We start from the raw sequence: 57,671 nt of genomic DNA on the forward strand, positions 1-57,671 counted from the left end.
ATTCCCTCAGTGGCACAATGGCTATTAGTGAAAAAAGCGTTGTCGATGCTGAAAAATTAGCAATCAAAGAAATTAACGCAGCCGGCGGTGTTTTAGGTAAACAAATAGAAGCAATTGTTGAAGATGGCGCATCTAATTGGGATACTTTTAGAGAAAAAGCAACCAAACTAATCGATCAAGATAAAGTAGCTGTAGTGTTTGGTTGTTGGACTTCTGCAAGTCGCAAAAATGTTAAGCCTGTCTTTGAAAGTAAAGACCATATGCTGTGGTATCCCGTGCAGTATGAAGGTCAAGAATGTTCTAAAAACATTTTTTACACTGGTGCAGCACCAAACCAACAAATTGAACCTTCTGTGGATTGGCTGTTAAAAAATAAGGGTAAACAATTCTTTTTAGTAGGTTCGGATTATGTTTTTCCTCGCACTGCTAACACAATTATTAAAGCGCAATTAGAAGCTTTAGGCGGCACAACAGTTGGTGAAGATTATTTACCGTTAGGAAACACAGAAGTTACACCTATTATCACAAAAATTAAGCAAAAATTACCTAATGGCGGCGTAATTTACAACACCCTCAATGGTGATAGTAATGTTGCTTTCTTTAAACAATTAAAAGGTGCAGGTTTAACACCAGATAAATATCCTTCAATGTCAGTAAGTATTGCTGAAGAAGAAGTAAAAGCAATTGGTGTTGAATATCTCAAAGGACACTATGCCGCTTGGAATTATTTCCAAACAGTAGACACACCTGCTAATAAGAAATTTGTCGCAGCTTTTAAAAAAGAATATGGCGAAAATCGGGTAACAAATGACCCAATGGAAGCAGCATATATCGCAGTTTATTTGTGGAAACAAGCAGTAGAAAAAGCCGGGACTCCTGATATAGCTAAAGTACGTACTGCGGCTTATGATCAAACCATAGATGCACCCGAAGGAAAAGTAACAGTAAATGCCAATCATCACATCTCTAAAATTGTGCGAATTGGTCAAGTTAGAGACGATGGTTTGTTTGATATTGTCTATGCTACACCTGAACCAGTTGCACCAGTACCTTGGAATCAATTTGTGAAAGAAACCAAGGGATTTGCTTGTGATTGGTCAGACCCAGCTAAAGGTGGTAAATATAAGCAAGCTTAATTAGTCCAGAGTCAAAGATCAATAGTTAAGAATCGTAGGTTGGGTGTAGCGATAGCGAAACCCAACAAAGTCTTGATAATTTTGGGTTCTTTTCCTCTACCCAACCTACTAGCTTTAAACTGTTGACCTATCACTAATAATCCGGGTAAAAAAGTGTTAACAGGTTTTTTAGATGCTGTATTTAATGGGATTAGTATCGGTGCTGTATTATTAATTGCAGCCTTGGGACTCGCCATAATATTTGGTTTGATGGGTGTGATTAATATGGCGCATGGCGAATTAATGATGTTTGGTGCTTATGCCACATTTGTTGTGCAGAATGGATGCAAACAATTAGGTGGTTTCTGGTTTGAAATTTATATCTTTTTGGCTTTAATAATCGCTTTTGTTTTTACTGCTGGTGTAGGGTTAATTCTAGAGAGAGGTGTAATTCGTTATCTATATGGGCGACCTCTAGAAACTTTACTAGCTACTTGGGGAGTAAGTTTAATTTTTCAGCAGTTTGTTCGCAGCGTAAATTGGGTGCTGATAATTGGGATAGTTTTATTTTCTCTGCTATTTTTTGGAGGTAAGAGATTTTTAAATTCACGAACAAATGTAGAGAGAATTCGTAAATGGGGTACGGCTGTGATATTGTTACTTTCTGGAGGAGTAGCGATCGCAATCACTAATTTATTAAGCCAAACTTATCAACTAACAGTAACGCAACCGTGGTTTGGCGCACAAAATGTGGATGTCACAGCACCTAGTTGGTTACAAGCCGGAATATCTTTGGGTGGTGTGCAAATACCATTTGCCAGATTATTTATTATTACTTTAACAATAATCTGTGTGGTGGGAATTTATCTATTCTTACAACGTTCTAATTGGGGATTAAGAATTAGGGCGGTAACACAAAACCGCAGCATGAGTGCTTGTTTGGGTATCCCAACTCAAAAAGTTGACGCTATCACTTTTGCTTTAGGTTCTGGTTTAGCTGGTGTGGCTGGATGTGCAATTAGTTTACTCGGTTCTGTTGGGCCAAATACTGGACAAAATTATATTATCGACACCTTTATGGTGGTTGTAGTCGGTGGTGTCGGTAATTTAGTCGGAACTATTGTTGCTGCTTTAGGAATAGGTACAGCTAATTTTTTAATTGGTTCTGGGACTTTGAGTTTATTATTTACGCCTGTAAAACCTTTAGCAGATTTATTTAGTTTTTTCGCTACAACCAGTATGGCTAAAGTGTTGGTATTTGCGCTAATTATTGGGTTTTTACAATGGAAACCTGCGGGGATTTTTCCGCAAAAAGGCCGGACTGTTGATGTTTAAACCGCAGAGGCGCGGAGGGTGTGTATGAAGCAGGGGGGAAGGTTAATTTTAATTGAGGTTGGGATAGTAGTAGCGATCGCACTTATCCTCATCTTAATTATGCCAGTGCTGCTTTCAGAATTCCGTCTGAATTTGTTAGGGCGATTTTTATCCCTGGCTATTGTGGCTTTGGGTATTGATTTGATTTGGGGTTACACTGGGCTACTGAGTTTGGGACATGGAATTTTCTTTGGTTTGGGTGGCTACGCTATAGCTATGTACCTGAAGTTGCAAGTTCCAACAGGGGAGTTACCTGATTTTATGGGCTTGTATGGTGTGACAGAACTTCCTTGGTTTTGGCTACCTTTTTATTCTTTTCCTGTAGCTGTAGCGGCTGTGGTAATTATTCCTGGTTTGCTGGCGGGATTATTAGGATATTTAGTATTTCGCAACCGCATTAAGGGCGTTTATTTTTCAATTTTGACCCAAGCGGCAATTATTGTATTTTTCAACTTTTTTAACGGACAACAACAATTTTTCAACGGCACAAATGGGTTAATAGATTTTACAACTTTGTTTGGGGCAACTGTTAGTGATGCCAAAACCCAATTTGTTTTTTATATTCTAACGGTAGTGTTTCTCGCTATTACCTATGCACTTTGCCGTTGGTTAACAAGTGGACGTTTTGGCAGATTATTAATCGCCATTCGAGATGATGAAAGTCGGGTGAGATTTTCGGGCTACGATCCTACAGATTATAAAACATTAGTCTTTGCAATTTCTGGTGCGATCGCAGGCATAGCAGGAGCATTTTACACCTTACAAAGTGGGTCTGTATCACCCAGAGCAATGGATATTGCTTTTTCGATTGAAATGGTAATTTGGGTAGCCGTAGGAGGACGTTCTACATTAATTGGGGCAGTTGTTGGTACTTTATTAGTCAATTATGCCCGTGTGCTTTTAAGCGAAAAATTTGCCGATATTTGGCTATTTTTCCAAGGCGCATTACTATTAATTGTTGTCACAGTCCTTCCTGATGGCATTGTGGGATGGTTACTAAATCAAAACATTTCACTTTTCCGCCGTCGTCAAAAAATCGCTACATATCCCAGCTTAGAAGAAGACGCAGAAGTGCAAAATGAACGCCAAAATCTTGGAAACTGAAAACGTCACTGTTAGTTTTGATGGTTTTAAAGCTATCAATAACCTAAATTTTAGTATGGATGTGGGTGAATTACGCGTCGTAATTGGCCCGAATGGTGCAGGAAAAACGACATTTCTTGATGTAATTACAGGCAAAGTTCAACCAACTACAGGACGAGTTTTATTCAAAGGTAAAAATCTGCGTTCCTTGCGCGAACATCAAATTGCCCGGTTAGGAATTGGACGTAAGTTTCAAACGCCTAGAGTTTATCTCAACCTTACACCACGCGAAAATCTAGAAATTACCAGCAACCGGAATAAAAACGTTTTTTCTACATTATTTGGGCGTTCTCATACTACTGAAAAAAAGAATATTGCAGGGTTATTAGAAACAATAGGTTTAACATCTAAAGCTGACATCCCATCCGCTTTACTAGCCCACGGCGAAAAGCAACGTTTAGAAATTGGAATGTTAGTAGCACAATCTCCTGACTTATTACTTGTTGATGAACCAGTAGCAGGTTTAACAGATGAAGAAACTTATAACATCGGCGAATTACTGTTAACTTTAGCTCAAAGTCATTCAATTTTAGTAATTGAACATGACATGGAATTCGTCAGACAAATAGCGAGAAAAGTCACAGTATTACATGAAGGTTCAGTCTTGTGTGAAGGCAATTTTGAGGAAGTGCAAAATGACCGTCGTGTTATTGAAGTATATTTAGGACAACAGCAAGAATGAAAAAATCCGTCTATTATATTTACGTGGTAATTATGGTCTATTTGCGCTATTAAACACCTGCTCTACTGTTAGCGTCCAATCTGGAATTACTACTGATTCTATAGAATTTGCAGATGTAAACACCTTATCCTCATACTGTCCTTCCACCCACTGACAAACCGTAATTTGTTGTATTTCTGGGTCAACAATCCAATACTCTAATATTTCTCTAGCAGCATATTCCGTCCGCTTGTAGCGATAATCACGAACACGGTTTGCCGTTCCCGGAGAAACAATTTCAATTACTAATGCAGGCGGTGGCATATCACGGGTGAGGGTAGCACGAGTAGTACCAACAAGGGCAGCATAAGATTCTTCTGTATGAACCATTAAGTCGGGTAAACGACATCTAGCCCTTCGTCCTGCAACCTCAATTTCTGTATCCTTATGAGCAACTAAATAAAAGGCAAAATGTTTGAGTAGTTCAACGAATAAAAATCTTGCCAGGTTACTATTTTCCTGACTTTCTGGTGGCATTTCAACTAACTCTCCATCCACCAACTCATACCGCGTGTCTGTACCATCGTCATATGCAAGATACTCCTCAAATGTCAACAATTTTTTGGTTTTCATCGTTTGAGTCATTTACTTTGCATAGCATCTATATATTATGAAGTATGAGCTATATACTCCAGTTAGCCAAATAGTCAATTTAATTTCTGACTCGAAAACCAATTTTTGCGACTCGAAAACCAATTTTTGCAACTCAAAAACCAATTTTTGCAACTCAAAAACCAATTTTTGCAACTCACAAACCAACTTTTGCGACTCAAAAACCAATTTTTGCGACTCGTATCAAGACGTAATTACCGCAAATATACTGTTATTTATGCTAAAAATCTCAAACCTCAACGTTTACTACGGTGAAAGCCACATTCTTCGCAACGTAGATATGACAGTACCATCCGGGCAAATGGTTTGTTTAATTGGCCGCAATGGTGTTGGTAAAACAACCATGCTGAAAACAATTATGGGTTTACTCAAACCCCGTAGTGGCACAATTAACTTTGCTGAGGAATTAATTAACGCCAAATCCCCAGATCAAAGGGCAAAAATGGGTATTGGTTATGTACCCCAGGGACGAGAAATTATTCCGCGTTTAACAGTCAAAGAAAATCTGCTACTAGGGTTAGAAGCTAGACGGAAACAGCCAAAAAAAGCCGAAATTCCCGAAGAAATTTTCAGCTTGTTTCCTGTGTTGAAAACTATGCTGTCGCGGATGGGGGGAGATTTGAGTGGTGGACAACAGCAACAACTAGCGATCGCCCGTGCTTTAATGGGACAACCACAATTACTCGTATTAGATGAACCTACCGAAGGTATTCAACCCTCAATCATCTTAGAAATTGAAGCCGCAGTCCGTCGCATCGTTGAAACAACAGGTATTTCTGTATTACTAGTAGAGCAACATTTACACTTTGTGCGTCAAGCTGATTACTATTACGCCATGCAAAAAGGTGCTATTGTTGCCTCTGGTTCGACTAACGAACTTAGCCAAGATGTAATTCAAAGATTTTTGGCAGTTTAATGCCTAAATCTGCAATGCTTTAAACCATCTATTTACAAGAGTATTAGCAGTTTGCAAAACTGTATTGGCGGTTTGCTTTAGCTGATTCTTGCGATACCATTTTTGAAAAGCCATTTCATACTCTTCACCTTTGGCATGAAAGTTATTCCAAAAATCTAGCCCTATTTTCAATCCCCAGAAGAGGAAAATGTACAGCGACCAAGGGAAAATCAAAATATGACCACTGGTAGCAAGAAAATTAATTCCTATTAAAACAGTATTGACAATCGCAAAATTGCCCAAACGCTTTTTAGATTTTGAGAGACGGTAAGCGTCAAAAGCCTGGCGTTGTTGAATTTCACTTTGTTGCGATCGCCAGTCTTTTTCTGCTAGTTGTAAACATTCAGGCGAAATGTCTAACTCTCCAGCAATTTCTGACAGCAATTCGTAAGAAAATTCTTTTTCTTGGTCATCAGATTGACGCGCGATCGCCAACTGAAGAATGCGTTGTACATCTTCTTGGCTATAACGATTGTGATTCGATTCAAATGCCGCCATAGTTTCTATCTCTTATTTAATTCAATAAAATAAATCACCTGTTAGCTTTAATATATCTAAGCTACTAACATCTACCATCTTTACACTAGCAAATCTAGAAGCTGCTGAAAGTAAAAATATAGATTTTATGACTGAAGCAAGAAGTCATAGCTGCTAGCCAATAATTCAATGCAATTATCCAGCTTTCTGCCAAATTAATATTTTAAAGAGATAATAAGCTGTGAGTTATAGATTTTACAGAAATTCGTGTTGATTCTGTTTATAGCAGGTTTACTATTCTGGTCAAGTACCGCAGCTTTTTTACCAACTTTACCGCTATACATTGAAGATGTAGGCGGTAGCAAACAAGAAATTGGCATTGTCATGGGAGGCTTTGCCATCGGATTATTGCTGTTTCGTCCTATGCTAGGAAAACTAGCCGACCAACATGGACGTAAACTTGTTTTATTAATTGGGATGACAGTAGCAGCGATCGCACCTTTTGGTTATTTAGCGTTTACTTCTATCCCATTATTATTCTGCCTGCGGATTTTTCACGGAGTTAGCATCGCTGCTTTTACCACTGGTTACAGTGCTTTGGTGGCTGATTTAGCTCCTGTTGCCATTCGGGGTGAAATTATTAGTTACATGAGTCTAGCAGCTCCCATCGGTTTAGCCATTGGCCCAGCACTAGGAGGATATTTACAAGCAAGTTTTGGCTATTCGCCGTTATTTTGGTTTACCGCAGCGATCGCTGTTATTGGATTATTGTGTGCATCACAAGTCATCAATCCACCGTTAAATAAACAATCGCCATCAGAAAGCCACAACAGTAATTTTTGGCAAATATTCCTGAGTCCGAGGGTGAGAGTTCCAGCTATTGTGATGTTGCTGGTGGGGACATCTGTTGGTGCTGTGCATATCTTTGTGGCGTTATTTATTAAATCTACTGGGGTCAATTTTCATGGTGGCTGGTTTTTCACAGTTTCAGCAGTCTCCAGTTTTACTATTCGGGTATTTGCTGGCAAAGCGAGCGATCGCGTTGGTCGTGGTTTGTTTATTACCTTCGGAATTTTTGCCTATACCTTGACTTGTCTACTGCTATGGCAAGCAAATAGTACCAATGCATTCTTAATTTCTGCGATCGCAGAAGGCTGTGGTGGTGGGACAGTAATTTCAATGGTGACAACAATGATGGCAGACCGTTCATTGCCACAAGAACGCGGGCGAATTTTTTCCATTTGTATGGCGGGGTTTGACTTCGGAATTGCGATCGCTGCGCCTATCTTTGGATATGTCAGTGAGCAGGTAGGCTACCGCAATATGTTTGGTTACAGTACAGCCTTAACTGTATTAGCATTAGTAATTTTTGTTAGCCTCTGCAATAAGGACTTACCTAGTTCTTTACGTTTTGCTATAGGTCGCGGTGAAGATGCCTATTCCTTGAATAAGATGAATTTATAAATATAAAAGGCAATAGATATATATCTACTGCCTCTTTTCTTTTAAATTAATTAAACGGGCGAGGAGGGATTCGAACCCCCGACACCGTGGTCCGTAGCCACGTGCTCTAGTCCACTGAGCTACACGCCCCTGCCAGAAAAATATAGTAGCACTACATTCCTTAGAAATGCAAGACAATTCTCCAAAAAAATTTTCTACCGACTTAACCCATCTAGACGCTCAAGGACAAGCACGGATGGTGGATGTTTCTGACAAAGCACTCACAGTCCGCCAAGCAGTTGCCGCCGCTAGGGTGCGGATGTTGCCAGAAACATTAGCAGCCATAGAAGCTGGCAATACTCCTAAAGGTGACGTGCTGGCAACCGCCCGGATAGCTGGGATTATGGCTGCTAAACAAACATCGAATTTAATTCCCTTATGTCATCCACTGCCATTGCAAAAAGTTGCTGTGGAAATTATTCCCGATCCCCAACTACCTGGTTATCAAATTCAAGCCACCGTTAAAACCAAAGCTGAAACTGGAGTAGAAATGGAAGCATTAACTGCCGTTTCTGTAGCAGCATTGACTTTATACGATATGGCGAAAGCCTTAGAAAAATCGATTCAAATTGAATCGATTTACTTAATCAGTAAAACTGGTGGTAAATCAGGAGATTACTTAAATACAAAAATTTAGTTTTGGTTAACATCTTTTGGGCTTTCAAATTCTGCGTCATCTGGTAATTCTTCTAATATAGAGATAACCTAGCGATCGCCTCCTTGCTTTTGAGCATGACTAACTAATTCTTGCTTACTGGCAGGATAGTCAACACCCTTCAAATGTTTTTGAATTTCGATTGGGTTTGTCTTAGCTAGGTTTACCTCCAACTTTTCATTATTTCTCCTATCTTTACTAAGTAATATATTGTCTTATTCTCACAAGAGTTAGAACTATTTTTAATAGGTATACAGATAAATATATTTCATTATTTAATGCAATTTTTTATTATTTAATATTGTATATGTCTGTTGATATTGTTCGTTAAATATAGAACTCATATTTGATTTTTGAAAAAAATCAGTGTATTGTTACCTCCTTCTTTACTGTTACTTATTGCCTCTTGCCTGACTACACAAGTATGTTCATTAATTAAACCGGATTCCTATATAATTTCTAGATTTAGTTTATTAATTTTATATATAAACAAATTTTTATAATCGAATAGGTAAATAATTGTATTTTTATAATAGTTTTTGAGCGATGACATAAACAACGCAAATACTTTAAAATGGTAATTTATTGCTAAAATCAATTAATTAATATAGACGTAATATCTAAGCTTATATAGTAATTTTATTTGATTTTTTCAAAAATCAGTGTGTTGTTACCTGCCTTCTTTACTGTTGCCTATTGCCTCTTGTCTAACTACAGAACTATGTTCATTAATCAATCCAGATTCCTATATTTACTAATCAAAAAACTATAAATGAATAATCAGAGTAGAGAAAAGCGTAAAGTCCTGATTGCAGATGATGATGATGATAATCGAGCTATGCTTGCGTTTCTGCTAGAGGAAGAAGGGTGGGAAACACAAGAAGCTAAGAATGGCAAAGAAGCTATAGAAAAAATTATTAAAGAGCAACCAGATTTATTAATTTTAGATAATATGATGCCGGAACTAACAGGAGTTCAGGTGTATCAGCATATTCAATCACAAGGCATTAAGGTAGTAGTTATATTAGTTACAGCCCACGGCTATCTAGACGAACTAGCCTCATCCTTGGGAATCGCTGATTTTATTTCTAAACCGTATGATATTCCAGATTTATTAAAAACTATAGAATCGGCTTATCAGAAATCGCACCATTAGTTATGCTCGAATTTATTCATTTTCAGTTTCTTATGCTGCAAACTGAAATTGTTTGTATAAATCAGCGATCGCTATCTCTACATTTATATTTCGGCAGTCGCGTTATTTATCAGAGCAATCTATAAAAACTTAAACAAACTAACTAGTGAGAGATTTTAACAACTTAAACTGCTCCATTCCAAAATATAAATAGTCAGATTTAGCTTCAAATAAATGACAACTATCATAACTGAAGTTAAACTCAAAGCCGATATCTTTTGAAGAAGTCAATAATTTCAATATATTAGGTAGTGCTAGGCGGTGAAACATAGGAAGATGAATACGTAAAATCTCACTCTCAACGGTGTACCATTGCCACAGCCATAAAATAGATGGGCTTGCAAATTTTGTCTCAATTCCTGCTTTCCTAAGATTAGTTTTTAGTTTAATAATTGAAGATTCATCATTACTATAAAACTTAAATCTCATTGATTGGCCATAAACGCTACTAACTTCCTTGTATGCGTCTCTTACAACTCCAATAGGAATATCAGGGCTTACTGTTAAACCGTTTGGATAAATTACACTTGCTTGAAACCCTGGATATGTTTGACTAAATCGAGTTTCTAGCCATTTTGATATGGGCATCTGGCGATTTGCTGCACGGCTAAAAGGATACTCATCAGAACGAAGATTTGTAGATTTTGCAGAATTTAATTTTTTGCCAGAAACTAAAACTTCAAATCTTTCTACGTACCTTATTCTTTCAGTAATTTCTTGATGTATTCGCATTATATTTAAAATTTTTTTTACTCCAATGCATTATTAAACTGCATTGGATGAGTGAGTTAAAGTAATTATTTACCGCCGCCGAACAGTTTGTATATTCCGTATCCAATAGCACCCGCAGCAACAACAGGTGCAGCAGCAACTATGGCAGTACCAGCAATTGCACCCCCTCCAACAACACCACCTATACCAGCAAGGGTACTCATAATTGCAGCACCAGAAGCACCAGCTGCTACTGTTACAGCACCAGCACCAGCGATACCAGCAGCAGCACCAATGTTTGTAGCTGTTCTTGCAGCTGCGCGAGCATTGCGTTCTTCCTCAGGTAAATCTGGTTGGTCTTTAAATAAAGTTTCATTCATTATTTTTGCCCCAGCATAAGCAGGGCCGGCTGCCAGTACCGCAGGAGCCGCAGCCATTCCACCACCAACCACACCTCCTGCTGCTGCTAGACCAGAGGTAATTCCTGCTCCTGAAGTTGCTGCCACAGATAGCCCTGTAGCAGCACTAACAGCAGCACCTGCTGCTGCACTAGTCTCTGCAACTGCTCGTATAGTTTTTATATCTTTAATCCCTAAAGTTTTTTCAACGGCAGTTTCTACACCTTTTTCAACAGCTTTATTAGCAATATCTTTTAAATCCATAAATTTAGTTTTTCCTAATTTTCGGAGACGATACAATATTAATAGAACATAATTTATACCAAATACAAATCAGTATTAACCCTGAGAAAATATCTGCGTACTTCAAATAACTCAGCAAGAAATTCTGGTAAAAAACTAATCTAGTTGGGGAAGAAACCAGGATAATGAAGCATAATTAACCTTTATAGGTTTGAGCGATGCCTAACGGCAAGTCGCAAAACGGCTACGCCATCAACCAAAATGGTTCATCGTCCAGACTTGTGATTCAACTTAAGTAATTAACTATGAGTACAGCAAATATTGCACCAGCTATACGTGTCGGAGTATTAGGTTTCGGTGGACTTGGACAAGCAGCCGCCAAGGTACTTGCTGGTAAACGAGAAATGACTTTAGTCGCAGTAGCAGATCAAAAAGGCTATGCCTACGCTGCTGAAGGTTTAAACTTTAAAGATTGTATTGCCACTTATCAGTCTCAAGGTTCTGTAGGTTATTTAGAACCAATTGGTACATTAACGAACAACAGTATTCAAGACTTAATTGATAGCACCCAACCTGTAGACGGGTATTTTTTAGCTTTACCCAACCTACCCAACGACTTTATTCCTTCTGTAGCACGTCAGTTTATTCAATCTGGTTGGCGTGGGGTGTTAGTAGATGCTATTAAGCGCACCAGTGCGGTAGAACAGTTAATTGCGATGAAAGAAGAACTGCAAGCCGCAGGTATTACCTACATGACAGGATGTGGTGCAACACCCGGACTGTTAACTGCGGCGGCGGCCCTAGCCGCCCAAAGCTATGCTGAAATTCATCAAGTAGAAATTACCTTCGGTGTAGGAATTGCTAACTGGGAAGCTTACCGCGCCACCGTTCGAGAAGATATTGGTCATATGCCTGGTTATACAGTAGAAGCGGCAAGGGCAATGACTGACGCAGAGGTAGAAGCCTTATTAGATAAAACAAATGGCGTGTTGACCTTAGAAAATATGGAACACGCCGATGATGTGATGTTAGAGTTAGCAGGAATAGTAGAACGCGATCGCGTAACTGTTGGTGGTGTTGTAGATACGCGCAATCCCAAAAAACCCCTCAGCACCAACGTTAAAGTAACAGGGCGCACTTTTGAAGGTAAGATTTCCACCCACACCTTTACATTAGGAGATGAAACCAGCATGGCAGCAAACGTTTGTGGCCCTGCTTTTGGTTATCTCAAAGCAGGTATGCAATTACATCAACGCGGCATTTACGGCATATTCACTGCGGCTGAAATCATGCCTCAGTTTGTGAAGTAATGGGCTAGAGGTTAGGGGCTAGGGGCTAGCCCCTCTTCATCCCTTCGTTCTTCTTCGATAAACAAATATGATGTTTGCATAACAAATGGTAGTTCTGCACCTATCAGACCGCGTTGAATGCGTTCTGATGTTTCACTAAAAACCACAAATAAAGGATAGATAGCATTAGCCCCTTCACTTAAAACATGACTATGGCGAGGAGGCATTAACCACTCATAGTCTTGATTTAAGTAAACTTGGGTTTGTCGCCAACGCCCCAATAAATCAGAAAAGTCTTCATGGGGACGATGAATAAATATTAAAATTTCGGCTCCAGTTTTAACTTTCCATTCTGGATCGCACATTATAATTGCTACATCACAGGGTAGACGCATTGCCTGTGGAGTCTCGGACTTAGTATTACGCAGGCGCACAATTGGCAGAGGAATAGTAATGACACTTTCATCTGGACGACGCAAACTAGGAATCATTTCTAAGTATGGTCGGTGTTGTTTAAGAAGAGCGATCGCCGCTTGATGATTGCTATACTCTGCCAAGCTGGCTTCATAATGAGATTTCTGCACAGGCATAATGTTATTAAGTATGAAATGTGTAGACGCTTCTAGCGGCTTGCCGTAGGCTAGGATGAAGGATGAAATTTTCTCTTCATCCTTCCGATTTTTCATCCCAGCTTTTCAAATACTTTGAATAGTGGCAGATACATTGCTAAAATAATTGTCCCAACCATGCCCCCTAAAACTACAATCATCAGAGGTTCCAAAATACTGGTTAGTGCTTTTACTGTTTGCTCAACCTCATCTTCATAGAAATCGGCAACTTTCATCAACATTGCATCTAATTCCCCAGTTTCTTCGCCAATACTCATCATTTGAATTGCCATAGGAGGAAAAATTTTCTCTTTTTGCAACGCAATACTAATCATGCCTCCCTGTTGAACTTCTAAACGCGCTGCATCTATGGCATTAGCAACGATTTGGTTGCCTGATGTATCTCGAACAATTTCTAAAGAAGTCAGAATTGGTACCCCTGAGCGAGTTAAAGCACCAAAGGTGCGGCTAAAACGAGCAACCGCAGATTTTTGAATCAACTCACCAAATAACGGCACTTTTAGAGAAAGACGGTCAATGGTTTGACGACCAGCTTCTGTTTTGTAAAACTGCTTATAGGCAAATCCTAAACCTATCAAACCTGCAATAATTACCACAGACCAAAAACTTCTCAAAATTGCACTACAAATCATCAAAAATTCAGTTAAAGCCGGTAATTCAGTTCCTAAATCTTTAAAGATACCAGCAAAAATAGGGATAAGAAAAACTGTCATCCCAACAAAGATAGTGACAGCTATAAAACCCACAACAACTGGATAAGCAAGTGCTGACTTAATTTGGTTTTGTAATCGAGCTACATCTTCTAATAACTTTGCTAAACGACCTAGTACTTCATCTAGTACACCGCCCACTTCGCCAGCTTGAATCATACTCACATACAAACCATCAAAACAGTCAGGATGTTTCCGCATGGCATCGGAAAGATTAACACCACTTTGAACATCGTTACTAATATCAATTAGTGCTTGTTTCAATTTAGGATTAGTACACTGATCGGACAGTACTCCTAAACCTCTGACAATTGCGACTCCAGCATTCACCAAAGTAGCAAGTTGTCTAGAAAAAACTGCTTTCTCTTTAATTGGAACCTTAACAAATGAATTTTGAAATTTTTTGAAGTCAAAAGTTAAAAAGCCTTGAGATTGTTTCAGTTCTTGGACTACAAAACCTTTATCTCTGAGATTAGTACGAGCTTGTGCTAAAGATTCAGCAACAACTGTTTCTTTCCGAGATTTGCCTTGAGGATCTCGAATGCGGGCAACAAAGGTTGGCATAAATTAATAATTTCAAAATTTTAAACTTCTTTTATAGGCAATAGTTAATAGTTTTTTTGACTATTAACTATTCCGTTCTTATTCGAGATGAATTTTTAGTGTGCTTTTGCAGCTCCAGGTTTTGCTGCTGCTTGAGGAGGTGTTGTAGCACCGATGAGACGTTGAATTTCATCTGGCTTAGAAGTTTTAGACATTGCCGCTTCAAAAGAGATAACTCCCGCTTTGTAATAATCTGCTAAAACTTTCTCCAGAGTTTGCATTCCCAATTTGCCGCCAGTCTGAATAGCTGAGTAAATTTGTGATGTTTTACCTTCTCTAATTAAGTTAGAAATAGCCGGAGTAACAATAAGAATTTCTTGAGCCATAACCCGACCATATTCACCTGGTTTGGGGTTTTTCTTGGATACTAAGGTTTGGCTAAATACGGCTACTAGCGAGTTAGATAATTGCACCCGCACTTGAGTTTGTCTTTCATGGGGGAAAACGTCGATAATCCGGTCAACAGTTTGTGCAGCAGAACTGGTGTGTAGTGTACCAAATACCAAGTGTCCGGTTTCTGCTGCGGAAATTGCCAAAGAAATAGTTTCTAAATCCCGCATTTCCCCTACGAGAATAATATCTGGGTCTTCCCGTAGGGCGGCTTTTAAGGCGTTAGCAAAGCTCTTAGTATCCTCTCCCAATTGCCGTTGGTGGACTAAGCTTTTAATTGGTTCGTAGACAAACTCAATCGGGTCTTCCACTGTTAAAATATGCTCTGCTTTAGTGCGGTTAATCAAATCGATCATCGCCGCAAGAGTAGTTGTCTTACCAGAACCAGTAGGGCCAGTTACCAGAATTAATCCTCTAGGTTTATCTGACATTTCCCGCACTACATCGGGTAAACCTAATTTTTCAAAGTTGGGAATCTTGGAACTAAGTGCGCGTAAACAAGCAGCGTAAGATCCCCGTTCTTTGTAAACATTCACCCGAAACCGAGCCAAACCTTTGACACCGTAAGAACAATCTAACTCCCAGGTTTGTTCTAGAGTCTTACGCTGGGTGTTATTGAGCATACTAAAGATTAATCGTTGGCATTGATCACCTGTCAAGACTTGATCGCCAATAGGAGTTAGTTTTCCACTAATACGAAAGTAGGGAGGCAAACCTGCGGATAAGTGCATATCCGAACCACCCATTTCAATCAGCTGCTCCATCAAGTCTTCAATCATCATTTCCATAGTTCTGCTTCCCTTTTGTTGTTTGTTATTTGTCCTTTGTCAATAGTCAATTGTTTTGACTATTCGCTAATCTTGAAATCTGGGTGTCATACAGTAGGGACAATCCAGCCATTCCGGTTTGAGTTCAGCACTACAAGTCCTACAGGTAAGACCAGTCTTACGTTTGGCTTTTAACTCGGCTTCTAAGCCTGTATCTGTAAATGTCACCCGATCAACTTCTTCTAAGGTGGTGGCTCCTTGACGCACTAAATCTAAGCTGTATGCCAACAAGGTTTTCATACCTTCTTCGACAGCAACTTCTTTAATACGGTCTGTAGGTGCTTCTTTGTTAATTAGGGTTTGCAGGTTTTCAGTGATCCGCATCACTTCATAAACACCACAACGTCCTCTATAACCACCACCATTACAATTTGGACAAAGATGATTTTTGGCTTTGGCTTCTGCTAAGGCTTCTGCGGTTAAGGTATTAGCTTTGTAAAATGTGAGTTCTACATCACCAGCAGCAGATAGACCATAGCGAGCTAGTTCTTCTGGGGTGGGAGTATAGGGAATGCGGCACTCAGAACAGACACGCCGCACTAAGCGTTGTGCCAACACACCAATTAAGGAACTAGAAACCATGAATGGTTCAATCCCCATTTCTCCTAGACGAGCGATCGCACCAGGAGCGTCGTTAGTGTGTAAGGTAGTTAATACTAAGTGACCTGTTAAGGCTGCTTCAATCGCTGTTTTGGCGGTTTCTTTATCTCGCGTTTCACCCACCAATAACACATCTGGGTCTTGCCGCAAAAATGCTCTTAATGCGGTGGCAAAGTCTAGCCCTTTTTCCCGAATTACCTGTACTTGGGTAATTCCTGGCAAACTATACTCAATTGGGTCTTCTACAGTACTGATATTAATTCCGGGTGAGTTCTTTTCTGACAATGCCGAATACAGCGAGGTGGTTTTACCAGAACCCGTTGGCCCAGTTACCAAAATCAAACCAAAGGGACGACTAACCATCTCTTGGACAATTTGTAAGGTTTCTGGGTCGGTGATTAACTTATTTAATCCCAACTGGGTAGAAGAGTTATCCAAAATCCGCAGTACAACCTTCTCCCCATAGCGGCTGGGCAAAGTGTTAACCCGGAAGTCTACTTTTCTACCCTCAAAAATCCGGCGAATGCGTCCGTCTTGAGGTAAACGCCGTTCGGCAATGTCTAGGTTAGCAATAATTTTAAATCGGGCGGTCACAGCCGGAATAATCTTCTTTGGCAGTTCGGGAAAGGCTTCATTTAACACACCATCCTTACGAAAACGAATGCGTAAGTTTTCTTCCTGTGGTTCGATGTGAATATCAGAGACTTTCTCGTGCAGAGCTTTGGCAAGAATTCTATTTACAAGGCTGATGACTGGAGCATCTTCTGCACCCTTCATTGCTGCTCCCAAGTCAGCTTCCATATCTTCAGGAGCATCTTGAATATCTAGATTTCCTAAATTTTCTAAGTCCTGATTGATATCTGTAAACTTCTCTTGTTCTAGATGCTTTTGCTTGACAGCCAGATCATCTAGATATTGATTGATCAGGTGTTGATAGTCTTCCTGAGTAATCACCATGCGCTGCAATGCCAACCCTTGAGGGCGCAAGATGCGATTTAGATCATCGGAAGCTTCTAAGTTATCCGGATCGACCATCGCCACTAAAACACTCGGTGGGTTTTGGTCTTCGTTTTTTGATAACGGCACTAAGCGATGGCGACGACAAATATCTACGGGTATGAGGGTTTCAATCAGGCTCCCTACATTCGTATTGCCAATGTTACTGACTTCTGGATCTAGGGATTCAACGCCGTATAGGATTTTTAATTCAAATAATTGTTGTTTTTTATACTGCCTGAGAAATTCAGGTGATAGTTGTCGCCCAGTGATCGACTCCAGCACTTCTGTCAGGGGCCGGCCAGATTTGCGACTTTCAATCAGAGCCTGTCTCATCTGTTCGCTATTAACATAGCCAGATTGCACTAGCTTACTGCCGAATGGCGAAAATTCTGTTCTGGTCGTGAGAGCGGTACTGCGCCGTTGCGGTGACGAGTGAGTCATAGGTGAGCTATTAGTAGGGGAAAACCTCTGCTTAGAGTATTCCCAAGCTATGGCACAGAATTTTCATTTAAACTTAATAAAATTCCGATGGAAGTCTGAAGTGTGAAGTATGAAGTATAAATTTCAGGCTTCATACTTCATAATTCATACTTCACCTTTTATCGTTCGGGTTCCCGTCCTCAAGGCGTAGGCGCTAATATGTTCACCATTTGTCACAATAAAATGACGGTGACATCACTTCCAGAAAAATGTAGGCAAAATCTACCTTTATGGTGATTTATTGTCCGCAAAAGTATCTGGAATAGACAATGATGGACGAAAATAAACAGGTAAACAATACAAGCCAGTAATTGGGTGAACCAATAGAGGTAAAGCAAGAAATGATGAGCGACTCCCCAGCCCAAATAAACTCCAACGAATCTGGCAGCGAGGTTACTGAGCAAGTGGCAGCCACAAGCAATGTATCAGGAGATACGGCTACGCTCAATCAGGAAGATGGCTTCGCTGCAACCAACAAGGCAGAAACAGACACAGCAGCAGGATTGACTCAACAAATTGAGTCTCTCAAAGTGCAGCTAGAAGAACGTAGTACTCAGTACATGAGAATTGCGGCCGATTTTGAGAATTACCGCAAACGTACTAGCAAAGAAAAAGAAGAGCTAGACGCACAAGTGAAGCGGAATACCATTATGGAATTACTGCCAGTGGTTGATAATTTTGAGCGGGCGCGATCGCACTTGAAGCCACAAACTGATGGCGAGATGACAATTCACAAAAGTTATCAAGGCGTTTACAAACAATTGGTAGATTGCTTGAAACGTCTAGGTGTTTCACCGATGCGTCCGGAAGGAGAACAGTTTGATCCCAACCTTCATGAAGCAGTAATGCGCGAACCTACGGATGAACATCCGGAAGGAACAGTGTTAGAAGAGTTAGTGCGCGGATATTATATAGGCGATCGCGTGCTACGTCACGCAATGGTTAAGGTGGCTGCTCCTAAAGAGGATACACTGCCTACGCCAGAAGATCAGTCGAGTCCAGCCAACAGTTAAACTGTGGTTACTCGCCTTGTTTTCAGTAAAAAGTCAAAAGAAAAATCAATTTCGCTTTTAACTTTTGACTTTTGATTTTTAAATTCTGGAAAAAAGGAGTAAGGGTGTCAGGGTTTTTACTTACACCCTTATACTAGATTTATTGCTCAAAATATCCCGTATAAACAACATCAAAAGCATTCAGTACAAATACTGTAAGTATGGGAAAAGTTATTGGCATCGACTTAGGCACTACTAACAGTTGCGTCGCAGTCTTAGAGGGCGGTCAACCGATTGTCATTTCTAATTCTGAGGGCGGACGAACCACTCCTAGTATTGTGGGATTTGGCAAGGGTGGCGATCGCTTGGTCGGTCAGCTGGCAAAACGCCAAGCCGTAACTAATGCCGAAAATACAGTCTACAGTATTAAGAGATTCATCGGTCGTCGTTGGGAAGATACACCAGAAGAACGCGATCGCGTCCCCTACAGCTGTGTCAAAGGTCGAGATGACACTGTTGATGTTCATATTCGCGGCAAAAACTACACGCCTCAAGAAATCTCCGCCATGATCCTGCAAAAATTAAAGCAGGACGCAGAAAATTTCTTGGGTGAAACTGTCACCCAGGCAGTAATTACCGTACCAGCATATTTTACCGATGCTCAAAGGCAAGCAACCAAAGATGCTGGCACAATTGCCGGACTAGAAGTATTACGAATTATTAATGAACCGACTGCTGCTGCTTTAGCTTTTGGGTTAGATAAGCAAGACCAAGAGCAAATAATTTTGGTGTTTGACTTAGGCGGCGGAACTTTTGACGTATCTATTCTGCAACTAGGTGATGGAGTTTTTGAAGTCAAAGCCACTAGTGGAAATAATCAACTCGGTGGTGACGACTTTGATGACTGCATTGTACGCTGGATGATTAAACGCTTCCAAGAACAAGAAAAAATTAACCTCGTTCAAGATAAGATGGCTTTGCAGCGTCTGCGAGAAGCGGCGGAAAAAGCCAAAATTGAACTCTCTATTATGGCAAGTACTTCGATCAACTTGCCTTTTATTACAGCTGATGAATCTGGGCCGAAGCATCTAGAAATGGAACTGAGCCGCTCTAAATTTGAGGAACTGGTTGCACATTTAATTGAAGCTACCATTGAGCCGATGATTCAATCCCTGAAAGATGCTGACCTTAAACCACAAAATATAGACCGGATTATTTTAGTTGGTGGTTCTACACGCATTCCTGCTGTTCAAAATGCTCTAATTAAGTTTTTTAATGGCAAGACTCCAGATCGTTCTATTAACCCTGATGAAGCTGTAGCTTTAGGAGCGGCAATTCAAGCAGGAGTTCTAGGTGGCGAAGTAGATAATCTCTTGTTATTAGATGTTACTCCCTTATCTTTAGGTATTGAAACTTTAGGCGAAGTATTTACTAAAATTATTGAACGTAATACCACAATTCCTACTAGTAAATCTCAAGTTTTTTCTACTGCCATAGATGGGCAAACCTCGGTGGAAATTCACGTCCTCCAAGGAGAACGGGTAATGGCGCGGGATAACAAAAGTCTGGGTAAGTTTCTGTTAGCTGGAATTCCCCCAGCCCCTCGTGGTGTGCCGCAAATCGAAGTATCTTTTGAAATTGATGTCAACGGTATTCTTAAAGTTTCGGCTCAAGATAAAGGTACAGGTAGAGAACAAAGTATTAGGATTACTAATACTGGTGGCTTGAGCAACAACGAAGTCGAACGGATGCGGCAAGAAGCTGAGATATTTGCTGAGGAAGACAAAAAGCGCAAGGAATTTGTTGAACTTAAAAACCAAGCAGACAATTTGTTAACCAGTTATGAATCCACTCTGAAAGATAATGCCAACTTCATTGGCGAGCAAATGAAAGCTTTAGCCAACGAAAAACTTGTACAACTACAAGCAGTCATGACTAACCCCGGCATTTCCTTGCAAGAATTTCAAAATTGCTTAGATGACTTCCAGCAAACTTTGTTCGCTATTGGTGCTGATGTTTACAATCGCGCTAATGGACAAGTTCTCAATGAAGTTGAAGGAGTTTCTGATGAGCGGTTGACATCAGCATCAGAACATCCCGCCAGTGGAACACTAATCCCACAATTCAATTTTGATTTTGATGAGGAAATGACAGCACAAGCTGATTACGAGGCGATAGACTAAAAATAAAGTATGAAGTCTGAAATTGGAACCTTCAACACTTTGTCCTTTATCTTCAATGGTGCCTGACTACAGATGCAATGTAATACAACTGGGGGGTTTTCCACACCTAATGGTGCGGGTAGCCCCTCTAGTTCATAAGTAGGGTTTTGCCGTATTGCGTAGCACAATTGTAAGAGAGGCAGCCAGATCGACAGTCGTAAGTCTTAGCATTTGCTAACTGTGCTGTTAAAATTCATGAGTTATTGTCATCTCCTAAGCAAAAGCAAATTTTGCTTCGTACTTGCTGGTGATTTTTGTAAAAGGTAAAAGGTACAATCAGTTATTAATAAAAATTAATCTATGCCTTCTGCCTTAAGAGTGCTAAGTGCTAATTCAAAATAACTAGTATTTGGCACCTACTCCCTAGTCTGTTTCCTACCTTCTAACTTTTACCTTTACTATATGGCCCGCGACTATTACGAAATTCTGGGTGTCGCTCGTGACGCCGACAAAGAAGAAATCAAACAAGCTTACCGCCGTTTAGCCCGGAAGTATCACCCAGATGTGAACAAAGAATCCGGTGCAGAGGAACGCTTTAAAGAGATAAACCGCGCTTATGAGGTACTCTCAGAGCCAGAAACCCGTGCGCGTTACGATCGCTTTGGGCCAGAAGGTGTTTCCGGTGCTGGTGTTGGCTTCCAAGATATGAGCGACATGGGTGGTTTTGCCGATATCTTTGAAAGTATTTTCAGTGGCTTTGCTGGCGGCGGTGTAGGCGGACAGACAGCGCAAAGACGACGCAGTGGGCCGGTGCGGGGTGATGATTTACGGCTAGACCTGAAGTTAGACTTTCGAGAAGCGGTCTTTGGTGGCGAAAAAGAAATTCGCATTTCCCACCTAGAAACTTGTGAAGCTTGTAGTGGTTCTGGTGCAAAACCTGGAACTCGGCCGCGCACCTGTTCAACTTGTAGCGGTTCTGGTCAAGTACGCCGTGTGACTAGAACTCCTTTTGGGAGTTTTACGCAAGTTTCCACCTGCCCCACTTGTAACGGTACAGGTTCGGTAGTTGAAGATAAATGTGATTCTTGTGACGGTAAGGGAAGTAATCAAGTTACTAAAAAACTCAAAATTACTATTCCGGCTGGGGTAGATAACGGTACACGCTTGCGGATATCACAAGAAGGTGATGCAGGACAACGCGGTGGCCCCCCTGGAGATTTGTATGTTTACTTATTTGTGAATGAGGATGAAGAATTCCAGAGAGATGGAATTAACGTTCTTTCGGAAATCAAAGTGAGCTACTTACAAGCAATTTTAGGTTGCCGCTTAGAGGTAGACACTGTAGATGGGCCAGTGGAATTAATTATTCCCGCAGGAACCCAGCCTAATACAGTGATGAAGCTCGAAAATCGCGGTGTGCCTCGCTTGGGTAATCCTGTGAGTCGGGGAGATCATCTACTAACAGTGTTAATTGATATTCCGACTAAGGTGACTCCCGATGAGAGAGAATTGCTAGAGAAGCTAGCTAAAATTAAAGGGGATCGTACTGGTAAAGGCGGTCTGGAAGGATTTTTAGGAAATCTGTTTAAGTAATGGTATCTTCTGTATCTACTCCTGATGCTCAACTGGATTTGCGCGGCACTCCTTGCCCAATGAACTTTGTGCGGACAAAACTCCGCTTGGAGAAAATGCCGCCAGGAGGTTTGCTGGAAGTATGGCTTGACCCTGGTGAACCAATTGAGCAGGTTCCTGATAGCTTGACTATGGCAGGCTATCAGGTAGAACAAATTACAGACTGCACTGACTATTTTTCTTTGTTAGTTCGCCGTCCTTTGGCTGTCCAATGACAGGGGAAACAGTAACGACTACTGGAGAGTTAGTTGGTACAGTCTTAGCTGTACAAGCAAATTTTTATCGTGTCCAAATTGATGTGACAGAAAACGAGGAGGGAGAAGGAACAGATAAAAATCCGTTGTCTCTCTCGTTGTCATCCCATCTCCCTGTCTTGCTTTGCACCCGCAGAACACGGTTAAAAAAAATTGGGAAGCAAGTGATGGTGGGCGATCGCGTCGTGGTAGAAGAAGCAGATTGGGCTGGTGGACGAGGGGCAATTTCAGAAGTTTTACCCCGCACTGGACAATTAGATCGCCCGGCAATCGCCAATGTCAACCAGATTATGCTGGTATTTGCTGTTGCTGACCCCCCATTGGAACCTTACCAATTGAGCCGATTTTTAGTCAAAGCTGAATCTACTGGCTGGGATGTGGTACTTTGCTTGAATAAAAGTGATTTAATTACGGCACAGGAAAAACAGCAAATTAGCGATCGCCTCCTGGGTTGGGGGTATCAACCGTTATTTATCAGTGTTCAAAATAATATTAATATTGACCAAATATTAAGCTATCTCAGCCATAAAACGACGGTGATTGCTGGGCCTTCTGGTGTGGGTAAATCTAGCTTAATTAACGCCCTTATACCTGATATTAACCTGCGCGTTGGGGAAATATCTGGTAAACTTGCTCGCGGTCGCCATACGACACGCCATGTGGAATTATTTGAATTGCCTGGGGGCGGTTTTCTGGCTGATACCCCTGGTTTCAATCAGCCAGACTTAGATAATCAACCAGAAGAATTAGTTTATTATTTCCCAGAAGCGAGAAAGCAATTAGCAGTTGCTAACTGTCGGTTTAGTGATTGTTTGCACCGAGACGAACCTAATTGTGCCGTGCAAAGTGACTGGGAACGTTATGAACATTATTTAGAATTTTTGGATGAAGCGATCGCCCGACAAACCCAATTAAATCAACAAGCTGATCCAGAATCAACCTTGAAGTTAAAAACCAAAGGTAAAGGGCAGAGTAAATACGAACCCAAACTAGAAAGTAAGAAATATCGCCGGATTTCTCGTAAGACACAACTACAAGCTTTGCAGGATTTGTATCAAGAGGATGAGGAAGAGAATTGATTAGGGGTTAGGGGCTAGAGGCTAGGGTTAGAGGTTCAGCTAAGTACTTAATTACCCAGCCCCTCTTAACATTAGTCCCTATTCCTCTGCCTCTAGTCTCTCTTAAAACTAGCCCCTAACCTCTAGTCTCTCTTCAGAAAAGTAGGAAAAATTACAATTTTAGCCTTTCATCTTACCACATTGTCTCCTAGACTAGGGGCAGCAACCTTATTCAAACTGGCAGAGGAAAGTGGAAATTGACTGAGGCGAACAACTTAAACTCTACCCTCCAAGATTTGTCCCGCAGAGAATTACGAGATTTAGTGCGGACTCAACTGCAAATGCTGTTAGAAGCAGGAGACTTACAAGCAGCAAAGGCAATTCTCATACCTGTGCAGCCTGCGGACATTGCCGAAGCAATTGAAGGTTTGCCAGAGGCGATGCACGCTTTGGCGTTTCGTTTGCTTTCTAAAGATGAGGCGATAGAGGTTTATGAATATCTCGACTATAGTGTTCAAGAACGGCTGATTGAAGAACTTAAAAGTCAGGAAGTCCGGGATATTGTCGATCAGATGTCTTCGGACGATCGCGCTAGACTATTTGATGAATTGCCGGCAAAAGTTGTCAATCGTTTATTAGAACAACTCAGTCCTACAGAACGCCAAGCTACAGCCCTGTTGTTGGGTTATGAACCTAACACTGCTGGGCGAATCATGACACTAGAGTTTATTTCTTTAAAAGAGAATATTACAGTTTCGCAGGCTCTAGAAAGAATTCGCCGTTTAGCTAATGCTAGTGAAATAATTTACTACCTTTACGTGACTGATAACGAAAGGCGGTTGACAGGGATTGCATCTTTACGTGATTTGGTAACATCTCAGCCTGAGCAAATCATTGGTGATATCATGACCCGTGATGTTGTATTTGTACGTACAGATACAGACCAAGAAGAAGTTGCCAGGATAATTAAAAGATATGACTTTTTGGCTGTGCCTGTAGTTGACAAACAACAACTTTTAGTAGGTATTGTTACTGTTGATGATGTCATTGATATTTTAGAAGAAGAAACCACCAAAGATATTTACGCTTTAGGCGGTGGTGTGCAATCTAGTGGTGACAACTATTTCCAGATGAATTTACTGGAGGTAGCCCGTAAACGCGTGCTGTGGTTATTTGTTTTATTAATAACTAATACTGTTACAGGCACAATTATTAAGTCGCAAGAAGATATCTTGACAAAAGTAGTCACACTAACCGCGTTTATTCCTTTATTGACAGGAACCGGTGGTAACGTTGGCGCGCAGTCTTCTACAGTTGTGATTCGTGGGATGAATACTGAAGAAATCCGATCGCTTGGGGCATGGCAGGTAATAGGCCGAGAAGCGATCGCTGGTATGCTATTAGGAGGAATGTTAGGAATAGTTGCTACTGTTTGGGCTTACTTTTTGCAAGGACGAATAGAAGTAGCGATCGCTGTTGGTACTAGTCTGGTAGCTATTTCGATGTTAGCTTCTATTTCTGGTTCATCACTACCGTTTTTATTTCGTCTGTTGCGTTTAGATCCGGCTTTGATGTCAGCACCATTTATTACTACAGCAGTTGACGTTTTAGGCGTTTTAATTTATTTCAATTTGGCACGAATAATTTTAAAATTATAGGTCAATAGTCTTTTGACTACTGACCTTAGAAACTAATGAATATTAAGTTTTTACAATTCTGACGCTGTATCTGGAGCAACAATTTCGCCAGTCCCTATTTGTAACATCATGTCTTGGTCAGTTATTAATTCACTTAGTTCTTTAACTTGTAAGTTCATTTCTGTACAAGCTTGTCTGAGTTCTCTGGCAAAAGTGTTGAGATCATCACCATAGCCACATTGATAAGCAGCAGTTTCAATTCCTTGCTTGGCATTTGCTCTGGCACAATCTACTAATTCTGTGCCATGCAATGGTTTTGAAGATGGCATAATTCTAATTGTTATGGATTAAATGTTACTAATTACTATAAATAAGCGATTTTTGTTGATTGGCACATCCCTCTATTGGAGGACTAAATAAATGAGCAACTTCAGAATTCAGAATTAGTTAAAACTAATTCTGAATTCTATATTGGGGATAATTCTGAATTAACCGTTGACGACTTCTCCACCGTTGGGATGAATGACTTGACCAGATATATAAGAAGCATCGTCAGAAGCTAAAAATACATAACTAGGTGCAACTTCTTCCGTTTGTCCTGGTCTTTGCATCGGTACTTGTTTGCCAAAAGTTTCTACTTTTTCTTCAGGGAACGTTGAGGGAATCAAAGGTGTCCAAATTGGCCCAGGTGCTACAGCATTTACTCTAATCCCTTTCTCCACCAAACTTTGAGATAAAGAACGAGTAAAGGCAACGATCGCACCTTTTGTTGAAGAGTAATCTAATAATTGTGGATTGCCTTTATAAGCAGTGACTGATGTAGTGTTAATGATGGCACTGCCTTGTTGCAAATGTTTCAGTGCTGCTTTGGTCAGATAAAACATTGAGAAAATATTAGTTTGGAAAGTTCTCTCTAGCTGTTCCTTTGTAATGTCTTCAATGCTTTTTTGCGGGTGTTGTTCAGCAGCATTATTTACTAAAATATCGAGTTTACCAAACTCACCTACTGCTTGTTGTATAGCGTGCTGACAAAAATTTTCATCGGTAATGTCACCAGCTATAGCTAATACACGCCGTCCGTGTTTTTCTACCAAACTTTTGGTTTCTTTGGCATCTTCATGCTCATTCAGGTAGACAATGGCTACATCTGCACCTTCTTTAGCAAAAGCGATCGCTACAGCACGACCAATACCACTATCGCCACCCGTGATTAACGCAACTTTATCTTGTAATTTGCCGCTACCACGATAGTTTTCATCCTCAGCCTTGGGCTTTGGAGTCATTGCGGCTTCACTACCTGGTGGTTTTTGCTGCTGTGGTGGTTGTAATTTCTCTTCTTGTGATGTTGGCATCAGATTTTCCTTGATAATTGATTTTTACAGTTCAAAAATTCCTATAAATAAACCTTGGATCGAAAACTCAACCCAAGGTTTACTTATAGATTTTGCTCCCGCTTGCCATCAGCAAGTTGAAGCATTTTTACCCCGGATATAAACCAAATGTACTAATTGCTAGCAAATGTACTCGACTGACGTTATTTTGCTCCACACACCAGAAACGCCATTCATCTGACCACGTAAAACAAGTACACAACTTTACTATTGATGAAGTATATAAGCTTCTTCATCTGCTTTTAAGTTAACTATTAGGTTGAGAAAATTTATCATCCACCAGATGGAATCAAAGGTACTTTAACTCAAACTTAAGACAGAAAATTAATCAAGATAAATAACTGATATTATCTATCTAAAGTTAAAAGAAAAATTATATCCACAACTAGAGCAATCTTATTTGATTTACAAACTACTCGTAGGTGCAGGCAATATATTTGTTTGGCACTCATTTAGAGTTGCTATAAGACTCATATTTGATTTGGGAAAAAACTCAGTATACCTTTATTCCTTCTTTCCTGTTGCCTATTTGCCTATTGCCTATTGCCTCTCTATACAAGTATTTTCAGTAATCAAACCGGATTCCTATAGGTAAATCTAAAATTGTATGACTACTCAAACGCTAGGCTTAGAAGCAAATGTGTATGAATATTTACTATCTGTCTCTGTCAGAGAATCAGAAATATTGACGCAACTACGCCAAGAAACAGCCCAACATCCGATGGGGAGAATGCAAATTGCACCAGAACAAGGACAGTTATTGGCTTTGCTGGTAAAGTTGTTAGGAGCAAAAAAAACTTTAGAAATTGGTGTATTTACGGGCTACAGCAGCTTAGTAGTAGCGTTAGCTTTACCACCAACAGGCAAAGTAGTAGCTTGCGATATTAGTGAAGAGTTTACCGCGATCGCTCGGCGTTATTGGCAACAAGCAGGGGTAGCCGAAAAAATTAACTTGCATATTGGCCCAGCTATGGATACTTTAGATCAATTGTTGGCAGATGGTGAGGCGGCAACCTTTGACTTTGCGTTTATCGATGCTGACAAAAGCAACTATGATGGATATTATGAGCGATCGCTACAATTAGTACGGCCTGGTGGATTAATTGCAATTGATAATGTTTTGTGGTCAGGTAGAGTTGCAGATCCTCAAGTTCAGGATAATCGAACTAGAAAAATTCGGGCTTTTAATCAAAAGCTTCATCAAGATTCACGGGTGAATCTTAGCTTGATCCCAATCGCAGATGGGTTAACTTTGGCAAGAAAACATTAAAGTTATATACTGTTAAACTTCTTTTGCAATCATTCCTGGAATTTGATAATCAGCATCATAGCCAATATCGCCCACAAAAGAAAATCGTCTGACAAAATTAAATATTTGTTTGATATTCTCTAGTGTTGAGTCTTGTGGAATAACTTTATCTATATCATGTTTGAGTTTCTGTGCTTCTTGATAAATATAGGGATGACTCCGATATTTAGGACTATGTTTTTGTAAAGATTCATGGAAAAACTTGCATAAATTATCATTAATTATTTGGTTGCGAGATTCTTCATAACAGTGTTCAATGTCTTGTAAAATATCACGCATCAAGTCAGGGTAACGTCCTGAAAAAGCTAGTAAACCTAAAATCGCCTGTTGTTCTTTGGCTGTAGATTTATGTCCTTGAATACGGTTAAGAACTTTGAATAGTTTGTAAACATTAGTCAGTCGTTTGAGGCTGCGAGGTGATAAATCTACTTCTTGACAACACTGCACTAAGATATTAAATTCTTCTGGGGAAAATTCATTAAATTTATTCCCACTAGTCGCACTATCTTGAACTACTACTTGCGCTTTAAGATACTGTCTTAATGCTGAGTCAGTGATAGGTGTGACTCGGTAAGGAATTTGAATAATTTTTTCAAGATAATCAGCAGGTGAAGGACGACCTTGACGAGAAAGTACACCTTGATATTGTTTAGCTAAAGCGCGATTAATATAGCGTTCATCTATTGCCAGCACAGCAATAAATAGCCGATTTTTGACTAGAAGTTGAACGGCTTCTAAGACTTCAACAACAATATTAGGAGGACAACGGTCTAAATCATCAATATATACAATCACCCGTGCTGGGCCGCGTGGGAAAGCTTTTTTAAGATTGTCAATTTTAGAGGAATAGTCTTTACTATCAACTGGTGGCGGGAGAATTTTATAGCTCAAATCTGCCAAATCTTTTTTAACTTGATGAATAATTCCCAGTTGTTTTTCGTAACTGTCATCTTTGAGGCGATCGCTGATAAATTCTCCTAAAGATGCATAATTATTTTTTGGCAGTTCTTGTTGCTGTTTTTCTAATTGGATGTTAAGTGTATTAATTTCCTCTCTTAATTCATTAAGGCTATCATCATTAATTTTTGTTTGTATATTTTGAATCTCTTGTTTAAGCGCTGTAATTTCAGAGTTATTAATGATTGATTCTTTTAGTAATTTAATTTTTTCGCTAATAGAAGTAATTTTAGTATCTTTTTTGATTTCTGCTTCTATGTCTTTTTCTCGTTGTTCAACTAACTCTTTAGTTCTCTTCTCTAAAGCTTGTTCGTATGATATTTTATATTCGTTGAGTGCAAGCTGAGTATCAGCGTACCACTTTTTACCTGTAGTTAATAAGGCTTGTAAAGTTGCGATCGCAGGTAGTGTTGGTGTCAAAAATCCAATTAATTGAGCAATAATATTAGGCTTAATTAGATTAATTGTGACAGGAAGGATTATAGCCAGAAATAAACAAAACACAAATATAGTAATCAATAAGCGATTTTTATTAAACCATCCCTTGAAGCTCTGCACTGTTATAGACTGGTAATTATTACTAATAGCTACCGTTACTACACCCTTGAGGAAGGAGCTTAATTGATTAACATTTTCCGGCTTAATATTAAACTTTTCTAAATTTAATTTTTGATTAACTTCGGCTTGGATTTTTTGATCAAAGATTTTCGTAAAACCTTCCGAACCCAAAGTCGCTTTAAGAACAACTGCGGAATAGCCTAAAGCTAAATATGAATTTTTTTTAACTTCTGAAATTTCAAAGTTTATTTCTTCATTGTGCTTTTTTTGAATAAGTTTTTTTTGCTCATCCTGAAGTTGTTCTTCTGCATTCTGCAATTGGGTTTGCAGTTGCTCTTTTACATTTTGTAGTTTGTTTTCATTTTCCCTTAACTCACTCAGCAATTCAGCTTCTTGTATTTTCAGCTTCTCTTGCTTATTTATTAATTCTCGTTTTGTCTGTTCACAAGAACTCACAGCATCTTGCTGTGATTTAGTTAATATCTTCCAGAGACTATCTTGTAAATCATGATTCTTGCTATTAGCTTGAAATTGTTGCAGTTGTTCTTCTGTTAAGACTCGTTCTAAAAACCATTTTCTATCATCATCATTCGACTGATATAAAACCTGCCAAACTTTAGCACCACTTTCTGCACAGGCGTTAATTCCAGCCTTGATTAATTGTTGTTCTAAAGTAATTTGTCTATCTAATTCCCAAAAAATAGTCTGCATTAAACTTGACCAAAGATGAGATTTAGCATAAGTCCAAGCATCAAATTTTATTTGATAAATATGTCCAACATAAGGATAAAGTTCATCACTATTCGGGTTTTCATTCCAAGCTTCATTTTCATTAATACCTCCGCTCCGAACTTCTAGCATTCGGTTTTGCATGAGGTGCATAATATATGATTTACCACCACCCCAACCGCCAAGAATACCCACAGCAACAGGAGGTTCTAAATCTCGCATCAACAACATATCAGCGAGAGCATCAATTTCGTCTTTCAGGTTAAGTAAATCTTGGTTGAAATCAGTATCATTACGAAAACTACCGCCACTTAAAGCATCTCGATAAGTTTTTCTGAGAATTTTTAGAGAACGGTACCAAAGCTCATGAGGAATTTTACCCTTTTTTCTTTCTCTGTCAATTTCCCGAACAATACGCAGAGGTAAATGAGGTTTAAGTGCAATTAAAATTTGCTTTTGTTCCCAGTGTTCAATTTCATTTTCCTGAAAGTAAGTGTTATTTTGAACAATTTCTGGTTGTATTGTTTTGAGTTCTAAATATTTTAAAATATTGGGTAAAATTTCTGGTACTTCAACTGCTAAACTAGATAAAAGTTTTATACTAGCTACAAAATTTTCTCGCTGATTTTTAAAATCTTGTGCTTGTCTTTGCGCTACGGCTCTGAATTGAGGAAACTTACAAGCTAAGGCAATTAAAGCTTTAATATTATAATATTTATCTTGAATTTCTTGAGCGACGCTTTGAGATTCCAGCATATTTTCAGGCTGGAGGTAAGGAACTAAGCTTTCGAGGTATCTACATTGCAAATATGGAGCATTAGTTAAGTCACGAATATAACGTAAGATGTTAATTTGGTCTTGCGATGAACCGGAACAAGAGGCTACATCAAGTAAAACCTCAGGATGCAGAAAATTAAACTTGATATCTTTTTGAGCTAATTCTCTAACTTCTGGCAGTTTTTCAAAAATACCACTTAATACTTTAGCTTTAGAGTAAGTCTGCTGAAACCCTTGGGTTATTTGCAAAGCTGTATTAAGCTCTTGTTGATTGTTAGATAATTTTGTTACTAGAAGTTTCAAAGCTTGGGCTTTATATCTTTCTTGAGTGAAAGCTCTGATAATTTCGATTACATATGCAAACTGAATAGATTTTAATTTTGGGATGACAATGCATAAGATTTGATTTTTATATTCTTCACAAGCTTCTAGATTGTTATCCTTAAGCAGTTTTAACATATGCTGAGTTAAAGCAATAGGAAGATTATTTTTTAAACTTTGATATACAGTTTCCCTATACTTTTGGTTACTAAATTTTTGGGTTGCTGCCAAAATTTTTTGTAGTAATTCCGGTTCAGAAGGACTCAACTGAGCAGCTAAAGCCGAAAGCACTTCAACTCGATATTTTATATCTCTAACTCCATTTGCAAGTTCTATAGCTTGTTGAAAGAATTTGGATTCAGCCTGATATAGTTTAGGAGCTAAGTCTATTAAAAGTGCAACTATTTGAAGGCTGGTTTCAGCATGAACTACTGCTTTAATCTTCCTCTGCAATTCTGCTATATCAGAAAAATTAATTTGTTTAAGAGATACTCTCTTGATCAAGTCTAATTCTTTTTGTAATTCTTCGGGAGACAATGAAGTTGCTTGGGAAGATATATCACTTGGAGTTTCAGATTTATTGATAGTTTCTGAAAAAATTGTGTTTTGTTTATCAAGTAAGTTAGATAAACGTGAAGCAATAGCTATTAAAACTTGCCAGTGATACGAATCTCCTCGAAAGCAATGAGCAATTCTCAAAGCTTCGGGAATTTGATCTATTGAAATATAAGGAACTAAACTGCTGAGAGCATCCGCCTGAGACGAAGGAATGATAATTTTGCTTTCAATCAAGTCTAGAGCTTCTGAAAACAGGTACGCAGGAATATAAGGAGCTAGGTTGCTAAATGCTTCGGCTCGATAAGCAGGATGGATAATATTTTCTATGATGAGGCGTAGAGCGCTAGGGAAAAGTCCTGATGAGAGACGAGGAGCTAATGCACTGAGAAACTTAGTTTTATTTTCATCCCCTTCAATGTATATTACACATTTAAGAGCAGTAGAAATAGAAATTTGAGCAGCAACTTCTTCAGAAAAACGAGTTGCTATTTGGCTAATAATTTTAAAAATTCTTTCTTTATACCTATCTATCTGATTATTTTGAATTTTTCCTTGGACTATCTCTAATATTTTTTGTAGTAATGGAGATTGCGGTTGTTTGATGCAAGCAGCGATATCAGATAAGATATTTATTAAGTTATCTATATCGTAATCATGCCAGATAGACTCTTGTATAATATCTAAAGCTTGTTGCAGAATTTCTGTATGCTTAGGTTCACTGAAATAAGGTGCGATCGCTACTAATGATTTGATTGGTGTATTGTATTCTTGAAATTTTTGTGCAACTTCAAAAGCTTTATTCAATATTTGAGGTTCAGATTCACTAAGATATGGCGTAATAGCAGCGAAAATCTCAAAAGCATATGTCTCTAATATTTGCTGCTCTAACTGTTCATTGATGTGTTCTAAAGCTTTTTCTATTAAAGATGGTTGTGATTCACCTAAAGCAATAATAAGAGAGATTAAATAATAATGCTCTCTCTCGGAAAAATTAATACTAGACAATTGTTGTTGGAATTCAAGTTTAAATTCAGGTAAGGAAGAAATAGTAATGGTTGATGCTGGTAATTGCTCTGAAATTTGATTTTTAAGCAGTAGTTTAATAACTTTTGGTAAAAACTGGCTACGCTCAGATTCTCTTAAATGAGGAATAATACCGATTATGGCTGAAATTGGAATTTGTTCCTGATGTTCAATTTGCCATTCATCTACTATTTTAATTATTTGGTTTAAGCATTTTACCTGTTCTTCTGCACTTAAATGAGGAAGTATATGAGCTAGTGCTTTAAATTGATGATATTGACTATATTCAATTTCTTCTGTGAAGCTGTAAGCCTGTGCTAAAAGTTTGGTTTGCGATTTATTTAAATGATTAACTAAAGTAATGAAACATTCTACCTTTTCATCTGTGCTATAGAGGTAATTGTTCCAGTCAAAAGCTTGTTGTAATAAATCTGTTTTTATTTGAGAGTCTGTTAAATTAGAGGCAATAATAGTTAAAGCTTGAACTTCATATATAGTAGGATTACCTTGTTGCTCATCATATTTTTGTGCGAATTGAATAGCTGTTTGTAATAACTGAGGTTGAAATTCATTGAGATGAGGAGCAATAGTACCTAAAATTTTTACTTTGTCCTCATTTTTAATGTTATTTAAAAAAATCAGAGATTGTTCTAAAAGTTTAACTTCTGATTCATCCAAACAACTAATAATAGACACTAAAGCGTCAGTACGATATTGCTCATCTTCAATTGTTTCAGCAATTGTTAAGGCTTGCTCTAAAACTTCTGTAAGCTCGTATTTATTTAAATAAATAGCAGTATCAACTATAACATCAAATGATTTATTAGAAAGTATACGTTGCAAAAATTCGGGGTGAAGAGATCCTTTAAAATGCTTAAAAAAAGCACTCAGAGGTGTAATATTATCTTGATTGAGAAATTTTTCTAGTATATCAATGGCTTGTTGTGAAACTTCTAAATTATTAGAATGAGCAGAAATCATTGCGATCGCAGTTAACTTTTCATTCGGATAAGCATCGGAAATCGAGTTGAAGATATCCAAAAATTGTGGCAATAATTGAATATTTTTTGCTCTAAAAGCAGATGCGATCGCAACAAAAGACTTAACTAAATCAGAATTAGAAATTTTTTCAGTCTTTTGTATAAAATTCAGGGCTTCTTGCAAAATTTCTGTATGCTGAAACTCATCAAAATGAGCAGCAATAGCAGCTATGGCTTGAAATCTCTCAACTTCCCATTGAAAATTTTTTGCTATTTTTAAGGCTTTTTCTAGTAAATCTACCTGAGATTTTGCCAAATAAGGAGCAATTTCCATGAAAGCCTGAAATCTTTGATTTTCATTCAATACTTGAAATTCAGCTACATTCAGAGCTTGTTCTATAACTTTTGTATGCTCAGATTCATTTAAATTAGCATCAGCAGCAAGAGCAACTAAAATTTTAACTCTATTGATTTCACTACCCTTTTCTGCCAGGTCAAACACTTTTTGCTGGAATTGAGTTAGAGATTCATCCAGATGAGAAGTCAGAGCAATTAAGTTTTTAATTAAATCACTTTCATAGTCAATATCATATTCAATTCTGTGTAAGATATCTAAGGCTGTTTCTAAAACTTCTTGGCGATGACTAATGCTTAAATAAGGAGCAATCAAAATTAAAGCTTTAGCTTTGTCAGGCTCATAACTAATATTTTCTATGACCTTAAAAGCTTGTTGTAAAACTTCTGTATGTTGGGATTCACTCAAATTAGAAATGGAAGCAATAGTAGCTAGTGATTTAACTTTGTTAAGTGCATTATCAATCTTATTTATAGATTCAAAAGCTATCGGCAACACTTTTGTAAGCCAAGCTTCACTGAGGTTTGGATGAGCAAGAATAACAGTGAGAGCTTGATAGTCAGCAAGATGAATAAATTGTTCAAATAATTGAGGTTGCGACTCTCTTACATGAGGTGCAATATTTACTAGAGTACCTACTAGAAAAAGTTCACTATATTTTTCTACAATGTCAAGAACTTGTTTAATTAATCTAGGTTGCGATGGACTTAAGTTAGAGGCAATATTAGCTAGTAACTTAGCATTGGATTGAAGCAGAAGCGTATTGACCGCCAAAGGATGAAGATGAGGAGACATTTCCTCCTTTGTTGAGCTTTCAATAAAATCCAGAGCTTGTGTTAGTAAAGTTGACTTTGATGGTGGCAATTCTGCAAGTAAACAGGCAAGGGCTTGGACTTTTTTCTCATCATTGGGAATGCTTTTAATTTCTTCAAGCCATGCCAATAAATCCTGAGTCCACAAGTTCTGATCTTGCACTGATAACATATCGCAGATAATGCTCTTAAATAGCTGTGTTTGTCCAAGGATAGCAGCTTGTTTTTAGAATGTAACTATATGTACACTGCGAATTTTTGTAAACTATAATTCAATGCTAGTTTAGTGATTTTTACACCCTTATTCAGTTTCTAAATCCAAAATTGCTATGCGACCTTATCACCATATCTCTATTATTGAATGCGATGAACCTCTGATAGAAATTCCTTTGCAACTGTTCGCAGTGGAATCACCCCATCCTTATGAAAAACTAGGTGCTATTTATGGGGAATACTCTCCGTATTATCTCCGCCAGAGTGTTGTCGAAAATTTAATCACAGCCCAAAATTACTTACACTCTCTGCTTCCTAATTGGCAGATTCAAATTTTTGATGGCTATCGCCCAGTGAATGTGCAGCAGTTCATGGTTGATTACAGCTTTGCTACAGCTGTACAAGAGAGGGGACTGACTGAAGCCCAGTTATCATCAAGTCAACGCCAAGAAATTTGGGAGGCGGTTTACCAAATTTGGGCTGTTCCTAGTCTGGATGAAAAAACGCCGCCGCCTCATAGTACAGGGGCTGCGGTGGATGTAACTTTAGTAAATGATGTGGGACAAGTTGTAAATATGGGTTCGCCCATTGATGAGTTGTCAGAGCGATCGCATCCCGATTATTATGCCAATCATCCCGAAAAAGACGCACAACAGTATCACGCCCACCGTCAGTTATTAAATGATGTCATGTTAAAAGCTGGCTTTCAACGCAATCCTAGAGAGTGGTGGCATTTTTGTTATGGAGATCAAATGTGGGCGTGGCTGAATAATCAAGCTAATCCAGCAAATAATTTTACAGCGCGTTATGGTCGGATTTTGTAGATGCCTAATTACGCATCTTCTGGATTAAGTTCTTTTAATTCGTCTGTAGTAAGTGTGCCAATTGGACTCCAAACTAGATACGGAATCAGTAATACAGTAGCTATTGGGGAAATTGGCAGCACACATAAAGCCAGAACGATGCCTGAAATCAACCCAACTAACCCCAGGGTTTCGCCAACTTTTAGACTGCGAAACCTCAACATTAGGGGTATGTAGGCAATAGTGACAATTTCTACGAAAAGGTATAAACCCATCAGCAACCAAGTAACAAAGCTTCCAGGGTTGTGTTTCCAGACGAGGTTAGCAGAAATCGCACCACAAATAAAAATTGCAGTCCAGATGAAAGGAATAAGCGGTTCAAAAACTAGCCATTGTGGACGGCTTAAATGCGCGAACCATTTCACGTCACGGGGGGTGATGAAAAAACTTCCAAAAGCAATTAAGAATGTTATTGCCCCAATGATTACACCAGATGAAATCATGCTAATACCCTTTTCCTGATATTTTGTCAAGTCATACACTGCCAGTTTGACAATATAAGGAGGGGGTGAAATCAATCGCAGGTTTGATACTTAGGCATCTTGAGGATTGAGTCTGACCATCTCCCAAGTGGTATAAGTGCCAATAGGACTCCAAAGTAAAAAGGGTACTAATAACAATGCTGCCCAACCAGAAATAGGTAAGACGACAAGGGTTAAGATGAGTCCAATAAAAAAACCTGTACCACCAATAATTGTGCCTGCTTTCAGACTCCGCAACCGAAACATAACAGGTGTATAGGCAATAATCGCAATTTCTAAAATTAAATATAAACTCATCAATAGCCACGTAGATGTGGTTCCTGGGTTTCTTTCCCAGACTATATAAGCCGACCAACCACCACAAATAAAAATCACAGTCCAGATGATCGGAATTGCTGCTTCAAAAGTTAGCCATCTCGGTCTTTGTAAGCGTTTGAACCACTGGCGATCGCTTGGCTGCATTAAATTAGCTCCTAAAGCCACTAATATGGCCACACCGCCAATTACCATCCATGATTTAATCATGCCTTTATTCCTTGTAATTGCTGCTTATCGCTGAAATATCACCATTTACTGGCCTTCAGACACATCATAATTCTCTAGATTGCTGTTTTTCTTCTGCTTAGAGTCATAAAACGCTGGATACTAGGAATTAAGTAAAATTTTCTATGAATCTCAAACCAGAACACATCCAAACTATCCGCAGCCACGCCGAAAGCACCTATCCTGAAGAATGCTGCGGTCTGATCTTGGGCTATATAGATAATCAAACCAAAACGGTAGTCGAAATCATTCCTACAGAAAACGCTTGGAGTGCAGAATCAGCAAACTTCGCCCTTGATGACAGCAAATACAGCGAAGCCAGAAGATATGCGATCGCACCCCAAGTTATGTTACAAGTACAAAAAGCAGCGAGGGATAAATCGTTAAATATCATTGGGATTTATCACTCGCATCCAGATAACTCGGCAATTCCTTCAGAATGCGATCGCCAGTATGCTTGGCCAGAATACTCGTATATAATAGTTTCCGTTCAAAATGGTAAAGCAAGTGAACTCCTAAGTTGGAGCCTTGACGACAATCATCAGTTTCAATCAGAGTCAATTGATACCATAAATTTAACTACTTAAGTTAAATAAAGACATCGTTTTTCGATAGGATTAATGATCCGCTCGTCCACAGCAAAACTGCTATGTTAAATCCCAATCTGGATGAAATCCAGCTGACTAAAGACGACTACGAACGTTACTCCCGCCACCTGATTTTGCCAGAAGTCGGGGTAGAGGGACAAAAACGCCTGAAAGCGGCTAGTGTACTGTGTATCGGTACAGGCGGTCTTGGTGCGCCACTGCTGTTATATTTAGCAGCAGCAGGTGTCGGACGCATTGGTATTGTGGATTTTGATGTTGTTGATACTTCTAACCTGCAACGTCAAGTCATTCACGGTACTTCTTGGGTAGGTAAACCCAAGATTGAATCAGCAAAAAACCGCATTCACGAGATTAACCCCCATTGTCAGGTTGATTTATACGAAACTCGCCTGAGTTCTGAAAATGCCCTGGATATCATTAGACCTTACGATATTGTGGTGGATGGTACTGATAACTTCCCCACTCGATATCTAGTTAACGATGCTTGTGTGTTGCTGAACAAGCCAAATGTTTACGGTTCAATTTTCCGTTTTGAAGGTCAAGCAACGGTATTTAACTACGAAGGCGGGCCAAACTACCGCGACTTGTATCCAGAACCACCACCACCAGGGATGGTTCCCTCCTGTGCAGAAGGCGGCGTGTTGGGAATTTTGCCAGGAATTATTGGTGTTATCCAAGCAACGGAAACTGTCAAAATTATTCTCGGAAATGGCAATACTTTAAGTGGACGACTATTGCTGTACAACGCCTTAGATATGAAATTCCGGGAGTTGAAACTGCGTCCGAACCCCATCCGTCCAGTCATTGAAAAGCTAATAGACTACGAACAATTCTGCGGTATTACCCAAGCTAAGGCTGAGGAAGCAAAACAACAGCAAGAAATTGCCGAAATGACTGTGACAGAATTAAAGGCATTGTTAGATAGCGGTGCAAAAGATTTTGTACTGTTGGATGTTCGTAACCCTCACGAATACGACATTGCAAAGATTCCTGGTTCGGTTTTAATACCATTACCAGATATCGAGAGTGGCGATGGTGTAGGCAAAGTCAAAGAACTACTCAACGGTCATCGTTTAATTGCTCATTGTAAGATGGGCGGTCGTTCTGCCAAAGCCCTCAGTATCCTCAAAGAAGCAGGAATTACTGGTACAAATGTCAAAGGCGGTATTACCGCGTGGAGTCGAGAAGTCGATCCTTCAGTTCCCGAATACTAAAAATTAACCGTAGATGACGCAGAGAAAATAAGGGGAGTAACATAAGTTACTTCCCGTTTCTCTTTTTATGAGTAGATTGCGATCGCCTTTAAAGATTTTATGGCTGCAAGTATTGGCATTAGCAGCCGTCCAAGGGTCAATCAGTATTGCTTGGTTAATTTACAATTTATACTTGCCTCAATTATTGATCCAGTTTGGTTTTCCAGCATCTTTAGCAGCTAGTTTAATAGTTATCGAAAATGCCTTAAGTGCGCTGCTAGAACCATTGATGGGTGGACTTTCTGACAAATCTCAACGCTGGGTAGGTAGTCGTTTCCCCTTCATCTCCCTCGGTGTTATCCTCTCATCACTCATCTTTATCTCGATACCATGTATCGTCACGTTTACCCAGCCCTCTGTAATTATGCGATCGCTGCTACCAATTACACTGGTAGCCTGGGCTTTAGCTATGACAATATTTCGTAGTCCAGCGATGGCCTTATTAGGAAAATGCGCCACACCTCCCGAATTACCAGCAGCAGTTAGCGTTGTCACTTTAGTCGGTGGAGTAATTGGGGCTTTTCGACCAATTGCTAACCAGTATATTCTGAGCTTCGGGGCAATTTTTACCTTTGCAACCGCTTCTTTTGTGATGCTGGCTGCGGCTTGGATATTACGTTGGGTAACTCCTCCCGATATACCTCAAGATGACAGCACAGGATTTAAATTGCCCTATAAAAAATTGAGCTTAATTTTAGCAACTGGCTTTGGTGTGGCGTGGGGTACGCGATTGCTGATGAGTACCTTAACCAAAGTCCTAAAGTTACAATTTCATACTGATAATGTTGATCTGCTGCTAGTATACGTTGGGCTGGCGATCGCTTTTGCTACCTTACCCGCAGGATTTGTGGCTACCAAAATTGGTAATTGTCGGGCGATGCTAGTTGGCGTTGCTGCCACAATTATCTCAATACTAGCGATCGCCCATACAGGTGCAAACTTACCCATGATAGTTTTGTTAGTAGCTGGTTTTAGTACCATCATCAATGGCGTAATTCCTTTAGCCTTGGGGTTGATGTCGCAAAAATGGTCAGGCTTGGGTATAGGAATGTATTTTGGTGGGTTTGCTTTGGGGATGAGTTTGTTCGGTTGGTTGTTTCCCCAAGCACCAGGAATGGCGATTTTTGCTAGCGCGCTTTTCAGTGCATTAGCCTTCTTGCTAGTTGCTATCTGCGTAATGACTGCTATGCAAATACAAAAAATCAACAGTCAAGTTTAAACGACCACTTCTCGCTTCCTATCAATGTCTTTTCCCTGCGCCCAAATACAGTTCACCTACTTTCGGGTCATTCAGCAACTCATGACCAGGGCCAGAAATTGCATCGCGTCCAGACTCTAGAACATAACCACGATGAGCCATTTCTAAAGCTTTACGGGCATTTTGCTCGACAAGTACAATGGCTGTACCTTCCTGATTAATTTTTTTAATCTGTTCAAATACCTGCGTAACTAGGATAGGAGACAAAGCCGCAGAAGGTTCATCTAACAGTAATAAATTAGGTTCCAACATCAAAGCTTTACCCATCGCCAGCATTTGGCGTTCTCCTCCAGAGAGTGTACCAGCCCGTTGCCGACGGCGATCGCTCAGTCTGGGAAACATAGCGAATATTTTATCTTTGATCGGTTTTAAGGGAGCGTTACTCACAAAAGCCCCCATTTCTAGATTTTCTTCGATACTCAAAGAAGGAAAGACATTGGCAATTTGGGGAACGTAGCACATTCCCTTCTTAACGATTTGATTTGACTTTAGTCCAGCAATATTCTCACCTTTAAAGGTAATCGAGCCTGTATGCGGTGTCAAAAGTCCAAAAATCGTCTTTGCTAAGGTCGATTTACCTGCACCGTTGGGGCCAATAACTGTTACTAATTCTCCGGCTGCTACCCGAAAATTTACCCCTTGCAAAATATCTACATCTTTAATGTAACCAGCATGGACATTTTTAACTTCTAGCAATGGGGCAGAATGATCAACTGAACCTGACATATAATCCTTAAATTAATAAAAGTAAAAATAGCAACATCCTATATCTCTTTAAGCATTGAGTGCGGATGCAATGGCATAAATTTTCTTTAACATAACCTCTAGAAAGAAAAAAACATAGGTATTGTACCTATGTTCACTCATTAATACTAGATATAACTCTCTTCAAAATCATTCTGCTTTGTTTTTTTTACTGCGAGTAACACCTAAGAATATTCCCACTAAAGATAAAGCAGCTACACTACTTGGTTCAGGAATGTGTTTTCCCATCACTTCAACAGTTGCTACCTCACCGTTGTCGCCTACTTCTCCAAAGTAAAGGTAGAGTGGAGTTGTTATGGAAAGCGGACTTTTGAGTTTAAACGCAATTTTACCATCATCTCCCAAGGTGACAAACCCAAAAATTTTCTTGGGATCAGTAGTAGAATTCGCATCAAAGTTCTCTAAGGTAGCAACCAAATTGTTAATAACGCCACCTATGTTACCGAATAGCTGTGAAGCTTCTGGAGGTCGCTGAGTTCCTAAAGTCAAAACAGTCCCATTTGAACTAAAGTCAAAAACGTCTAACCCGGCAATGCTATTAACATCTGCTGCATTGTTAGTAAAAATGGAACTTAGTTTGATTGCATCTAAATCAAATCCACTCACCTGACCTTCAGAACCACCCTGACCCTGACTATTATCATTAATTACCATAGAAGTAATATCGTTTAAGGCTGGAATTTCGGCACGGAAAACCGCAGTTTGACCTGGAGAACCACCAGTCAAACCTGAAAGCTTGGTAAAGTCAAGAGTCAGTGTTGCAGCTGTGGCACTTTGAACAGATATCAAGCTGATGGTTAACGTAGCTAGATTAGAAAAACTACTTAGATACTTCATCAATTTTTGCAGATTGTATAGTAAATACCACTAAGTCTTGGATATTTATTAAATTGCTATTTGCTATATTTAACTAGACCTTTTCTTAATTTTTGCAAAAAATACACCATGACTTTATAAATTTTTTATACGACGCTGCTAATAAGCAGTTATATAATAATTCATACATTTATAACGCAGGGTATAGAAATTGAAATCTTTCTCTTATAGCCGGGGACAGGTTATAGGTGACAGGTGACAGGGTTAAAAGTCTTTTGCGGTCTCAGTTTTATAATTTCCTGATGTCCTAACTACCTTGGCTATTGCTATAAATCAAAAATATGCTCGTGCTATGTGGAATAGCTGATTATAATCAATCAGTACAAAAAGGCATTAGGTAATTTCCCCAATGCCTTTTATTAATGAATTGTGATCAATCCTTTTTGAGAGGTAACAGGAAATAGGAAACAAGATAATTATTTGCCTATTCTTTATTGCCTGCTGCCTATGAATGGATAATTACGGTGTTTTTTGCAAATCCGGGCGTTCTTCTGGAACGATCGCATCTGCTACCGGGCATACTTGAATACATATGCCACAATCGATACAAGTCGAAAAATCAATCCAATACCAATCAGTGCCTTTAGCATTTTTTCCAGGCCCTTCATGGATGCAAGCTACTGGACAAGCATCTACGCAGTCGGCGACACCTTCACAAACATCAGTAACAATTGTGTGTGGCATTTGATAGATTCCCTCTCTTTAAGTGGTCAAGAGTCAATAGTCCATAGTCATGAAGAAGGGTGTGGGGTGTTGGGTATAGGGTGTTGGGAAAAATCAATGGGGGCTTGAACCCACCACTGATTTAAGACCGCCAAATCATAGATTTGGGGGGGCTTGTACCCAGTTGGCTACGGGGCAGGGTGTACAAAACATAGCTCTCTCTCCCCCCACACCCGACACCAAGCATCACTAACCCTGTTTTAGTCAAGGGTCAATAGCAAAAACTATTGACCATTAACCATTGACTATTGACTCTAAATTTATTGACTAATACTTTCTATTGTGGGTGAGCCATCAGCTTTAATCCAAGCGATTTGGGCTATCCCGCGATCGCGTGCATATTCACGGACGGCTTGTGCGTCTCTTCCCCCCAATTCCAGTTCTACGATGACTAAATGAGTAGAATCACGGAGTTTTTGGGCATAAGCAAAAGCCGCAGCCTCAGCATTTTCTATTTCTGGTACTACTAACCAGTTACTTGCCGGAATCTCCTGCGGTAATTGTCCAGTTGATAAAAGAACTTGATATAAATCCTCAATGTTGAGGACAAAACCAATACCGGGGATATTTTCACCTTGGGGATGGTAAAGTCCGAAAAGCTGGTCGTAGCGACCACCTTGCCCTAAAACTCTGGCTGGAGAATTGCTATTGCTGACAATTTCAAAAACAATTCCACTGTAATAGTCAATGGTTTGGATCAAGCTGAGATCCAAGATTACGGGAAGATTACCTTCTAGCTCTAGTAACTCTACTAAAGATTTTAGGTTATTTATCGCCTCTTGCTGCTGGGCATCTAAACCTAAACTACTGACTTTCTGCAACACATCATGACTGTTGCCGCGTAGGTCTAGCATGATTCGGGCGCGATCGCGCAGGTCTTCACTCAAAGGCAAAGTATCGATAGCTACGCGGTCAAGATGAGCGATCGCACTTCGCACTTTTGCTTGCATATTTGCCGGAAAAGCGTGTAATAGCGATCGCGTAATTCCCGCTTCACCCAAAACTATACGCCAATCTCGCAAACCCAGTGCTGTCAAACAATTACCTGCTAACAGCAGCACTTCCGCATTAGCGCGCAATCCGCCAACACCTAAAAGTTCTACGCCAGCTTGATAAAATTCTTGCTGGGAATTATGTCGATTTTGCCAGATGCGGCGGAAAACATTGGCATAGTAGTAAAGCCGTTGCGGATAAGTCAGACTTGCCATGCGTGGAACAATAGCACGAGCAATTGAGGCCGTCAATTCTGGTCGCAGTCCTAATTCTTCATCTTCAGAGTTTTGCAGTTGAATCACCATCTGGCGTTGAATTGCTTCCCCCGCCATTAAGGTGTCCATACGTTCCAACGTTGAGGTAATAATCCTGTGATATCCCCAACGATGGAACACTTGCTGTAACCTGTCTTCAATCCAGCGTTTTTGAGCCACATCTAAAGGTAATAAATCCCTGGCTCCCGCTGCTGGTTGATACACCATTATTTTTTCTTCCCACCAAACAAACCACCAAATAAACCTCCACCTCCAGACTTATCTGGTTCTGGATGCCCAGTTTTGGGAGATGAAGTTACTTTAGAGCCACTCGATTGTTGTCCCAAAGCTTTATCTATTTTAGGTTTCCATGACAACGCTATTTGGTCGTTCGGGTCTAATTTTAGTGCATTGTCAAAATGAATCTTGGCCATTTTCAGCTGATTTTGCCTCAAATACACCAAGCCAATCAAGCTATGACAGCGACTACTCTTAGGTGCAAGTTTTAAAGCATCCTGTAACTCAACTTTGGCTTGAGCAAATTGGTTTTTCTCAATCAAGGTTTGCGCCCGTCGAATATATTGTTCGGCTGCTGAGTCTTCTTTTGGTGGTGGCGGTGGCGGTGGCGGCGCACTTGCCTGATTTGGTGATGTATGAGAACTAGATGTAGGTTGAGGTGTTGGCGGTGGAACTGCGAAAGCTTTACCCACACTCCGCATTAAAAAGACTAAATTCAACTCACTAATTTGGGCAATTATAGGTATTACTTGCTGTAACGAGTTAAATTGAGTTTCTGCAATTTTAGCGATCGCAGTTTTATAAGAATGATCAATATTCGGAGCAGCAGCTAACTGTCTAGCTATATCGGTGGTAAGTTCTATGGAGGCAGAATCTTGCACCAAACGCTTACCCATTTGCGACAAAACTATCATGTATTCTGTGCGGACGCGTTCTGCCGACAGATGTTCATAAGCTGGGTTAACCAACTTAGATAGCAATTCACTAGCCAGCTTTTTTTCTCCTGGAGTAGCAGCATTATTGCTATCAGGATGTAAACGCCGGGCTATTTGCAGATAACGCTTGCGGATCTCTTTGACATCCGCATCCACTGGAACGCACAGAACTGCGTGATGGTCTATAAAGTCATATTTAAACAATCCACGATCTATTTTTAGCGACATAAATCGGTTTTGCACCAGAGTCATAAGATTGTTTCTAGTGTACTTCGCTAAATCAGTGGATCGTCAGTAGCAAATTACCCATAGTCAATGGTTATTTGTGATGGGTTATTAGTTATTCTCACTAAGTTCCTGTTTCCTCTTTCACTTCCAAGAAGACAAAGGCGGAACTTGGGTTAATTCACGGCTGAGTATGTCATGAATGTCACCGTTCGTAGCGAGAATTCGACCTGAGTCGATTTGTAATTTAGAACCATCGTAGGCAGTAACTTTACCGCCAGCCTCTTGTAATAAAATGATACCTGCCGCCATATCCCAAGGTGAAAGTCCTCGTTCCCAATAACCGTCGACTCGGCCACAGGCGACATGAGCCAAATCAATAGATGCCGCACCACTACGTCTGACACCTTGGGTGAGGTGGGTGAAGTGACAAAATTCGGCGTAGTTATTATCTGAGGTTTCGCGGCGATCGTAAGCGAAACCTGTTACTAAAAGACTTTTAGACAATTCACTAGTTTGGGAAACTTTGATCGGGCGGCGGTTACGCGTCGCACCTAAACCAGCCGCCGCCCGAAATAACTCATCATGCATCGGGTCATAAATTACGCCCAATTGCGGTACACCATTAATTAACAACCCAATAGAAACCGCAAAGAAAGGGTATTGGTGGGCATAATTGGTAGTCCCATCTAAAGGATCGATTGCCCAAAGGAATTCATTATCTTGATTGCCGATTTTGCCTGATTCTTCAGCCAAAATGGAATGCTGGGGGAAATGACGATGCAAAATTTCCAACACAACTGCTTCCGAGGTTTTATCCGCAGCAGTCACCAAATCACCAGGACGACCTTTTTCTATTACTGCGTCTTCTAACTTACCCAAGTAACCTTGTAAAACTGCACCCGCAGCTAACGCCGCTTCTGTGGCAATGTCGAGAAAGATTTGTAGTTGAGTCATGGGTTAGTCAAGAGTCAAGGGTCAATAGTCAATGGTTATTGGTCAAGGGTCAATAGTCAATGGTCATTGGTCAATAGTCCCTAATCAACATTTACAAGAAATTGCAGGTAGATGAGGTACAGATTTTCGTCAAAAAATCATATACTAGAAGGCTTTCAAACCTATTGCCTATTGCCTGCTGCCTATTCCCTGGCTTCCTGTTTCTTTTACTCATCACTTCTATCTATTCAAAAAGCGAAACTCAGCCGGAGTTTGACGCATGGGGCTTTTGGGATTCCAAATACCTTCTCCCATGATTCTTGCCCATTGTTGGGCGCGTTCTAGACGCTGGTCATATTTATGATTAGGCGATCGCCCGACAAACAGCGCATATCCTTTTTTAACGATCTGTTCGTTTAATAACTGTTTATCTTTCCACACGTAAGCCAAAGTCCGCCCAAATTGATCTTTGGTTTCCAGGTCAAATTCTAGTTTGACCGATTGTTCTGCATCCCCAATTAATTTTTCTAAGCTTTCTTTGGCTTCATCTCCCCAAGGATCTTGCCGCAAATCTGGCGCATCAATCCCAATCAGCCGCACTGGGGAGGAGTAATTAGGTTGTTCTGCCATCCCCAACACTTCTATACTTTGCCCACTCAACACACGCGCCACTTTTACCTGCATTTGATTATCTGTGGGTTGACTTTTGGCTTGACAACTCATCAGTAGTAATAGGCAAGCTAAGATAACTATTTTTCGCGTCCAGAGACTAAGACGCACTGACAAAATTCGCATATTTACTATTCCTTTGCACCCTGTAGGAGGAGGCTGGGGGAGTAGGGGAAGAAAAATAGATTCTTCCTTATCCTCCTTGTTTACCTTGTCTCCCTTATCCTGCTGGTTTCAGGATTAATCTTCATCCAATGGTAAGCCTGCTTTCACTCTGCCTTTGGCAAAGTAACGTCCAAATTGGAGTTCGTAGACTTCATCTTCGTCTTGTGTCTCAACTTCCAAGTCAGAACGGGCATAACTCACACACAGCAAGGCATAACCTTGCCGACGCAACTCTAACGACAAGCCAACCGCTTCTGGCTGGTCAATTTCTCCTGACAACACCCTGACAGCACAAGTGGTGCAAGCCCCATTGCGGCAGGAAAAAGGCAATTCTACCCCTTGTTTTTCGGCAGAATGTAGGATGTAGCGGTCATCTGGTACTTGTAGGGTGTATTCTTTGCCAGTGGCGCGATCGCGGACTTTAATCGTGTATGTACAGGACATCTTGTTTTGGATTTGGGTTTTTGACCTTTAGATCTCTACTCTAAAATGTCTTTTTATATATTATTTGCATTTTCGAGAAATTCATATTACAATGAAAAATTGTGACGCCTGGAGAGATGGCCGAGTGGTTGAAGGCGCAGCACTGGAAATGCTGTTTGGGGGCAACTTCAACGAGGGTTCGAATCCCTCTCTCTCCGTTTTTATTAAACTTAAAATCCCTATTACCTCATATTTGGTATAGGGATTTTATTGTTTAAAACTTAATTAATCCCATCTCATATAAGCCTTGGCGAAGTCTTGCAGCCTCTTGAGGGTTATGTTGTTCATGCAGGAGAATGGCATTTTTAAAAGCTGTGATACTCGCTTGAACGTTGCCAACTTTTAACTGCACAACACCTAAATTTTGATATGCTTCTGCATAGTAAGGATTTAATTTAATAGCTTTTTGATAACAAGCGATCGCATCAACAAAAAGCCCTAAAGCTTTCAGCGTCATCCCCAAGTTATAATTTCCCGCCGCAAAATTGGGGTCAATCTTTAAAGCTGTTTCATAAGTTTTTTTGGCATTATGTAAATCACCTGCATCTTTGAGTAAGTTGCCTAAATTGTTATACGCTCCTAATTTGAGCATGGGATATATTGGCAATTTAATAGCAGCTTGATAGTGAAAAAGAGCTTGTTGCGGATTTTTTAAATGGCTGTGAGCAATACCTAAATGATAATGGAGTTCATATAAAATTTCGTAGTTCTCTGCTGATTGCAGCAGAGAATTAGTAGCTATACTAGCCAAGTTCATCGGCTGGGGCGGAGCATTTGTTAACTCACGCAAACGGTTTTCGTTTATAGAGTTGGGATTTTTTGTGGCTTGGCTTAAACCTCGTTGCAATAACTCCATACCTTGAGAAATATTGCCAGTTTCAACGTAAAGCGCACCTAGTTTACTGCAAACATAGGGGTCATCAGGATGAGTGGAAAGAAACTCCAACATTGCTGCTTGCGCTTTGACATATTTGTTATTTTGAGCGATCGCCGCTTTTTGATATCCTGCATGGAGAATCGCTACACCTTGTAAATAACCTACCTGCCAATGGGGTTCTTTGTTTAAAATTGCGGCTACACTGTCATCTACTAATGCATGATATGGACGTTCAAATTTAATTTCTGGATGGTTGCGAAATAAGCGAGAAACTAAAGAATAGGGAGACTGTGCCGCACCAACTTCTTGGCGAACAAGGTTAATTAAGATATATTCATCACTTTGGATGACAGACTGCATCTGCGGCATAATACTAGGTGTGAGCATCTCATCAGCATCTAGTACCAGCACCCAATCACTAGTGACATATTTTAAAGCGGCATTGCGGGCAGTACTAAAATTATTAGACCATTGAAAATCATAAACTTTAGCACCGAATTGTTGAGCAATTTGAGGAGTGCGATCGCTAGAACCAGTATCTAGCACTATCATTTCATCTACAAAATCTTTAACACTATTCAAGCACTTAGGCAACGCAGCTTCTTCATTTTTAACAATCATGCACAGACTAATAGACATAAACCAACGTGAATTTATTTACTTTTATGTATTTGGTAATAGTAGATGCTACTTATCAAGGAATGTCAGCAACTCATGATTAGCGTTAAAAACGCTGGATGTCAACTCTACTGGCTACCATGTACTACTCAGAACTTTATATAGCAATCCTATTTGATTTACAAACTATTTGTATAGGCAGGCAACAGGCAATAGATTTGTTTTAATCTCCTACACGGGTTGCTATAGTATATCTTTGCTGTGACTTTGAACATTTGGTTAAATTCGGTTTGAACAATATAGAAAAATGATATTAGGATAGCTGTATCCGCAAGGAAAAACTAAACAACTAATGTTTTTAATAATTTAAAAGAATTATATAGGACGAGTATTTAATTTTTGAAAAAAATCAGTACCTTGTTACCTGTCTGTTGCCTATTGCCTATTGCCTATTGCCTGACTAGACAGATATGTTCAGTAATCAAAACGTATTCTTACTCTTGTTGCACACCTCCAACAACTGGCTTAACTTGATTATTAGAAAATGGATCTGTACCACCACTCCAATTAAAGTCACTAATACGAAAGCTAATGCCGCCTAATTCTAAAACAGGATTGTAGCGCAGAGTAATTCCATAGGTGCGACGGCTATATTCTAAAATATAGTCGGTGCTGCTTTCTTCACCAGTATCTAAGTTCACTGAAGTTTGGAAACCTAAACGAAAAGGCCCATAAATTTGCTGAGTAATTCCAGCACTTAATACTCTATTGTCAACATAACGGTCAAACAAAAAAGGTGATAATCCGGTGTTTAAACCTTGAGAATAACTAATATTAAAAGCTGTGTAATCTAAAAAAGGACGAGAAAAATGTCCGAATTGCCCAACTAATCCAATGGTACCGATGATAGTGTTTTGGCTATCACCATTGGTGTAATAACTAGTAGTACCTCTTACACCAGCGATCGCAGTTAAATAAGGAACAACCGGAGTAGCTGTGTAGCGTAATCCCTGGGTGGCTGTAGCTGGTAATGGTTTTCCCTGCCATAGCGGTATCCCAGTGCTGAGAGCTACACTGGCTTGCAAGCGACCCAGAGAGATGCGATCATTCTCTCTAATTGGTTCGAGTAAGTCTAGGCGGTCGGTATTGGCGTTAATATATTGTGCGCCAGCTTGATAGCTAAGGTTAATGCCACTTCTACCTAAAGGTACATTAGGAGAGGTAATAACCGCACCTAGACTACTTTGTACGGTTTGAAAGCCGAGAGTACCGTTATACAAACGATCGCGGTAGCTATATTCCAAATTCAAAATATGCGGATTGCGATCGCCTAATATTTGTTGCAGTCGCAAACTAGCACGCAAATTTTCTTCGACTTTATTTAAGTCAAAACTCGTTAATTCTCCCGAACCACGCAGTGTAGTGCGTGGCCCTAAAACAGCATTCCCCTTTGTTCTTAAGCCAAATAAAGCAGCTAAATCACCCGTTCCTCCCTGCACAGCTTTCTGCACGAAAAACTGTGGCGTAACGATCCAGCGTGCTTGTTCTGTATTTATCGGTGTAAACGCACGCTCTAAATATAAACCGCCACGGTCATCACCATCAAAACCAGGAGAAACAATTGCTGGGGTTACTTCCTGTTCTCGACGGTCGATAGTTCGGCTACTGACTGGTATAGGTAAGCTGAGACGTTGATCGAAGACTAAACGCTGGCGTTCGGTTGTGATGCGGTCTATTAAGGGGGCTTGACGCGTGAGAGTAACTTTACTCGCCCGTAACTCTAGTTCGGGCGGCGAGAAAGGATCATTGGTGATCCGCACATCTCTAGCTTGCCAACCGCGTGGATAGAAATCGATGTGTCTAGCTTCAAATCGCAGCCGCTTCACTTCACCGCCAGTTTTTGACGCTGGCAAATTACTCGCCTCTCGACCACCTAAGTTAACATTAATTCCTCCCGGACTGTTAACACCTGTCAATGGCTGATTAGCACGAATGCGATCGCTTAATGGCCGTTGTGGTACACCGCCAGCAGTAATATCAGTAGGTAAAAAGCCTAAATCTGTTGAAGATGAAGGAATATAAATTTCACCGCTACCATTTTCTAATTCTCCACTGTCTTGCAGAAAATTGTAGGTAAAGCGTTGACCGCGTAATATCTGATCACCCCTGGTTAAAGCTACATCGCCTTCCCCCACAGCAATCAAATTTGCTAAATTTACTTGTAGGCGATCGGCATCCACCACAGCCCCATCAAATCGCACTACTACATTCCCCTCAGCAGTCACAATCCGCCGTTGTTCGTCATACTCTTGCCTATCAGATACAACTTCTACAATTCTTTCCCTCACTACTGGAGTAGTGGTAGGAGAAGGCTTTTGGGGACTTGTAGAAGCAGGTGGTGTTTGAATTGGCTGGTTAGGTGATGTGAATTCTATATTATTCGGGGTAGCCGATTCACTTATGGCATTGCGTGGCTTAAACTCAATAATATTTTTTACTGGCTGATTACTGGGTACTTGATCAGTAAATGTACCAGAGAGATTAATGCTTTCTGGTTGCTTTTGTGGTTCTTGTTGGGTTACTTCTGCAACGACTTGCTTATGAGATGGCAATTGCTGGTTAGATGAGCCAGAGTGAGATAAATGACCACTTGGTGTCTGGACGCTAGAAGTTGGAGAGTCGGGAGTCAGAAAAAGACTACTGTCATGCTGGGTGACGAAACTTGTTTCATCAGGGCTATCGTTCAATGACTCTACAGAATAGCCAACACCCAAAGCTTGCCCTAAATCATTTGCGCTTGTAGAGGGAGTAAATGAAGGCAATGCCGATGGCAAGGTTTCTGGTGTATGAGAGGTAGATCCAGTTTTGGCAGTTTCTAATTTATCTAAAGCCGGATTATGAGGAGTCTGAGGCGAAAAATTCTTTGTTTCTGCCAAATTTACGTCTTTAGGCTTTTGTGTTTGTTGCTCCGACTTTTCCTGATTGTTTGGCTTACTACTAGCAGTATCTACAACTGTACGAGTATCGGGATCACTAGCCGAAGCCAGAGAATTTACATATTTTACAGGTTTTAGTACAGCAGGCGGTGCAGGCGGCAGAACTGGATGAAGCATATCTGGGCAAAATTAACCTAACAAATAGCTAACTGATAGCCGGAATGATGAACTCAACTTTTGCCTTCTGACTTTTGCTTTCTGCCTACGTGCAGCAAGCCGCTAAAAGGAGGAAATTGCATTGCTTAAGAAACTGCTTTACCAAAATTCCCTCCGTTTTCAAGCGACGGAGGGTAGATTACTACTGAATACCAACTACTATCAGCAAAACTTACTCAAAGCAAGTGTCTACCGAATTTGGAGAGGCAGTATATTTTGCTACTAGCAATGTAAACAACCAGAAAGCACAACAGGGAAATTCCCTGTAGCCACTGGCTGCGGACTTTCCCTGTTGTAGCAACTGCCATTCAGTGTAGGGTAGCAAGCAAGTGTCCGTGACTTTTAGTATTTTCCACCTTTCGGCAGTCGCGGATAATTTGTCTAATGCTTACTCTAAATCCCGGCGACCAGGGTTACGAGCAGGGTCATTCGACAAGAATCCGAAGACAAAGATAGTCACAAAGAAGGCAACAACAATATAAACAGCGATTTTTAAAGTCAGCATAGAAATATCTCCAAAGGGGTGAGAAGGAAGTCTCTCAATATCTGCCATGCAGAAAAGATAGCTACTTTATCTTACCCGGATCTTGTCTCGTTTTGAGCGGACTTTGCTGAGAGTGAGGAGCTAGGTGGTGACTACTCCATAGAGTATGGCACAAGTTTAGATATTATCTCATGCTGTGGTTTGTTTGATGGTAAATGCCGATGAAAATATGGTTGTTGACTGGCTATTCTTGTGACGTTTACGAATGACGGAGGTTTCCCAACTGTTCACGGAATCAGGACAAGTGATTTTTAACCACACATCAAAATTATGTCCCTGAGATTCCCACACCTTCTTCCCACAATGACTGACTAATGCGACTTTTGATAACTCGTGCAGGTACACCTACAGCCACAGACAATGGCGGAACATTTTTATTCACTACTGTTCCTGCGCCAATGACGCTACCTTGGCCAATAGTTACGCCATCTAATACTGTGACTCCATGCCCTATCCAACAATCATCTTCAATCACAATTCCTTTACGAGTCACACCTTGGTGCTTAATTGGTTCTAGCGAATTGGCAAAATTGTGACTGTTGGCATATATACCTGAATGGGCTGCAATCATACAACGCTTGCCAATTTTAATGTTTCCTGGGCCTTCAATACAAACACCAGGGCCAATAAAAGTTTCTTCATCAATATAAATGCAAGTGTCAGCTAAAGCTCCTATATCCGTGTTGCGTTCAATAGCTACACCGTTGGCTAAATAAATTTTATTGTTTGGGTGACCTTGAGCATCTATACGCACACCTTTAAATATATATACGCCTTTGCCCATTTGAATACGATCAGTCCCCAGAAATTCCACACCATTTTGGATATAAACTGGACTACCTAACTGAGCAAAAATACTACGATAGACAAAGTTGCGTAGTTTTGGGCCAAGCGCAATTGTCGGGATATCTCCTAACAATGTGGTGAGTAACAATTCTTGGAGGCGCTGCCATTTTGAGAAATATCGCTGGTTATTCATGACTGAGTATCTCTTAGATAAATTAGGGTTGGCTGTTGTTGAAGATGTTTGTGTGTCTTCTGGTAGTGCCATTTATCCTGATTTGCTCAATTGATGAATTTTTTGCTGATTGAGCAAAAAATTTTCCAAGACTTGTTGATAGTTCTGCAAAGAACTAGAAAGCTAAAATTTGGGTTTGACGAAATCTGCAATCTTTTGATTTTGGTGCGATCGCAGATGATAATTTATCTACACACCAATTCCCTTAGCAAACACAATTTTTCTCAACCAAAGGCTATGATTGCGTCAAATTTCTTTTGCTTACTAAACTAATTGGCAATGTCAAACCTCAATCTATTAAATTGTAAAATTGGGTACGGAAATCAAAATGATTTGACTAGCTTGAACTCGTTTTTCACTCAAGCTGTTGTCTATCACTGCATTTAATATTAATCAATAACCCAATTTAACAAGCTTTTTCAACAGCACTACTCTTTGATTAATTTAAAAGTTTCAGGCAGAATCTTTCTGCCCATCAAAGTGTAATGTTAGTTGAATTCTTCTTGGGAACCTGACCCAAGGAAACACTTACTAAGGTGGAGTGTCACCAACTTCAGCCATCACATTAAAATTTACCATCGGTGCAAACAAGTAGGCACTACCCCGATTGCAATGACGAATTTCTTGCAATGAATTTTTAGAGTTTGCTGCTCTGCTCATGTTGCACGCTGATGATTTCCAAACTAACAACGTCACGATTTCATTTAAAAGAATGGCTTTTAGTATTAGTTGCCTCCCACAATAACACATTTTATTTTTAATGGCTCACTCTCAAATTGAAAGTTTAGTTCTATTAATTTCTAAAAATGTAAAGCTTAATACATATAGGAATCTGGTTTGATTATTGAAAATACTTATGTATTAAGCCAATAGGCAATAGGCAATAGGCAACCCAAAAGAAGGCAAGTAACAATGTACTGATTTTTTCAAACATCAAATACTAGTCTTATATCAGCAATAAGTGATCTAGGAATCCAGTTTGATTACTGAACATATTGATGTAGGAAGGCAATAGTAAATAAGACAGTTATAAATATAAATGTACTAAGTTTTTTCAAATATCAAATATGAGTTCTGGATAGCTATTTTTTATACTTATATCAAAAAATACAACTATTCAAGATAAATTCCCTCACTCAATAACCAAATCAATAGTATTTATACAGTAATTGAAGCCAATCCACTGCAAATATGCCAGAATATTATAAAACATCAATTATTTAAGTAACGACTGCGACGACAGAGTTGAGTAACTTTGTACGTATATGATGTGCCAATAAAAAAACTGCTACTTTCTGGTTATATTGCTCTTAGCGATCGCCATATTAAAATCTTCATTCATAGGACAAGGTGACTATAGGCTACAGCCGTTTATGAGAAATGCTTCAAGACCAAGTCCCTAGTTTGTATAGCTCAAAGCATTTGTTAAAAAAATACTATTAATTAATAATTTAGAATAATAGTCAAAATTGTTACGTGAATGCTAAGATTGGGCCTGAACATAAGTAAAAAATTACTCTATTTTACTATTTTTATAGTTTAATATTTGCTAAGTCTATGAAGCCGCTTGGTAAAGTTCTACAACAGGCTGACCTGATTTCATCCGAACAGGTAGAAATAGCTCTACAAGAGCAGACACAAGTTGCTGGGATGCGGCTGGGTGAAATTCTGGCTGCGCATGGATGGCTGAAACAAGAAACGGCTGATTTTTTCTCACAGCAGTGGGCAATTCTATTGAAGGAAAAACCAAAACAACCTTTGGGTAAGTATTTAGAGGAAGCTGGACTGTTAAATGAACACCAAATTAGAGCTATCCTCGCTGAACAAGCACAGCAAAATCTCCGCTTTGGGGAATTAGCTGTCCTTAAGGGTTGGTTAAAGTCTAGTACGATTAAATTTTTTTTGGATCATATTGCTCCAGCACCACAACTGCAAGAGCAAATCTGGCAGCACACCCAAGCCCCAACCTATCACAGTTTGGCACAGGCAGAAGAATTACAGTTGGCAATGACAGCACCACAGCATAATTTGACAACTTCAAACACGTTCAAGCACTCAGGTTTAGAACTAAATTTGCTAGAGGAAGAACCATTACGGTTCCGACAGTTTAGTCGTAGTGCAATCAAAATATTTAAATCATTCAAATTAGAGAAACAAGCTAGTTGTCCAAAAGTTTTACTAGGAGAAATACTGTTTTGGACAAATGGACAGCCAATTCTTACCCAAACGCTATGCCAATTGCTGGCGGAGTCAGCTTTTTTTATCCCAGCAGGTACAGAAGCTACAACCGTACAAAATCTGGTACAAAGCCGCTTGATAGATAATTGGGAAACTCAAATGGCATCTGAGCATTTGCATAAAGTGCGAGCCAAGATTATTTACAATCATCAATGCGACCCTTTGCTGTTGTTGGAACTGTACCAGCAAATTTGGGAACAGGGTGAAATTTTAAGTGACAACAGTCCAGAACAGGCAGAGTTATTGCATCTGGGATTGGTAGTGCAACAAAATGACAAGCTGCAATTGGGGAACCGCATTTACCAATCAGTGTTTAATCTCAATTGGGTAAGAGGGGAATTAGAAAAAATACTTTATCCCGCATTAGCAAGCACAGCTATATATGATCCTATATCCTCAGCTACTACTATAAATGTCAGCAAGACCGTTGCTTCACCTGAATCTATTGCCAATAAACGATTGTGGGCATTATTAGCTATAGCTGGCTTGATGGTCTGTGGTTCTGGCTTGATGATTTTAGGGTTTAGTATCTTTAAATGGTTACAAGTAGAAACAATTTTTAAACGTGGTAATGCCTTATTGCAGCAAGGACAATATCAACAGGCGATCGCAAAATATAATAATATTTTAAAAATTGACAGTAACTACTACCAATCTTGGACTAACCGTGGCTATGCTCTAGCTAGACTCAAAGACTACAATCAAATGCTGGCATCTTGTAAGACAGCAACTTTGATTAATCCTCAAGCTGTTTATGCCTGGAATTGTCAAGGAGAAGCCCTATATAATCTCAAACAATATAATGAGGCGATCGCGGCTTTTGATCAAGCAATCATCATCAACTCAGAAGATCCGGCATTCTGGATTAATAAAACCGAAGCCTTACTAGCAATCAAGCAACCAGATAAAGCCCTGACAGCAGTTAATCAAGCAATTAAGTTGTTAACGAAAGTTTGGGAAAGGGAACCGCAGCCAGCCAATGCCCAAGAGTTAGCCGTGGGTTTGAGTTATCAAGCTAAGGTTTTATTGCAGAAACAAGACTATGAAAGCGCCCTCACAGTTTATCAGCAAGCATTAAAATACAATCCCAACTACTATGTAGCTTTGCGGGGTAAAGGGATCGCACTGCAAGGCTTAAATCAAGATGATCGAGCGATCGCGCAATTTTATTTTCTCTTAGATCATCAGAAATTAACCAGTACTCAAAAAGCTGAGTCCTGGTATTATTTGGGATTAAGCCTGTGTAAATTCCGTCAAACCCAAAAAGCGATCGTCGCTTTTGATCAAGCCTTAAAGTTAAAACCAGATTACCAAGCTGCCGAACGTGCAAAACAAGCTTGTTCTCTATAGTTCTGAAAGTAGCGTTAAAATGGCCAAAACCGCAAAATCGCAGGTCTAGTATCTGTGTAAGTCCGGCTAACAGTTCGTGCATCAGGACGCTGTGCTTGCTTAAAATCGCTACCTAACATTTCGTACAAAGCTTGCGATGGGTTATCGGTCGGCTGGAAATTAAACAAAATTTGGGCGCTGTAATGATTGCAGCCGATACCCCGGCGTTCGACAACACAAACAACAGATTGCTCGTTCAGCTTATCACTCGTCAAATACATAGAACTACCGGCATCATAGATAGCCTGTAGACCTTTAGCGGCCTTCTGGCAACTTTGCACCACATCTTGAGGGGAGAAGTATTCTGGCAGAAAATTCAAAATAGGATAATCTTTGGCAGTACCTTCTTTGCTTAAAGTCACAATTACTTTTGGCGTACTAGCGTTAGCCTGACAGCTGACTTCTACGCTGTTAGCTTTGCTGGGCTTAGAGAATGTAG

49 protein-coding genes, 2 tRNA genes and 1 pseudogene (2 of these 52 only partly in view) are annotated in these 57,671 nt (G+C 39.8%); 22 read left to right on the forward strand and 30 right to left on the reverse strand.

Annotated features, from left to right (window positions below):
• From urtA to urtD, 4 genes are all read left to right on the forward strand, one after another.
• Nucleotides 1-1,136, forward strand: partial view of an urea ABC transporter substrate-binding protein gene (urtA, locus tag H6G76_RS04585; RefSeq protein ID WP_190696027.1) — the 3' portion only. Its footprint begins 178 nt before the window's first position; 1,136 of the gene's 1,314 nt are visible here — the last part of the coding sequence; its start codon lies beyond the left edge, outside the window; it ends in the stop codon at nt 1,134-1,136.
• Nucleotides 1,137-1,289: 153 nt separating this feature from the next.
• Complete coding sequence (locus tag H6G76_RS04590; RefSeq protein WP_190696030.1) at nt 1,290-2,450, forward strand: ABC transporter permease subunit; 1,161 nt, start codon at nt 1,290-1,292, stop codon at nt 2,448-2,450.
• Nucleotides 2,451-2,474: 24 nt separating this feature from the next.
• Entirely contained in the window at nt 2,475-3,593 is a 1,119-nt protein-coding gene (urtC, locus tag H6G76_RS04595; protein ID WP_190696033.1) for an urea ABC transporter permease subunit UrtC, read from the forward strand.
• Nucleotides 3,568-4,314, forward strand: coding sequence for an urea ABC transporter ATP-binding protein UrtD (gene urtD / locus H6G76_RS04600; protein ID WP_190696036.1), 747 nt, complete (start codon nt 3,568-3,570; stop codon nt 4,312-4,314). Before urtC ends, urtD begins: the two co-directional genes overlap by 26 nt.
• Nucleotides 4,315-4,344: 30 nt before the next feature.
• On the opposite strand, the gene H6G76_RS04605 is transcribed toward urtD, so the two are convergent.
• Nucleotides 4,345-4,926 (reverse strand): Uma2 family endonuclease, encoded by a 582-nt coding sequence (locus tag H6G76_RS04605; protein ID WP_242056311.1) that lies wholly within the window; start codon nt 4,924-4,926, stop codon nt 4,345-4,347.
• Between the two features lie 256 nt (nt 4,927-5,182).
• Here H6G76_RS04605 and urtE point away from each other — a divergent pair, with 256 nt between their 5' ends.
• Nucleotides 5,183-5,881: an urea ABC transporter ATP-binding subunit UrtE gene (gene urtE, locus H6G76_RS04610; RefSeq protein ID WP_190696042.1), complete on the forward strand. Its 699-nt coding sequence runs from the start codon at nt 5,183-5,185 to the stop codon at nt 5,879-5,881.
• A 3-nt stretch (nt 5,882-5,884) separates the two neighbouring features.
• On the opposite strand, the gene H6G76_RS04615 is transcribed toward urtE, so the two are convergent.
• A complete protein-coding gene (locus H6G76_RS04615) occupies nt 5,885-6,418 on the reverse strand; it encodes a 2TM domain-containing protein (protein WP_190696045.1) in 534 nt (177 codons plus the stop codon).
• Between the two features lie 246 nt (nt 6,419-6,664).
• Between H6G76_RS04615 and H6G76_RS04620 the strand changes: the two genes are divergently transcribed.
• Nucleotides 6,665-7,861: an MFS transporter gene (locus tag H6G76_RS04620; protein ID WP_313934747.1), complete on the forward strand. Its 1,197-nt coding sequence runs from the start codon at nt 6,665-6,667 to the stop codon at nt 7,859-7,861.
• A gap of 55 nt (nt 7,862-7,916) precedes the next feature.
• On the opposite strand, the gene H6G76_RS04625 is transcribed toward H6G76_RS04620, so the two are convergent.
• Nucleotides 7,917-7,990: transfer RNA gene (locus tag H6G76_RS04625), tRNA-Arg, on the reverse strand.
• A 37-nt stretch (nt 7,991-8,027) separates the two neighbouring features.
• Here H6G76_RS04625 and moaC point away from each other — a divergent pair.
• Nucleotides 8,028-8,537: a cyclic pyranopterin monophosphate synthase MoaC gene (gene moaC, locus H6G76_RS04630; RefSeq protein ID WP_190696048.1), complete on the forward strand. Its 510-nt coding sequence runs from the start codon at nt 8,028-8,030 to the stop codon at nt 8,535-8,537.
• Here the strand turns inward: moaC and H6G76_RS04635 are convergent.
• Nucleotides 8,534-8,728: pseudogene (locus H6G76_RS04635) on the reverse strand (DUF2795 domain-containing protein). The gene moaC and the pseudogene H6G76_RS04635 sit on opposite strands and share 4 nt — an antisense overlap.
• Before the next feature lie 599 nt (nt 8,729-9,327).
• On the opposite strand from H6G76_RS04635, the gene H6G76_RS04640 reads away from it, so the two are divergent.
• Complete coding sequence (locus H6G76_RS04640; RefSeq protein WP_190696051.1) at nt 9,328-9,711, forward strand: response regulator; 384 nt, start codon at nt 9,328-9,330, stop codon at nt 9,709-9,711.
• Nucleotides 9,712-9,849: 138 nt separating this feature from the next.
• On the opposite strand, the gene H6G76_RS04645 is transcribed toward H6G76_RS04640, so the two are convergent.
• The gene (locus tag H6G76_RS04645; RefSeq protein WP_190696053.1) at nt 9,850-10,482 is read right to left on the reverse strand and encodes a hypothetical protein; all 633 of its coding nucleotides are present in this window, start codon (nt 10,480-10,482) and stop codon (nt 9,850-9,852) included.
• A gap of 65 nt (nt 10,483-10,547) precedes the next feature.
• Nucleotides 10,548-11,123 carry an RNA polymerase subunit sigma-24 gene (locus tag H6G76_RS04650; protein WP_190696056.1) on the reverse strand — a complete coding sequence of 192 codons (576 nt, stop codon included), beginning with the start codon at nt 11,121-11,123 and terminating at the stop codon, nt 10,548-10,550.
• A 284-nt stretch (nt 11,124-11,407) separates the two neighbouring features.
• On the opposite strand from H6G76_RS04650, the gene H6G76_RS04655 reads away from it, so the two are divergent.
• Nucleotides 11,408-12,412: a saccharopine dehydrogenase-like oxidoreductase gene (locus tag H6G76_RS04655; RefSeq protein WP_190696059.1), complete on the forward strand. Its 1,005-nt coding sequence runs from the start codon at nt 11,408-11,410 to the stop codon at nt 12,410-12,412.
• 11 nt (nt 12,413-12,423) lie between these two features.
• On the opposite strand, the gene H6G76_RS04660 is transcribed toward H6G76_RS04655, so the two are convergent.
• The 4 genes from H6G76_RS04660 to H6G76_RS04675 form a co-directional block, all read right to left on the reverse strand.
• Nucleotides 12,424-12,981 (reverse strand): hypothetical protein, encoded by a 558-nt coding sequence (locus H6G76_RS04660; RefSeq protein WP_190696449.1) that lies wholly within the window; start codon nt 12,979-12,981, stop codon nt 12,424-12,426.
• A 92-nt stretch (nt 12,982-13,073) separates the two neighbouring features.
• Nucleotides 13,074-14,294 (reverse strand): type II secretion system F family protein, encoded by a 1,221-nt coding sequence (locus H6G76_RS04665; RefSeq protein ID WP_190696062.1) that lies wholly within the window; start codon nt 14,292-14,294, stop codon nt 13,074-13,076.
• Between the two features lie 95 nt (nt 14,295-14,389).
• A complete protein-coding gene (locus H6G76_RS04670; protein WP_190696065.1) occupies nt 14,390-15,511 on the reverse strand; it encodes a type IV pilus twitching motility protein PilT in 1,122 nt (373 codons plus the stop codon).
• A 66-nt stretch (nt 15,512-15,577) separates the two neighbouring features.
• Nucleotides 15,578-17,590: a GspE/PulE family protein gene (locus tag H6G76_RS04675; RefSeq protein ID WP_190696068.1), complete on the reverse strand. Its 2,013-nt coding sequence runs from the start codon at nt 17,588-17,590 to the stop codon at nt 15,578-15,580.
• Nucleotides 17,591-17,940: 350 nt separating this feature from the next.
• On the opposite strand from H6G76_RS04675, the gene grpE reads away from it, so the two are divergent.
• The 6 genes from grpE (at nt 17,941) to mgtE (ending at nt 25,385) form a co-directional block, all read left to right on the forward strand.
• Nucleotides 17,941-18,642, forward strand: coding sequence for a nucleotide exchange factor GrpE (grpE, locus tag H6G76_RS04680; RefSeq protein ID WP_242056312.1), 702 nt, complete (start codon nt 17,941-17,943; stop codon nt 18,640-18,642).
• A 200-nt stretch (nt 18,643-18,842) separates the two neighbouring features.
• A complete protein-coding gene (gene dnaK, locus H6G76_RS04685; RefSeq protein WP_190696077.1) occupies nt 18,843-20,804 on the forward strand; it encodes a molecular chaperone DnaK in 1,962 nt (653 codons plus the stop codon).
• 441 nt (nt 20,805-21,245) lie between these two features.
• Nucleotides 21,246-22,376 carry a molecular chaperone DnaJ gene (dnaJ, locus tag H6G76_RS04690; protein ID WP_190696081.1) on the forward strand — a complete coding sequence of 377 codons (1,131 nt, stop codon included), beginning with the start codon at nt 21,246-21,248 and terminating at the stop codon, nt 22,374-22,376.
• On the forward strand, nt 22,376-22,630 hold the full coding sequence (locus H6G76_RS04695) for a sulfurtransferase TusA family protein (protein WP_190696083.1): 255 nt from the start codon (nt 22,376-22,378) through the stop codon (nt 22,628-22,630). Before dnaJ ends, H6G76_RS04695 begins: the two co-directional genes overlap by 1 nt.
• Nucleotides 22,627-23,748 (forward strand): small ribosomal subunit biogenesis GTPase RsgA, encoded by a 1,122-nt coding sequence (gene rsgA, locus H6G76_RS04700; RefSeq protein WP_190696086.1) that lies wholly within the window; start codon nt 22,627-22,629, stop codon nt 23,746-23,748. The genes H6G76_RS04695 and rsgA overlap by 4 nt, the downstream gene beginning before the upstream one ends.
• A 236-nt stretch (nt 23,749-23,984) precedes the next feature.
• Nucleotides 23,985-25,385 carry a magnesium transporter gene (gene mgtE, locus H6G76_RS04705; RefSeq protein ID WP_190696089.1) on the forward strand — a complete coding sequence of 467 codons (1,401 nt, stop codon included), beginning with the start codon at nt 23,985-23,987 and terminating at the stop codon, nt 25,383-25,385.
• Nucleotides 25,386-25,435: 50 nt separating this feature from the next.
• Here mgtE and H6G76_RS04710 read toward each other — a convergent pair whose 3' ends face one another.
• Both H6G76_RS04710 and H6G76_RS04715 read right to left on the reverse strand, forming a co-directional pair.
• The gene (locus tag H6G76_RS04710; protein ID WP_190696092.1) at nt 25,436-25,693 is read right to left on the reverse strand and encodes a hypothetical protein; all 258 of its coding nucleotides are present in this window, start codon (nt 25,691-25,693) and stop codon (nt 25,436-25,438) included.
• Between the two features lie 159 nt (nt 25,694-25,852).
• Entirely contained in the window at nt 25,853-26,716 is an 864-nt protein-coding gene (locus tag H6G76_RS04715; protein ID WP_190696095.1) for an SDR family oxidoreductase, read from the reverse strand.
• Nucleotides 26,717-27,362: 646 nt separating this feature from the next.
• Between H6G76_RS04715 and H6G76_RS04720 the strand changes: the two genes are divergently transcribed.
• The gene (locus tag H6G76_RS04720; RefSeq protein ID WP_190696098.1) at nt 27,363-28,025 is read left to right on the forward strand and encodes a class I SAM-dependent methyltransferase; all 663 of its coding nucleotides are present in this window, start codon (nt 27,363-27,365) and stop codon (nt 28,023-28,025) included.
• Between the two features lie 12 nt (nt 28,026-28,037).
• Here the strand turns inward: H6G76_RS04720 and H6G76_RS04725 are convergent, their stop codons facing one another.
• On the reverse strand, nt 28,038-35,306 hold the full coding sequence (locus H6G76_RS04725; protein ID WP_190696101.1) for a P-loop NTPase fold protein: 7,269 nt from the start codon (nt 35,304-35,306) through the stop codon (nt 28,038-28,040).
• Between the two features lie 157 nt (nt 35,307-35,463).
• On the opposite strand from H6G76_RS04725, the gene H6G76_RS04730 reads away from it, so the two are divergent.
• Nucleotides 35,464-36,171 carry a M15 family metallopeptidase gene (locus H6G76_RS04730; RefSeq protein ID WP_190696104.1) on the forward strand — a complete coding sequence of 236 codons (708 nt, stop codon included), beginning with the start codon at nt 35,464-35,466 and terminating at the stop codon, nt 36,169-36,171.
• Nucleotides 36,172-36,179: 8 nt separating this feature from the next.
• Here H6G76_RS04730 and H6G76_RS04735 read toward each other — a convergent pair whose 3' ends face one another.
• A complete protein-coding gene (locus tag H6G76_RS04735; protein WP_190696107.1) occupies nt 36,180-36,653 on the reverse strand; it encodes a TspO/MBR family protein in 474 nt (157 codons plus the stop codon).
• A gap of 90 nt (nt 36,654-36,743) precedes the next feature.
• Nucleotides 36,744-37,217, reverse strand: a complete 474-nt coding sequence (locus H6G76_RS04740; RefSeq protein ID WP_190696110.1) for a TspO/MBR family protein — start codon at nt 37,215-37,217, stop codon at nt 36,744-36,746.
• 143 nt (nt 37,218-37,360) lie between these two features.
• On the opposite strand from H6G76_RS04740, the gene H6G76_RS04745 reads away from it, so the two are divergent.
• The 3 genes from H6G76_RS04745 to H6G76_RS04755 all read left to right on the forward strand — a co-directional run bounded on the left by H6G76_RS04745 (nt 37,361) and on the right by H6G76_RS04755 (nt 40,315).
• Nucleotides 37,361-37,822, forward strand: coding sequence for a Mov34/MPN/PAD-1 family protein (locus H6G76_RS04745; protein ID WP_190696113.1), 462 nt, complete (start codon nt 37,361-37,363; stop codon nt 37,820-37,822).
• 62 nt (nt 37,823-37,884) lie between these two features.
• Nucleotides 37,885-39,057: a molybdopterin-synthase adenylyltransferase MoeB gene (gene moeB / locus H6G76_RS04750; protein ID WP_190696114.1), complete on the forward strand. Its 1,173-nt coding sequence runs from the start codon at nt 37,885-37,887 to the stop codon at nt 39,055-39,057.
• Between the two features lie 67 nt (nt 39,058-39,124).
• Nucleotides 39,125-40,315, forward strand: a complete 1,191-nt coding sequence (locus tag H6G76_RS04755) for an MFS transporter (RefSeq protein WP_190696117.1) — start codon at nt 39,125-39,127, stop codon at nt 40,313-40,315.
• Nucleotides 40,316-40,336: 21 nt separating this feature from the next.
• Here the strand turns inward: H6G76_RS04755 and H6G76_RS04760 are convergent, their stop codons facing one another.
• The 8 genes from H6G76_RS04760 to H6G76_RS04795 form a co-directional block, all read right to left on the reverse strand.
• Nucleotides 40,337-41,080: an ABC transporter ATP-binding protein gene (locus H6G76_RS04760; RefSeq protein WP_190696120.1), complete on the reverse strand. Its 744-nt coding sequence runs from the start codon at nt 41,078-41,080 to the stop codon at nt 40,337-40,339.
• 168 nt (nt 41,081-41,248) lie between these two features.
• Complete coding sequence (locus H6G76_RS04765) at nt 41,249-41,956, reverse strand: PEP-CTERM sorting domain-containing protein (RefSeq protein ID WP_190696123.1); 708 nt, start codon at nt 41,954-41,956, stop codon at nt 41,249-41,251.
• 498 nt (nt 41,957-42,454) lie between these two features.
• Nucleotides 42,455-42,679, reverse strand: coding sequence for a ferredoxin family protein (locus H6G76_RS04770; RefSeq protein ID WP_190696126.1), 225 nt, complete (start codon nt 42,677-42,679; stop codon nt 42,455-42,457).
• 299 nt (nt 42,680-42,978) lie between these two features.
• Nucleotides 42,979-44,193: an ATP phosphoribosyltransferase regulatory subunit gene (locus H6G76_RS04775; protein WP_190696128.1), complete on the reverse strand. Its 1,215-nt coding sequence runs from the start codon at nt 44,191-44,193 to the stop codon at nt 42,979-42,981.
• The gene (locus H6G76_RS04780) at nt 44,193-45,146 is read right to left on the reverse strand and encodes a J domain-containing protein (RefSeq protein WP_190696131.1); all 954 of its coding nucleotides are present in this window, start codon (nt 45,144-45,146) and stop codon (nt 44,193-44,195) included. The genes H6G76_RS04775 and H6G76_RS04780 overlap by 1 nt, the downstream gene beginning before the upstream one ends.
• Nucleotides 45,147-45,287: 141 nt before the next feature.
• On the reverse strand, nt 45,288-46,100 hold the full coding sequence (locus H6G76_RS04785) for an inositol monophosphatase family protein (protein WP_190696134.1): 813 nt from the start codon (nt 46,098-46,100) through the stop codon (nt 45,288-45,290).
• A gap of 219 nt (nt 46,101-46,319) precedes the next feature.
• Nucleotides 46,320-46,874, reverse strand: a complete 555-nt coding sequence (locus H6G76_RS04790) for a thermonuclease family protein (RefSeq protein ID WP_190696136.1) — start codon at nt 46,872-46,874, stop codon at nt 46,320-46,322.
• 114 nt (nt 46,875-46,988) lie between these two features.
• The gene (locus tag H6G76_RS04795) at nt 46,989-47,357 is read right to left on the reverse strand and encodes a 2Fe-2S iron-sulfur cluster-binding protein (RefSeq protein ID WP_190692295.1); all 369 of its coding nucleotides are present in this window, start codon (nt 47,355-47,357) and stop codon (nt 46,989-46,991) included.
• A 110-nt stretch (nt 47,358-47,467) separates the two neighbouring features.
• Between H6G76_RS04795 and H6G76_RS04800 the strand changes: the two genes are divergently transcribed.
• Nucleotides 47,468-47,554 (forward strand) — tRNA-Ser (locus H6G76_RS04800).
• 56 nt (nt 47,555-47,610) lie between these two features.
• Here H6G76_RS04800 and H6G76_RS04805 read toward each other — a convergent pair.
• The 6 genes from H6G76_RS04805 to H6G76_RS37625 form a co-directional block, all read right to left on the reverse strand.
• Nucleotides 47,611-48,912: a glycosyltransferase gene (locus H6G76_RS04805; RefSeq protein WP_242056313.1), complete on the reverse strand. Its 1,302-nt coding sequence runs from the start codon at nt 48,910-48,912 to the stop codon at nt 47,611-47,613.
• 473 nt (nt 48,913-49,385) lie between these two features.
• Entirely contained in the window at nt 49,386-52,004 is a 2,619-nt protein-coding gene (locus H6G76_RS04810) for a DUF3769 domain-containing protein (RefSeq protein ID WP_190696139.1), read from the reverse strand.
• Nucleotides 52,005-52,431: 427 nt separating this feature from the next.
• Complete coding sequence (locus H6G76_RS04815) at nt 52,432-52,548, reverse strand: photosystem II reaction center protein I (protein ID WP_015114068.1); 117 nt, start codon at nt 52,546-52,548, stop codon at nt 52,432-52,434.
• A gap of 168 nt (nt 52,549-52,716) precedes the next feature.
• Nucleotides 52,717-52,878 (reverse strand): hypothetical protein, encoded by a 162-nt coding sequence (locus tag H6G76_RS04820; protein WP_190696467.1) that lies wholly within the window; start codon nt 52,876-52,878, stop codon nt 52,717-52,719.
• Nucleotides 52,856-53,566 (reverse strand): acyltransferase, encoded by a 711-nt coding sequence (locus H6G76_RS04825; RefSeq protein ID WP_190696455.1) that lies wholly within the window; start codon nt 53,564-53,566, stop codon nt 52,856-52,858. The genes H6G76_RS04820 and H6G76_RS04825 overlap by 23 nt, the downstream gene beginning before the upstream one ends.
• Before the next feature lie 570 nt (nt 53,567-54,136).
• Nucleotides 54,137-54,265, reverse strand: a complete 129-nt coding sequence (locus H6G76_RS37625; RefSeq protein WP_277883074.1) for a hypothetical protein — start codon at nt 54,263-54,265, stop codon at nt 54,137-54,139.
• A gap of 897 nt (nt 54,266-55,162) precedes the next feature.
• Here H6G76_RS37625 and H6G76_RS04830 point away from each other — a divergent pair.
• Nucleotides 55,163-57,193, forward strand: coding sequence for a tetratricopeptide repeat protein (locus H6G76_RS04830; RefSeq protein WP_190696142.1), 2,031 nt, complete (start codon nt 55,163-55,165; stop codon nt 57,191-57,193).
• Between the two features lie 14 nt (nt 57,194-57,207).
• Here H6G76_RS04830 and H6G76_RS04835 read toward each other — a convergent pair whose 3' ends face one another.
• Nucleotides 57,208-57,671, reverse strand: partial view of a COP23 domain-containing protein gene (locus H6G76_RS04835; RefSeq protein WP_190696145.1) — the 3' portion only. The gene runs 64 nt beyond the window's last position; 464 of the gene's 528 nt are visible here — the last part of the coding sequence; the start codon falls outside the window, past its right edge; it ends in the stop codon at nt 57,208-57,210.

Source organism: Nostoc sp. FACHB-152, assembly GCF_014697475.1.
Lineage (GTDB): Bacteria > Cyanobacteriota > Cyanobacteriia > Cyanobacteriales > Nostocaceae > Nostoc_B.

What these genes read in the sequence shown, in the direction of transcription:
- moeB (WP_190696114.1), top strand. Translation starts at nt 37,885, where the DNA reads ATGTTAAATCCCAATCTGGATGAAATCCAGCTGACTAAAGACGACTAC.
- H6G76_RS04810 (WP_190696139.1), bottom strand. Translation starts at nt 52,004, where the DNA reads ATGCTTCATCCAGTTCTGCCGCCTGCACCGCCTGCTGTACTAAAACCT.
- H6G76_RS04645 (WP_190696053.1), bottom strand. Translation starts at nt 10,482, where the DNA reads ATGCGAATACATCAAGAAATTACTGAAAGAATAAGGTACGTAGAAAGA.
- H6G76_RS04775 (WP_190696128.1), bottom strand. Translation starts at nt 44,193, where the DNA reads ATGGTGTATCAACCAGCAGCGGGAGCCAGGGATTTATTACCTTTAGAT.
- H6G76_RS04790 (WP_190696136.1), bottom strand. Translation starts at nt 46,874, where the DNA reads ATGCGAATTTTGTCAGTGCGTCTTAGTCTCTGGACGCGAAAAATAGTT.
- H6G76_RS04695 (WP_190696083.1), top strand. Translation starts at nt 22,376, where the DNA reads ATGGTATCTTCTGTATCTACTCCTGATGCTCAACTGGATTTGCGCGGC.
- H6G76_RS04795 (WP_190692295.1), bottom strand. Translation starts at nt 47,357, where the DNA reads ATGTCCTGTACATACACGATTAAAGTCCGCGATCGCGCCACTGGCAAA.
- H6G76_RS37625 (WP_277883074.1), bottom strand. Translation starts at nt 54,265, where the DNA reads ATGAGCAGAGCAGCAAACTCTAAAAATTCATTGCAAGAAATTCGTCAT.
- rsgA (WP_190696086.1), top strand. Translation starts at nt 22,627, where the DNA reads ATGACAGGGGAAACAGTAACGACTACTGGAGAGTTAGTTGGTACAGTC.
- H6G76_RS04725 (WP_190696101.1), bottom strand. Translation starts at nt 35,306, where the DNA reads ATGTTATCAGTGCAAGATCAGAACTTGTGGACTCAGGATTTATTGGCA.
- H6G76_RS04670 (WP_190696065.1), bottom strand. Translation starts at nt 15,511, where the DNA reads ATGGAAATGATGATTGAAGACTTGATGGAGCAGCTGATTGAAATGGGT.
- H6G76_RS04765 (WP_190696123.1), bottom strand. Translation starts at nt 41,956, where the DNA reads ATGAAGTATCTAAGTAGTTTTTCTAATCTAGCTACGTTAACCATCAGC.
- H6G76_RS04780 (WP_190696131.1), bottom strand. Translation starts at nt 45,146, where the DNA reads ATGTCGCTAAAAATAGATCGTGGATTGTTTAAATATGACTTTATAGAC.
- urtD (WP_190696036.1), top strand. Translation starts at nt 3,568, where the DNA reads ATGAACGCCAAAATCTTGGAAACTGAAAACGTCACTGTTAGTTTTGAT.
- H6G76_RS04720 (WP_190696098.1), top strand. Translation starts at nt 27,363, where the DNA reads ATGACTACTCAAACGCTAGGCTTAGAAGCAAATGTGTATGAATATTTA.
- H6G76_RS04615 (WP_190696045.1), bottom strand. Translation starts at nt 6,418, where the DNA reads ATGGCGGCATTTGAATCGAATCACAATCGTTATAGCCAAGAAGATGTA.
- H6G76_RS04815 (WP_015114068.1), bottom strand. Translation starts at nt 52,548, where the DNA reads ATGCTGACTTTAAAAATCGCTGTTTATATTGTTGTTGCCTTCTTTGTG.
- H6G76_RS04650 (WP_190696056.1), bottom strand. Translation starts at nt 11,123, where the DNA reads ATGGATTTAAAAGATATTGCTAATAAAGCTGTTGAAAAAGGTGTAGAA.
- H6G76_RS04675 (WP_190696068.1), bottom strand. Translation starts at nt 17,590, where the DNA reads ATGACTCACTCGTCACCGCAACGGCGCAGTACCGCTCTCACGACCAGA.
- H6G76_RS04735 (WP_190696107.1), bottom strand. Translation starts at nt 36,653, where the DNA reads ATGATTTCATCTGGTGTAATCATTGGGGCAATAACATTCTTAATTGCT.
- dnaK (WP_190696077.1), top strand. Translation starts at nt 18,843, where the DNA reads ATGGGAAAAGTTATTGGCATCGACTTAGGCACTACTAACAGTTGCGTC.
- dnaJ (WP_190696081.1), top strand. Translation starts at nt 21,246, where the DNA reads ATGGCCCGCGACTATTACGAAATTCTGGGTGTCGCTCGTGACGCCGAC.
- H6G76_RS04655 (WP_190696059.1), top strand. Translation starts at nt 11,408, where the DNA reads ATGAGTACAGCAAATATTGCACCAGCTATACGTGTCGGAGTATTAGGT.
- H6G76_RS04760 (WP_190696120.1), bottom strand. Translation starts at nt 41,080, where the DNA reads ATGTCAGGTTCAGTTGATCATTCTGCCCCATTGCTAGAAGTTAAAAAT.
- H6G76_RS04830 (WP_190696142.1), top strand. Translation starts at nt 55,163, where the DNA reads ATGAAGCCGCTTGGTAAAGTTCTACAACAGGCTGACCTGATTTCATCC.
- H6G76_RS04770 (WP_190696126.1), bottom strand. Translation starts at nt 42,679, where the DNA reads ATGCCACACACAATTGTTACTGATGTTTGTGAAGGTGTCGCCGACTGC.
- H6G76_RS04785 (WP_190696134.1), bottom strand. Translation starts at nt 46,100, where the DNA reads ATGACTCAACTACAAATCTTTCTCGACATTGCCACAGAAGCGGCGTTA.
- moaC (WP_190696048.1), top strand. Translation starts at nt 8,028, where the DNA reads ATGCAAGACAATTCTCCAAAAAAATTTTCTACCGACTTAACCCATCTA.
- H6G76_RS04605 (WP_242056311.1), bottom strand. Translation starts at nt 4,926, where the DNA reads ATGAAAACCAAAAAATTGTTGACATTTGAGGAGTATCTTGCATATGAC.
- urtE (WP_190696042.1), top strand. Translation starts at nt 5,183, where the DNA reads ATGCTAAAAATCTCAAACCTCAACGTTTACTACGGTGAAAGCCACATT.
- H6G76_RS04745 (WP_190696113.1), top strand. Translation starts at nt 37,361, where the DNA reads ATGAATCTCAAACCAGAACACATCCAAACTATCCGCAGCCACGCCGAA.
- H6G76_RS04755 (WP_190696117.1), top strand. Translation starts at nt 39,125, where the DNA reads ATGAGTAGATTGCGATCGCCTTTAAAGATTTTATGGCTGCAAGTATTG.
- H6G76_RS04715 (WP_190696095.1), bottom strand. Translation starts at nt 26,716, where the DNA reads ATGCCAACATCACAAGAAGAGAAATTACAACCACCACAGCAGCAAAAA.
- H6G76_RS04825 (WP_190696455.1), bottom strand. Translation starts at nt 53,566, where the DNA reads ATGAATAACCAGCGATATTTCTCAAAATGGCAGCGCCTCCAAGAATTG.
- H6G76_RS04640 (WP_190696051.1), top strand. Translation starts at nt 9,328, where the DNA reads ATGAATAATCAGAGTAGAGAAAAGCGTAAAGTCCTGATTGCAGATGAT.
- H6G76_RS04710 (WP_190696092.1), bottom strand. Translation starts at nt 25,693, where the DNA reads ATGCCATCTTCAAAACCATTGCATGGCACAGAATTAGTAGATTGTGCC.
- H6G76_RS04805 (WP_242056313.1), bottom strand. Translation starts at nt 48,912, where the DNA reads ATGTCTATTAGTCTGTGCATGATTGTTAAAAATGAAGAAGCTGCGTTG.
- H6G76_RS04665 (WP_190696062.1), bottom strand. Translation starts at nt 14,294, where the DNA reads ATGCCAACCTTTGTTGCCCGCATTCGAGATCCTCAAGGCAAATCTCGG.
- H6G76_RS04660 (WP_190696449.1), bottom strand. Translation starts at nt 12,981, where the DNA reads ATGCCTGTGCAGAAATCTCATTATGAAGCCAGCTTGGCAGAGTATAGC.
- urtC (WP_190696033.1), top strand. Translation starts at nt 2,475, where the DNA reads ATGAAGCAGGGGGGAAGGTTAATTTTAATTGAGGTTGGGATAGTAGTA.
- H6G76_RS04740 (WP_190696110.1), bottom strand. Translation starts at nt 37,217, where the DNA reads ATGATTAAATCATGGATGGTAATTGGCGGTGTGGCCATATTAGTGGCT.
- H6G76_RS04730 (WP_190696104.1), top strand. Translation starts at nt 35,464, where the DNA reads ATGCGACCTTATCACCATATCTCTATTATTGAATGCGATGAACCTCTG.